The following is a 55,782-nucleotide window of genomic DNA, read 5'->3' as shown; positions in this document are numbered from 1 at the left end:
GCAGGCGCCGGTGTTCGAGAAGATGCTGGTCGACTCCGGGATCTCGCTCACCAAGCTGTGGTTCTCGGTGTCGCGCAGCGAGCAGCGCACCCGCTTCGCCATCCGCCAGATCGACCCCGTGCGGCAGTGGAAGCTCTCGCCGATGGACCTCGAGTCGCTCGACAAGTGGGACCGCTACGGCGAGGCCAAGGAGGCGATGTTCACCGCCACCGACACGGACTACGCGCCCTGGATCACGATCAAGTCCAACGACAAGAAGCGCGGCCGCATCAACGCGATGCGCTACTTCCTCAACAAGTTCGACTACGACGGCAAGGACCCGGACGTGGTGTTCGAGCCGGACCCGCTGATCGTGCGCCGCGGCATTGCGACCGTGGACGACTGAGCCCAGACCGAGGATGCCGAGGATGCCGAGGACACGTCTCGGGCTGCAGCGCTCGTCTCGCCCTGCAGCCTGAGACGCGCGCGGCAGGGCGGGACGGGGCGTCAGACGACGGTGCGCAGCTCCGGGAAGTGGCAGGCCACGCGGTGGCCGGGCTCGACCTCGACGGGCAGGGGCACCTCGGCGGCGCAGCGCTCCTCGGCCTTGGGGCACCGGGTGCGGAACACGCAGCCCGAGGGTGGGTTCTGCGGCGAGGGCAGGTCGCCCTTGAGCAGGATCCGCTCGCGGCGCTCCTGGTGGCGGGGGTCGGGCACGGGGACGGCCGACAGCAGCGCGTGCGTGTAGGGGTGCAGCGGCCGTTCGTAGAGCTCGTCGCGGTCGGCCTCCTCCATGACCTTGCCGAGGTACATCACGATGACCCGGTCGGAGATGTGGCGGACCACGGACAGGTCGTGCGCGATGAAGACGTAGGCCATCCCCTGCTCGTCCTGGATCTCCTCGAGCAGGTTGACGACCTGGGCCTGGATCGACACGTCGAGGGCGGACACCGGCTCGTCACAGACGACGAGGCGTGGGCGCAGCGCCACCGCGCGGGCGACGCCGATGCGTTGACGCTGCCCGCCGGAGAACTCGTGCGGGTAGCGGTTGTAGTGCTCGGGGTTGAGGCCGACGCGCTCCATCAGGCCCTGGACGGTGCGCTTGACGCCGCCCTCGGGCTTGATCCCCTGGATCTCGAAGGGCGCCGCGATGATCGAGCCGATCGTGTGGCGGGGGTTGAGGGAGCCGTAGGGGTCCTGGAAGACCATCTGCATCTCACGGCGCAGACGCCGCAGGTGCGTGCCCTTGGCGCGGGTGATGTCCTCGCCGTCGAACTCGATGCGGCCGCCGGTGGGCTCGAGGAGCTTGAGCATCGTGCGGCCGGCGGTGGACTTGCCGCAGCCGGACTCCCCCACCAGGCCGAGGGTCTCGCCCTGGCGCAGCTCGAGGGTGATGCCGTCGACGGCCTTGACGGGGGCGTCGGCCCGCTTGACCAGGGTCTGACGGAACTGCGGGAAGTGCTTCTGCAGGTCGGTGACCCGCAGCAGGGGCTCGTCGCCGGCGCGGGGTGCCGGCTTGGCGGACGGGATGACGGCGGTGCTCATGCTGGTGTGGTCCTTCCGGTCACAGCCGCGGCTTGACGTTCGTCTCGAAGAGCTCGCGTCGCCGCTCCTCCATGATGTGGCAGCGGACGAGGTGGTCGGGCTGGCGCGTGGGCAGCAGGTCCGGGACCTCGGTGACGCAGCGGTCCTGCGGGACGTGCTCGCGATAGGTGCAGCGCGGGTTGAACGCGCAGCCCGGGGGCACGCGGATCAGCGACGGCGGGTTGCCGGGGACCGGGTCCAGGCGGGTCTGGCGGACGCGGTCGAGACGCGGCATCGACGACAGCAGACCCCAGGTGTAGGGCATCTGCGGTGCGTAGAACACGTCGTCGACCGGGCCCCGCTCGACGGCCTTGCCGGCATACATCACGAGCACCTCGTCGGCCATCTCGGCGACGACCCCGAGGTCGTGGGTGATGACGATGATGGCCGAGCCGAACTCCTGCTGCAGGTCGCGCATGAGGTCGAGGATCTGGGCCTGCACGGTGACGTCGAGCGCCGTGGTGGGCTCGTCCGCGATGAGCAGCGAGGGGTCGTTGGCGAGGGCCATGGCGATCATCGCGCGCTGGCGCATGCCGCCGGAGAACTCGTGCGGGTACTGGTCGACGCGCTTGGCGGGGTTGGGGATCCCGACGCGCGCGAGCAGCTCCTTGGTGCGCTCCTTGGCGGCCTTCTTGGACACGTCGGAGTGGTGCACCCGGATCGCCTCGACGATCTGCGCGCCCACCGTGTAGTAGGGGTGCATCGCCGACAGCGGGTCCTGGAAGATCATCGCCATCGTGCTGCCGCGCAGCTCGCGCAGCTCGGACTCGGGCAGGTCGAGCAGCTCCTGGCCGTCGAGGCGCACCGAGCCGGACAGCCGGGCCCGGGTGCCGCGGTGCAGCCCGAGGATGGCCTGGCTGGTCACGGACTTGCCGGAGCCTGACTCCCCGACGATGCCGAGGGTCTGGCCCTTGTCGACCGAGAAGGTCAGCCCGTCGACCGAGCGGACGAGCCCGTCCTCGGTCGGGAAGTGCACCTGGAGATCGGTGACCTGCAGGTATGGCGCCGCGCCGCGGCCTGCGGGGCTGCGGCCCTGGGCGCCGGTGCTGGTGGCGTCCGCACGGTCCGAGCGCGTCCCGGAGGCCGCGCTGCTGCTGGGGGTTCGCTCTCCGGCATACGGGGTGGAAGGTGTCATCTGGGCTGGTCTCCTCGCCTCAGGTCAGCCGCACGCGCGGGTCGATGACGCCGTAGAGGACGTCGACGACGAGGTTGGACAGGACGATGAAGAACGCGGCGACCAGGACGATCCCGACGACGACGGGCAGGTCGGTCTCGGTGATGGCGCGGACGGCGGTCCACCCCATGCCCTGGAAGTTGAAGACGGTCTCGGTGATGACGGCACCGCCGAGAAGGCCGCCGAGGTCGAGGCCGGCGGCCGTCACGATCGGGGTGAGGGCGGCGCGCAGGCCGTGCCGGCGGATGATCGGCAGCCGCTTGACGCCCTTGGCGCGCGCGGTGCGGATGTAGTCCTCGGACATCGTCTCGATCATGTAGGCCCGGGTGAGGCGGACGTACTGCGCCGCGAAGATGCTGGCGAGGGTGATGGCCGGCAGGAGCAGGCCCTGCAGCCAGGCCGCGGGGTTCTGCGTGAACGGCACGTAGACCGGTGGCGGCACGACCTGCCACTTGATGGCGACGAAGGTCAGCAGCAGCAGTCCGATGAAGAAGGTGGGCAGCGAGTAGCCGAGGAGCGCCAGGCCCACGACCGCCCGGTCGAGCAGCTTGCCCTTGTTGAGCGCGGCCACGATGCCGCCGACGATCCCGACCACCATCCACAGCACGAACGCGAGGAGGGCGATGGAGACGGTGATGGGCATCGTCTCCTTGAGGATGTCGGTGACCGACTTGCTCTTGAGCACCGAGAAGCCGAGGCAGGGGGCCTCGCAGTGGCTGGCCAGCTGCGGGGCGGCCTTGCGGAGCTCCTCGTCGGCGGGGTAGTCGCGGCCGACGGCGATCCCCTTGAGGAAGTCGCCGTACTGCGCCATGACCGGCTTGTCGAAGCCCATGAACTTGCGGTTGCCCTCGATGACGGCGGGCGTGCAGTTCTTGGCGCACGTGAGCCGGGCCGGGTCCTCCGGGGCGGCGTAGAACACCAGGAAGGTCGCCAGGGTGACGATCAGGAGCATGACGACGGCTGTGGCCAGTCGTCGCAGGATGTAGAAGATCATCGGGCGTCAGCGCCAGGTCGTGGCGCCCTCACCGCCTCTCGGGAGCAGCTGAAGGGTGTGGTCGTGCTGGGCCGGGGGCGGCCGGTCCGGGTGGGCCGGCCGCCCCCGACTCTCAGGCGGGGTCGGTCACTTGACGGCGATGCGCGCCAGGTCGGGGTAGCCGCCCATCTGGGAGTTGGTCTCGAAGCCCTTGACGCCCGAGCCACGCATGAACGTGAACTTCTGGTTGACCAGGGCCACGTAGCCGCCCTTCTTGCCGATCATCTCGTCGATCTCGCCCCATGCCTTCTCGCGGGCGGCCTCGTCCTGGATGCCGTAGGCCGCGTCGATCTTGGCGTTGACCTCCGGGTCGTTGAAGTAGCCGTAGTCCTGGCCCGAGCCGCCGGCCGAGATGTTGACGCGGCCGTCGAAGAGCGCCGGCAGCACCGTCGAGCCGGACGGCCAGTCGGCGCCCCAGCCCGCCCAGAAGACGTCCTTGTCAGCCGCGCCGGGCGCCTGGATCGTCGCGTAGTACTTCTCCGCGATGGGCTGCAGCGTCACGTTGAAGCCGGCCTTGTCCCACGTCTCCTTCAGCGCGGTCAGCGCCTTGTCGGCGTTGCCGCGCTTGCGGTAGACGACGGTGATCGGCAGCGGCGACGGCTGGCCCGCCTCCGCCAGGAGCTTCTTGGCGCCCTCGACGTCACCGTTGGGCTGGTTGCCGAAGGGGTTGAAGTCCTTGAAGCACTTCAGCTCCTTGTTGCACATGGCGAAGGCGGGCGTCATGACCGTCGGACCGCCGTAGGCCGTGATGTAGGCGCTGCGGTTGGTGGCCATGGCGAAGGCCTGGCGCACCTTGGGGTTGGACATCGTCTTGGACTTGAAGTTCGGGGCGAGGTAGTCGACGTAGGGCGCCGGGCCGTTGACCGAGCGGGACTTGGCGGAGGGGTTGCCGGCGATCTGCGGCAGCGACGCGGCCTGGGCCTGCAGTGCCGAGATGGCGGTCTTGTCCTCGCCGGCGTCGGCGATCAGGCGCTGGTAGGTCGTGTCGACCGGGATGCCCTGGATGTCGACGATCTTGTCGGGGTAGGCCATGCGGACCTTGTCCGAGTCCGCGGACCAGTTGGGGTTGCGGACCCAGGTGCCACCCTTGTTGGGGTCGTAGGTCCCCTCGAGCATGTAGGGGCCGTTGGAGAAGGCCTGGTAGTCGGACTTGGCGCCCTGGTCCTTGTCCTTGCGGAAGGGCGCGAAGGCCGCGAGCGCCGCGTTGTTCATGTTGAAGTCGGTCCACGGCTTCTTGAACTTGAAGGTGATGGTCTGGCCGTCGCAGGTCACGGCCTTGTCGAAGGCCGCCTGGCCCGCGGCGTCGGCCTTGTAGGGGCCGGTGTAGGACGGGACGTCGCCGTCCGGGGTCTTCTTGGTGGGGATGTCCAGGAAGGTCAGCGCGTAGTTGGGGCCACCGGTGATGACATCCTGGGCGAACGTGCGCGACACGCCATACTTGACGTCGTCGCAGGTCACGGGCTTGCCGTCCTGCCACTTGGCGTTGTTGATGAGCGTGAACTTCCAGGTCTTGCCGGCATCGGACATCTGGCCGGTGTCCGTCGCGAGGTCCGGCACCATCTTGGCGTCGTTGCCGGGGGTGTAGGTCGTCAGGGTGCGGGCGTAGGTGCGCGAGCCGAACAGGATGTCGGCGCCGACGTACATGCGCTGCGGGTCGAGGTGCTCCTTGGGACCGAGGTTGAGGACCGTCAGGGTCCCGCCCTTGGCGGCCGGGGCCTGGCTGGTCGACGTCGTCGTGCTGGCTCCGCCACCGCAGGCCGCGAGGCCCAGGGTCGCCGCGGTGCCGAGGGCGACGGCGAGCGAGCCCTTCGTCGTGCGCTTCATGACTTCTCCTTTGAAGGTGCCCACCGCGGGTGGGCGGTGATGGGTTGGTGCGATGAGGAACGGCCCGCCGGCAGCGGATCGGTCACTGCCGGTCGGCCTTGGGGTCGAGGGCGTCCCGCAGGCCGTCGCCGAGGATGTTGAAGGCGAAGACCATGAGGAACACGGCGAGTCCGGGGAACAGGAAGTAGGCGGGGTCCGGCAGCGCGTAGTTGATGGAGTCGTTGAGCAGCGTGCCGAGCGAGATGGTGGGCGGCGGGACACCGACGCCGAGGAAGCCGAGGGCGGCCTCCTGCGCGATGTTCTGCGGCAGGATCATGGTGGTGTAGACGAGGATGGGCGCCCACAGGTGCGGGAGCAGCTCCTTGGTGTAGAGCCGCCAGGGTCGGGCCCCCAGGGAGCGTGCGGCCTCCACGAACTCCCGCTCGCGCAGCGACATCACCTGACCGCGGACGATGCGGGCGAAGTAGGGCCAGCCGAAGAACCCGAGCACCGTGATGATGAAGAGCAGCTTGGGCGTGGAGGCCGTGTCGGCCAGGCCGATCAGGTCGGCGATCCAGGTGACCATGACCGTCTGCAGCGAGAGCAGCATCAGGGTCTGCGGGAAGGACAGCACGAGGTCGATGACCCGGCTGATGAGCCAGTCGGTGCGCCCGCCCGCGAAGCCGGATATCAGGCCCATGATCGTGCCGAGCACGATGGCCATGGCGGTGGCCGAGACAGCCACGAGCAGCGAGGTGGTCATCCCGGACAGGATCAGTGCCAGGAGGTCGCGGCCGGTGCCCGGCTGGACGCCCAGCCAGTGGTCACCGGTGACGCCGCCCATCGACCCGGACGGCATCGAGCCGAGCTCCTGCACGAGCTCCTCGTGGTTGCTCAGGTCCAGCACGCCGAGGGAGGTCAGGATGGGGGCCAGGATGCCGAGCAGGATGACCACGATCGAGCCGACGAGCGCGGCCATCGTGACGCGGTCGCGCCGCAGCCGGGCGAGCACGAGCTGCCACGGAGAGCGACCCTTGATGTCGTCGCCCTCCACGGGCGCGACGTCGACGGCGATCTCCGCCTGATCGGCATGGGTGGGAGAGGTCGACATCGACGGCGTGCCTTTCGGGAGCGGGCCTGCGCTCCCCCGGGTGAGCGACCGGGGCGCGCAGGTGCTCGTGACACTAGGGACAGCACCGGGCCCTGGACAGTCCCCGACGCCCACCGTGTCCCGATCGTGACCTGGGTCTCAGTGCCCTGTCCTCCGGTATGCCGGACAGCCGGTCACCCCCGCGTCGCGGGACGGTGACCGGCTGTCGGCATACGCGCTGCCCCCGAGGATCAGGGGCGGTGGATCACTGGCCCTGCTCGCGCTTGGCCTCGGAACGGGCGCGGGAGGCGGTGCGGGCGCGCTCGTTCGCGGCGAGCACGACCTTGCGGATGCGCACGTGCTGCGGGGTCACCTCGACGCACTCGTCCTCGCGGCAGAACTCCAGCGACTGCTCCAGGGAGAGCCGGCGCGGGGGCACGACCTTCTCGAAGTTGTCGGCGGAGGAGGCGCGCACGTTGGTGAGCTTCTTCTCCTTGGTGATGTTGACGTCCATGTCGTCGGCGCGGGAGTTCTCGCCGACGATCATGCCCTCGTAGACCTCGGTGGTCGGCTCGACGAACAGGGTGCCGCGCTCCTGCAGGTTGACCATGGCGTAGGACGTGACGGCCCCCGCGCGGTCGGACACGAGCGAGCCGGACTGTCGGGTCGAGATGGTGCCGAACCACGGCTCGTAGTCCTCGAACACGTGGTGGGCGATGCCGGCGCCGCGCGTCTCGGTGAGGAACTCGGTGCGGAAGCCGATCAGGCCGCGCGAGGGCACCAGGAACTCCATGCGGACCCAGCCGGTGCCGTGGTTGGTCATCTGCTCCATGCGGCCCTTGCGGGCGGCCATGATCTGGGTGACCGCGCCGAGGAACTCGTCGGGGGTGTCGATGGTGAGGCGCTCGGTCGGCTCGTGCAGCTTGCCGTCGACCTCGCGGGTGACCACCTGCGGCTTGCCGACGGTCAGCTCGAAGCCCTCGCGGCGCATCTGCTCCACGAGGATCGCCAGCGCGAGCTCGCCACGGCCCTGGACCTCCCAGGCGTCGGGACGCTCGGTCGGGAGGACGCGCAGCGACACGTTGCCGATGAGCTCGCGGTCGAGGCGGTCCTTGACCAGGCGGGCCGTGACCTTGGTGCCGCGCTCCTTGCCGACGAGCGGCGAGGTGTTGGTGCCGATGGTCATGGAGATCGCGGGCTCGTCGACCGTGATGATCGGCAGCGGGCGGGGGTCCTCGGGGTCGGCGATGGTGTCGCCGATCATGATGTCCGCGATGCCCGCGATGGCGATGATGTCGCCGGGGCCGGCCTTGTCGGCGGGCTTGCGCTCCAGGCCCTCGGTGACCAGCAGCTCGGTGATCTTGACCTGCTTGGACGAGCCGTCGTGCTGGAACCACATGGCCTGCTGGCCCTTGCGGATCTCGCCGTTGAAGACGCGCAGCAGCGCGAGGCGGCCGAGGAAGTTGGACGAGTCGAGGTTGGTGACGTGCGCCTGCAGCGGGGCCTCGTCGTCGTAGACGGGCGCGGGGACGGTGTCCATGATCGTGCGGAACAGCGGCTCCAGGTCGGGGCTGTCGGGCAGGCCGCCGTCCGCGGGGCGCTCGGTCGAGGCGAGGCCGGACTTGGCCGACGCGTAGACGATCGGAAACTCGATCTGGTGCTCGTCGGCGTCCAGGTCCATGAACAGCTCGTAGACCTCGTCCACCACCTCCGCGATGCGGGAGTCGGGGCGGTCGACCTTGTTGATGCACAGGACGACCGGCAGCTTGGCCTGCAGCGCCTTGCGGAGCACGAAGCGGGTCTGGGGCAGCGGGCCCTCGGACGCGTCGACGAGCAGGACGACGCCGTCGACCATGGACAGGCCGCGCTCGACCTCGCCACCGAAGTCGGCGTGCCCCGGGGTGTCGATGATGTTGATGGTGACGCCCTCGGGGAACTCCGAGGCCGAGGGGCCGTTGTAGTGGATCGCGGTGTTCTTGGCGAGGATCGTGATGCCCTTCTCGCGCTCCAGGTCGCCGCTGTCCATGGCCCGCTCGTCGACGTGGTCGTGCTCGCCGAAGGCACCCCCCTGCCAGAGCATCTTGTCGACAAGAGTCGTCTTGCCGTGGTCGACGTGAGCAACGATGGCGACGTTTCGGATGTCGCCGCGGGTCTTCTGAGCCATGCCTCCATTGTCTCAGCCCGCGGGACCTGCCGTGACCATGCGTGACGAACCCCCGTCCAGGTCCGTCCACGAGGATCCCGGGCGGGCGTCAGGGCGTGAGGAGTCGACCCACCGCTTCGACGATCGGCAGGTCGGCGGGCAGCCACGGCACCTCGCCGAGGTCCTCCCGCCCGAGCCAGCGCAGCTCGTCGTGGTCCTCCAGCGCCCTCGGCTCGACCCCGCTCACCTGCGCGGTCCAGACGCGTATGGCGTACCGCTCGCTCAGCACCCACCGCCCGTCCGGGAGGGGACCGGTGACCTCCTCCCCCACGACCAGGTCGACGCCGAGCTCCTCGCGCAGCTCGCGGTGCAGCGCCTCCAGCTCGGTCTCGCCGGGGTCGACCTTGCCGCCGGGCAGCTCCCACCCACCCGCCAGGTGGGAGGGCTCGGTGCGGCGGGCGCCCAGCAGCAGCCTCGGTCGTGACAGGTCGTCGAGGAGCGCGGCCCCGACGACGGCGATGGGTTCCGGCATACGGCCCATCCTCTCCCAGGGGCGATGATGTCGGCATGAGCCGACTGCTGGACGACGAGGAGATCACCCGCCAGCTGCGCGACCTGCCGGGGTGGGAGCGCGTGGACGGGCACCTGGTCGCGACCTACGAGTCCGGGTCCTTCCTCGAGGCCGTGCGGCTGGTCGAGTGGGTCGCCGACGAGGCCGAGCAGATGGACCACCACCCGTTCATCGACATCCGCATGGCGCGGACGCGCTGGGAGCTGTGGACGCATTGGCGGGACGGCATCACGCAGCTGGACGTCGAGCTGGCGCACCGCATCCGCCAGCGCGCCGAGGCCACCCGGGCCACGGCGGTCACGGCACCACCAGCCCCAGCCCCAGCCCCAGCCGCACCAAGATCGTGAGTGTCTGCTCCAGCTTTCTTGGACGAGACACTCACGATCTTGGCGGCGGGGCGGCGGGGGTCAGATCGGCACGCCGCCGATCGTCACGGCGCACAGCAGGAACACCACGAACGTCCCGATGCTCCACTTGGCGGCGGTGCGCTGCCAGGTGCCCATGTCGACGCCGGTCAGGTGGAGCAGGAGGTAGATGAAGCCGACCAGCGGGGACAGCAGGTGGAAGGCCTGGCCGGTCGTCGAGGCCACGGCGATCTGCATCGGGGTGAAGCCGTAGCCCGCGCCGGTCTCGGCGAGGATCGGCAGGACGCCGAGGTAGAACGCGTCGTTGGACAGCAGGAACGTGCCGGGGATCGACGCGAACGCCGTGACCATGCCCCAGCGGTCGCCGAGCGAGGGCGGGACGACGTCGCCGATGGACTGACCCATCGCCTCGGACATGCCGGTCCCGTTGAGGATGCCCATGAAGACGCCGGCCGCCAGCACCATCACGATGACGTGCATCGCGTTGGCGCCGTGGATCTCGATGATGTCGCGGGACTCGTTCAGCTTGCGGTAGTTCAGCAGCAGCGCGATCGCGAAGCCCACCTCGAAGATGATCGCCGAGGGGATGTCCGGGATGATCCACGTCCCGCCGAACACGAGCGTCACCATCATGACCATCGTGAGGATGAAGTTCGGCCAGATCATGTGGGGCCGCTTGAGCTTCTCGCCCTCGTGCTCGAGCGCGTGCGCGGTCTCCTCGCTGTCGTTGGACGCCTCGATGAGGGAGTTCGCCGGCGACAGCGCCATGACCTCCTCGGAGGACAGGTCCACGATGCCGAGGCGCTTGCGCTCCGCACGACCGCGGATCACGGCGACGATCACGACCCAGACCGTGGCGATGAGCATGCCCGGCAGGAGCTTGCGCAGCAGCTCGCCCTCGTCGACCTTGAGCGCGGCGATGATGCGGGCCGTCGGACCGCCCCAGGGCAGGAGGTTCATGATCGAGTTGGCCATGATTACCAGGACGGCGAGGTCCATCATCTTCATGCCCAGCCGGCGATAGACGGGGATCATCGCCGAGCACACGATCATCGTCGTGGTCGACCCGTCGCCGTCGACCGAGACGACGGCCGCGAGGAGCGCCGTGCCCACCAGCACCCGGAGGGGGTCACCCTTGACGATCCGCAGGATCAGTCGCACGAGCGGGTCGAACAGCCCCGCGGTCAGCATCAGCCCGAAGTAGAGGATGGCGAACAGCAGCAGGAACACCGTGGGCGCCACGCCCTTGACGCCGGCGAGGCTGTGGTCGCCGATCTTGTCGCCGAACCCCGCGATCAGGGCGATCAGCACCGGGCTCAGCACCAGGGCGGTGAACGGGGTGGTGCGCTTGGTCATGATCAGCGCCATGAAGATGGTGACGATCAGCAGACCCCAGATGGTCAGCATGGCGACTCCTCGGTGAGCGATCGCGTCGTGGTCGAGCGACCTAGCGAGGAGAGTAGCCACCCCGCGCCCGTCCCGCCCGTCGTGCCCAGCCGGGCCTTCCCTTGCGCCGTCAGGGGATTCGCAGCGGGGTCTCGGTAACCCCGACCCCCGTGCTCGGCCCCCGAACGCGCCCTCGTAGTGTCGTAGGTGCCACTAGACGGATTCGGTGACCAGCGACAGCTGAACGACGACGTTCTCGGATCGAGCCGATCATGCAGGTAGACACAGTCCTTGCGCCCCCACTCCGCGTCCCGGCCGCCGGCGAGGCCGACCTCCACCTCCCCGACCTCGGGTCGGTCGACTTCCTGGGTGGCATCAGCGGCCACTCGCTGCTCATGGGCGGCATCGTGGTGTGCCTGCTCGGCCTGGTGTTCGGCTTCGTGACCTACGGCCAGCTGCGGAGGCTCCCGGTGCACGAATCGATGCACGAGGTCTCCGAGCTCATCTACCGGACGTGCAAGGCCTATCTCGTCCAGCAGGGCCGCTTCCTGCTGATGCTGTGGGTCTTCATCGCCGCGGTGATCGTGGCCTACTTCGCCTTCCTCATGCACTACTCGGTGGGCCGGGTGCTCGTCGTCCTCGCGTTCAGCCTGGTCGGGATGGGCGGGTCGTATGCCGTGGCGTGGTTCGGCATCCGCGTCAACACCTTCGCCAACAGCCGCACGGCCTTCGCGGCGCTGCGGGGCAAGCCCTACCCCGTCTACGAGATCCCCATGAAGTCCGGCATGTCCATCGGCATGGCGCTGATCAGCGTCGAGCTGCTGATGATGCTCGTGATCATGCTCTTCGTGCCGGGGTCGCTCGCGGGGGCGTGCTTCATCGGCTTCGCGATCGGCGAGTCCCTCGGCGCGAGCGCCCTGCGCATCGCGGGCGGCATCTTCACCAAGATCGCCGACATCGGCTCGGACCTGATGAAGATCGCGTTCAAGATCAAGGAGGACGACGCCCGCAACCCCGGCGTCATCGCCGACTGCACCGGTGACAACGCCGGCGACTCGGTCGGTCCGTCGGCGGACGGTTTCGAGACGTATGGCGTCACCGGGGTCGCCCTCATCACCTTCATCCTCCTGGCGGTCCCCGACCCCGCCACGCAGGTCAAGCTGCTCGTGTGGATCTTCGTCGTCCGCGCCGTGATGGTCATCGCGTCCGGCCTGTCCTACGCCGGCAACCAGGTCATGGCGGGTCGCCGCTACGCGCACCGCGACCGGATGAACTTCGAGACGCCGCTGTCCGCGCTCGTGTGGCTCACGTCGGCCGTGTGCATCGCCCTGACCTACCTGACCTCCTGGGCGCTGATCGCCGACCTGGGCACCGGCCTGTGGTGGCAGCTGGCGACGATCGTGTCCTGCGGCACCCTGGCCGGTGCCCTCATCCCCGAGCTGGTCAAGGTCTTCACCTCCACCCACAGCCGGCACGTGCGGGAGGTCGTGACGAGCTCGCGCCAGGGCGGCGCCTCCCTCGACATCCTCTCCGGGCTCGTGGCGGGCAACTTCTCGGCATACTGGCTGGGCATCGCCATCGTCGGGCTCATGGGTGGCGCCTATCTGATCTCGACGATCGCCCTCGGTGCGCTGATGATCGCTCCCGCGGTGTTCGCGTTCGGGCTGGTCGCGTTCGGCTTCCTCGGGATGGGGCCGGTGACCATCGCGGTCGACTCCTACGGGCCGGTCACCGACAACGCCCAGAGCGTCTACGAGCTGTCCGTCATCGAGGACATCCCCGGCGTCGCCGAGCAGATCCGGGCCGAGCACGGCTTCGACGTGGAGTGGGAGCGCGCCAAGTACTTCCTCGAGGAGAACGACGGCGCGGGCAACACCTTCAAGGCCACCGCCAAGCCCGTGCTGATCGGCACCGCCGTCGTCGGATCCACGACCATGATCTTCTCGATCATCATGGCGCTCACCGGTGGTCGCACCGAGGAGATGGTCAACCTCTCGCTGATGCACCCGCCGTTCCTGCTGGGGCTCATCACCGGCGGCGCGACGATCTACTGGTTCACCGGGGCGTCCATCCAGGCCGTCACCACCGGGGCCTACCGCGCGGTCGAGTTCATCAAGGACAACATCCACCTCGACGGGGCCACCAAGGCCAGCGCCGAGGACTCCACCCGCGTCGTCGAGATCTGCACGCAGTACGCCCAGAAGGGCATGCTCAACATGTTCCTCGGCGTGTTCTTCTCCACCCTGGCGTTCGCGTTCGTCGAGCCGTTCTTCTTCATCGGCTACCTGATCTCGATCGCGCTGTTCGGGCTCTACCAGGCGATCTTCATGGCCGACGCCGGCGGCGCCTGGGACAACGCCAAGAAGGTCGTCGAGGTCGACCTGCACGCCAAGGGCACGGCCCTGCACGACGCGACGATCGTGGGCGACACGGTCGGCGACCCCTACAAGGACACCTCCTCGGTCGCGCTCAACCCGGTCATCAAGTTCACGACCCTGTTCGGCCTGCTGGCCGTCGAGCTGGCCGTGCAGCTCGCCGCGTCGTCGGGGACCGTGCTGACCCACTCGCTGGCCGCGGTGTTCTTCGTGATCTCGGCCTACTTCGTCTACCGCTCCTTCTACGGCATGCGCATCTCGGGCGGGACCCGGGCGCCGGAGGACGAGCCTGCGGAGCCACCTGCGCGCGAGGGTGCCCGGCCCGCCGCGGTCTGAGCCGTATGCCGTCCGCCAGCCGCCTGCGGTGATCCGCGAGGCGGCGGGCGCGGACCGTCTCGGTGCCTCGCGCAGGGGCGGGGTGTGTCAGTGGCTCGTGAGACGCTGCGCGCGTGACGTCACCCGAGCAGGCTCCACCCACCGCGCGCCCCGCCGGCGGCGCCCCCACCGACGACTCGCGCACCGCGAGCCCGTGGCCGGCGCTGTGGGCCCTGTGCCTGGGGTTCTTCATGATCCTGGTCGACTCCACGATCGTGACCGTCGCGATGCCCGCGCTCATGTCCGGGCTGCACGCCGACATCGGCGCGGCGGTGTGGGTGACCAGCGCCTACCTGCTCGCCTACGCCGTCCCCCTGCTCATCACCGGGCGTCTCGGCGACCGCTACGGACCCAAGCGCGTCTACCTCGTCGGGCTCACGATCTTCACCCTCGCGTCCCTGTGGTGCGGGCTGACCGGCACCATCACCGGGCTCATCGTCGCCCGCGTGGTCCAGGGCCTCGGGGCCGCGCTCATGAGCCCGCAGACGATGTCGGTGATCACGCGCCTCTTCCCGCCGCAGTCGCGCGGGCAGGCCATGGGCCTGTGGGGCGCCGTCGCCGGGGTGGCGACGCTCGTCGGACCGGTCCTCGGTGGCGTGCTCGTCGACACCCTCGGGTGGGAGTGGATCTTCTTCATCAACGTCCCGGTGGGCCTGCTCGCCATGGTGCTCGCCTGGCGGCTCGTCCCCACCCTCGACACCCACGCGCACCGGTTCGACTGGATCGGGGTCGTGCTGTCCGCGGTGGGTCTCTTCTGCATCGTCTTCGGCATCGAGGAGGGGCACGGCTACGACTGGTCCACGATCACAGGGCCGATCACGGTGTGGCGCCTCATCGGGTTCGGCGTGCTCGTGATGATCGCGTTCGTCGTCTGGCAGGCGCGTCAGCGCAGCGAGCCGCTCGTGCCGCTGCGCCTCTTCCGCGACCGCAACTTCTCGGTGGCCAACGTCGCCATCACCACCGTGGGCTTCGCCGTCACCTCGACGATGTTCCCCATCATGATCTGGGCGCAGAGCGTGCGGGGCCTCTCGCCGACCTACGCCGCCCTGCTCATGGCGCCGATGGCGGTCATCTCCGGTGGTCTGGCCCCGGTGGTGGGCCGGCTCGTGGCCCGCACGCACCCCCGAGTCCTGGCGGGGATCGGGCTGCTGTCCTACGCCGTGTCGCTCGTGTGGATGCGGGCCGTGCTGCGCGCCGACATGCCCCTGTGGGAGCTGCTCCTGCCCGTCGCCCTGCTCGGCGTCGCCAACGGCTTCATGTGGGCTCCCCTGTCCACCTCGGCGACCGCCAACCTCGACCGTCGCGAGGCGGGCGCCGGGTCCGGCGTCTACAACACCACCCGGCAGATCGGCTCGGTGCTCGGGTCGGCGGCCATCGCGCTGGCCATGGAGGACCGGCTGGCCGCGCACCTGCCCGGATCCTCGGGCGCCGCCCCCACCATGGGCGGCACGGGCGGCACCATGCCGCCGCAGGTGGCCGAGGCGTTCAGCGCCGCGATGGGTGACGCCCTGCTGGTCCCCGCCGCCGTGATCCTCGTCGGTGCCGTCGTCGTCATGGCCTTCGAGCGGCCCCGCCACCAGCACGCCTGACCCGCCGGCGCCTCAGATCGGTCGGTTCACCCCGCCGCCGCGCGCAACGCGTGGAACCCACCTCGCCGCACGCAACGCGTGGAACCCACCTCGCCGCGCAACGGGTGGGGTCCACCACCGCTGACGGTGGCCATCTCCACCCGCTAGGGCCGCGGCGGTGCGGGTGACCTGCTGTCCCTGGCACCGGCCTCCCTGACCCCGACATCCCTGCCCCCGACGTCCCTGACTCCGGCGACCAGGCCCAGCAGCAGCCACATCAGCGTGGCGATCCCCGTCGTGTTCGCCGGGTGGTCGACCAACGACATCACCGCGAACCCCGCGAGACCGGCACCGGCCACCCGCGCCACCGTCGAGCCGGAGCGCACGCCACGCCGGACCAACCACACCGCCCCGAGCGTGAGCGCGACCACCGCGGCCCCCGCCAGCCAGCCACCCTCGACTGTCCAGCTCAGCCACAGGTCGTGGGCGTGCCGGAACCTCTCCGGACCCGGCACCTGCTGGTCGATGACCGCGCCCGACCGGCCGGGCCCGACGCCCAGGGGGTGCCCGGCCACGACGCGCAGGGCCGCGCCCCACACGTCCCGCCGCACCCCCAGGCTGCCGCCGACCACCAGCACCCCGCCGATGACGACCGCCGCCGCCACAGCGGTGGAGACCCGGCGCGACCAGCCGGGCCGCAGCACCACCAGCACGGTCGCTCCGACCACGGCCGCAGCCACGCCCGCCCGGGACCAGGTCAGCAGCACGGCGACGTAGCCGAGCACCACGACCGCGTACCCCACGAGACGGGCCGACGACGTCGGGAGGCTCGTCGCCCCGGCCCAGGCGACGGGCAGGAGCAGGACGAGGGCCGCGGCGAGCACGTTCGGGTTGCCGAAGGTCCCGGTCACGCGGACCATCGCGTCCGGGTCGCTGCACAGCTCCCGCCCGGCGGCCAGGCCTGCGCGGCAGAAGCCGGTGGGCACGTCGTCCGCCCACTGGTGCAGCGCCGTGAGCCCGGTGACCGCGCACGCCACGAGGGCCGATCCGGTGACGAGGGTCCACGACGACGGGTGCCGCCGCATCAGCCCCACCGCGAGGTAGCAGGTCATCACGCCGGTGAGCAGCGCCCGCCATACCGGCCATCCCTGACCGCTGGCGACCGCGGACGCGGCCGACGCCGCGACCAGGAGCACGATCGGCAGGTCGAGCCAGGTCGCCCACTCGCGCGGCGACGGGGCTGCGACGAGGCCCGCGGCGAGCCCGAGCAGGAGGACCAGCCGGTCGGGGGTGAGGACCCAGACCACCGGGGCGTCGGGCAGGATGCCGACCACGGCGTGGAGCACCACGACCAGGAGGGCCAGCCCCATCACCGACGTCGTCAGGACCTGGCGCCGAGCTCGGAGGTCCCGCCTGGCGGACGGCGCGGTGACGCCGGAGCTCCGGGAGGCGGACGTCGCGACGGGGGTGGTCGTCATACGACTGGTGTCTCACACCGGGGTGACGGGGCGGGCACGACGACGTGAACACTGCGTGGGACGCGCAGGTCTCGCTCAGCAGACTGGACGAGATCGGCTCAACCACGCGGATTATCGTGGAGCGCATGATGGAGGTTGCTGCCTACGCGGCCCCCTCTGCGGGAGCCCCCCTCGAGAAGTCCACGATCACCCGCCGCGACGTCGGAGAGCACGACGTGCTCATCGACATCGAGTTCGCCGGCATCTGCCACTCCGACATCCACACCGTCCGCGACGAGTGGGGTGCCCAGCAGTACCCCCTCGCCCCCGGCCACGAGATCGTCGGCCGCGTCACCGAGGTCGGCTCGGACGTCAGCCGCCACAAGGTCGGCGACCTGGTCGGCGTCGGCTGCATGGTCAACTCCTGCCAGGAGTGCGCCGCGTGCGAGGAGGGCCTCGAGCAGTACTGCCTGCAGGGCAACATCGGCACCTACGGCGCCGTCGACAAGGACGGCACGATCACCCAGGGCGGCTACTCCACCCACGTGGTCGTCGACGAGAAGTTCGTCGTCCGCGTCCCCGAGTCCCTCGACGAGGCCGCCGTCACGCCGCTGCTGTGCGCGGGCATCACGCTCTACTCCCCCCTGCGCCACTGGGGCGTCACCGAGGGCACCAAGGTCGCCATCATCGGCATGGGCGGCCTCGGGCACGTCGGCGTCAAGATCGCGAGCGCGATGGGCGCCGAGGTCACCGTCCTGTCCCACTCGGACAAGAAGCGCGAGGACGCCGCGACGTTCGGCGCCCAGCACTACGTCAACACCACCGACGAGGACGAGATGAAGGCCCTCGCGGGCACGTTCGACCTGATCATCAACACCGTGTCGGTCAACCTGCCGATGGCGGACTACCTCGCGCTGCTGCGCTACGACGGCACCCTCGTCGAGCTCGGCGCGCCGTCCAAGCCGCTGGAGGTGCCGGCGTTCGCGCTCATCCCCGCCCGCAAGTCGCTGGCCGGGTCCTGCATCGGTGGAATCGCCGAGACCCAGGAGATGCTCGACTTCTGCGCGGAGCACGACATCACGGCCGAGATTGAGCTCATCGACGCCGACCGGATCAACGAGGCCTACGACCGCGTCGTCGCCAGCGACGTGCGCTACCGCTTCGTGATCGACGCCAAGACCTTCTGAGGTCCGGCTCCACCCGAATGGCCAGGCATCCGAGGGTGCCTGGCCAATCGGCGGATGGGGGCGCGGCGCGGTCAGACGAGCTGACGGCCCAGGTGCCGGAACGGCCCGTCCGCCTCGAACCCCGCCCGCTCGTAGACCCGACGCCCCGACTCCGTCGAGTGCAGCTCGATCCGACCCGCGCCCTGCTCCCGGGCCCACGCCATCGCGTGGTCGAGCAGCGCGGTGCCGATGCCCCGGCCGCGGTGGGGGACGTCGGTGCTCATGTCCGAGAGGTATGCCGACAAGCCCCGCCCGCGGGGACCGGGCAGGTGCTGCTCCACCGCCACGCTGACGCACCCGGCGAGCGAGCCACCCTCTCCCGCAACGGGATCCACGTCCACGACGAAGCAGGCGTAGGTGTCGCGCGCCAGCAGCACCTCCGCCGCCTCGGCGCATCGCCGGCGCCAGTCCTCGTCCTCGGAGACCGCGACCGGCCAGGGCCAGCCCGTCTCCATCAGGAGCGCCTTGAGGCGCACGATCTCGGGGATGTCAGCAGGGGTGGCACGGCGCACGGTCACGGACGCCGAGCCTAGTCGCCCAGTCGCCCCCGCATGCACCCGCACCTCAGGTCCGCTCCCACACCGCCCCAACCCGCCGCCCGGCTCGCCGGCAAGCGACAGGAAGTGACCTGACGGGGCGAGAGACGCCGCGTGACCGCCGCTTTGATCGTTCAGCCTGACCCGACGGGTCACTTCCGGTCGGCGGGTGGGGTCGGGCCGCCACCGACCCGGCACGTCGCGCCCACTCCCCCCACGCCACCCCGCCGCCCCGGCACCTCGCGCCTGCGTCGCCCCGCCGGCCCGGCCCGCGGGCGGGTAGCGCCAAAAGGTGACCCGGCGGGGCTCGAACCGTCGCATCACCGCGGGTTTGATCGTTCAGCCTGACCCGACGGGTCACTTCTGGTCGGCGGGTGGGGTCGGGCCGCCACCGAAGCGGGCAGGGAGGGCCGGCGTCACGTCGCGGGGCAGTGTCCGTCAGGCGAGGATCCAGGCGCGGGTCTGCGCGGCGAGCTGCCGCTCGAAGTCGCGCGCCGAGAGCTCCTCCGGCTGGTCCGGCCACAGGGCCAGCTCGAGCGCGACGCACCCGTGGGTGGCAGCCCAGATGGCGAGCGCGGCGGCGTGGACGTCCTCCCCGACCAGCCGGCCGGCGTCGGCCACGCGCTGCACCACCCCGAGCAGAGGGGCGAGCCCGTCCTCGGCACAGTCCTCGGGCGGCGGCACCCGTCCGCCGAACATGACGGCATACAGGCTCGCGTGCTCCACCGCCCAGCGGCGGTAGGCCAGACCCAGGGCGAGGAGGTCGTCGAGGGGGTCGCGGCCGGCCACCGCCTCGAGCTGGGCTGCGACGAAGGAGGTCTGCGCCTCGGACGCCATGGCCCCGACCAGCCCGTCCTTGCCGCCGAACACGGTGTAGACGGCGTTGGTCGAGGTGCCGGCCTCCTCTGCCACCCGCCGCAGCGAGAGGCCGTCGAGCCCGCCGGCGGCGACCTGGTCGGCAGCCGTGGCGATGAGGCGACCCCGGAGGTCGTCGTCATACAGCTTGGGTCTGGGCACTTGACGACCGTAACATAACGGTGTTTTATAACGGTGTCATGATTCGTCGGTACGCACCCAGAACCACAGGAGGCGTCATGCCCCGCATCAACCTAGGTCGCCACACCATCGACTCCGACCGCGAGATCACGGTCTTCCTCATCGGCATGGGCATCAACAGCCCGCTGCGCGTGGACCGGTGGTGGCCAGTCTTCACCGCGATGCCACGCATGCTGAAGCATCTCGAGACCGACCCCGGGTCGGGCATGCTCGGCTACGACCTGTGGGCGCTGCCCTCCCCGCTCGTCCTCATGTACTGGGAGTCGTCGGAGCAGCTGCAGGCCTTCGCGGCCGACGCGGACGCCCCGCACCTGCAGGCCTGGCGCGACTTCGCACAACTCACCAAGGACGGGCACGTCGGGGTCTGGCACGAGACCTACGTGACGACACCCGGCCGGAGGGAGGCGATCTATGTCAACATGCCCAGCCTCGGCCTGGGCAAGGCGATCGGCACCACCCCGGTCGGGCGCGGGTCGTCGACCGCGCGGCAGCGCATGAGCGTCACCGTCTCGAGCTGACCGCTCGCCCGCCTCCGGCCCGGCTCGTGCCTCGCTCGGGCCCTCGGCGGGGCCGGTCAGTCGAACTTGCGGGCGGCGCCCTTGTCGGCGCTCTGTGCGAACCGCGCAAAGATCTTGAGCGCCGTCGATACCTGGCGGTCCCGGTCGCGGGGCTCCCAGCCGAGCTCGTCCTGCTCGGCCCGGCGGCGCTCGAGCTCCTCGTCGGGGACGAGCAGGTTGACCCGGCGCTGCGGGATGTCGAACTCGATCACGTCACCGTCGCGCACCAGCCCGATCGGGCCGCCGGACGCGGCCTCCGGCGACACGTGGCCGACCGAGAGGCCGGACGAGCCGCCGCTGAACCGGCCGTCGGTGATCAGGGCGCACTTCGGCCCGAGGCCCACGCCCTTGAGATAGCTCGTGGGATAGAGCATCTCCTGCATGCCGGGCCCTCCCTTGGGGCCCTCGTAGCGCACGACCACGACGTCGCCGCCCTGGATCTCGCCGTTGAGGATCTTGGAGACGGCCTCCTCCTGGGACTCGGCCACCCGCGCCGGGCCGGAGAAGGACCACTGGTGCTCGGGCACGCCCGCCGTCTTGACGATGCAGCCGTCGGGGGCGAGGTTGCCGCGCAGCACCGCGAGGCCGCCCTCGGTGGTGTAGGCGTGCTCCACCGAGCGGATGCAGCCGTTCTCGGGGTCGGTGTCCAGCGTGGCCCACCGGTTCGACGACGAGAACGCCTCGGTGGTGCGCACCCCGCCCGGGGCGGCGTGGAAGAGCTCGATCGCCTCGGGCTTGGCGGCGCCGCTGCGGATGTCCCAGTCCTGCAGCCACTGGTGCATCGACGGCGAGTGGACGCACCGGACGTCCTCGTCGAGCATGCCGCCGCGGTGCAGCTCGCCGAGGATCGCGGCGATGCCGCCGGCGCGGTGCACGTCCTCCATGTAGAACTGGTTCGAGTTGGGAGCGACCTTGACCAGGCAGGGCGTGACGCGGGACAGGGCGTCGATGTCGTCCTGGTCGAAGTCGACACCGGCCTCCTGCGCCGCCGCGAGCAGGTGCAGGATCGTGTTGGTCGAGCCACCCATGGCGATGTCCAGGCGCATGGCGTTGGCGAAGGCGGGCTTGGTGGCGATCGACAGCGGCAGGACCGAGTCGTCGTCCTCGCCATACCACCGCTGGCACAGCTCGACGACGAGGTGACCGGCCCGCTCGAAGAGCGAGCGGCGCGCGCTCGCCGTGGCGAGCGTCGAGCCGTTGCCGGGCAGGGACAGGCCGAGCGCCTCGGTGAGGCAGTTCATCGAGTTGGCGGTGAACATGCCCGAGCAGGAGCCGCACGTGGGGCAGGCGTTCTGCTCGATGGTGGTGATGTCCTCGTCGCTGACCGAGTCGTCGACCGACTTGATCATCGCGTCGATGAGGTCGAGGCGGGTCTGGGCGGTCCCGTCGGGCCCGATGACGGCCTTGCCGGCCTCCATCGGTCCGCCGCTGACGAAGACCGTGGGGATGTTGAGCCGCAGCGCCGCGAGCAGCATGCCGGGCGTGATCTTGTCGCAGTTGGAGATGCACACGAGCGCGTCGGCCTGGTGCGCGTTGACCATGAACTCCACCGAGTCGGCGATGACCTCGCGGCTCGGCAGGGAGTAGAGCATCCCCGAGTGCCCCATCGCGATGCCGTCGTCGACGGCGATGGTGTCGAACTCGCGGCCCACTCCCCCGGCCTCGGCGACGGCGCCCGCCACGAGCTGGCCCATGTCCTTGAGGTGGACGTGGCCCGGGACGAACTGCGTGAACGAGTTGGCGATCGCCACGATCGGCTTGCCGAAGTCGCCCTCGGTCATGCCTGTCGCGCGCCACAGGGCGCGCGCCCCGGCCATGTTGCGTCCGTGGGTGGTGGTGCGTGAGCGCAGTGCAGGCATGTCTCCAGACTAGACAGCCAGTCCGTATGACGGGCTCCCGTCTCACGTCGGGTCTAGCCTGGAGGGGTGGACGTCACGCGTCGGACGGTGCTCGGCGCCGGCCTCGCCGCGGTGGCGGCGGGAGTGGCCGGCTGCGCAGCCTCGTCCGCCTCCGGCACGGTGATCCACCCCGAGCACCCGCCGACCTCCCCCACGCCGACCGGCTCCACGTCGGCCGCGACGACGGGCGCCGCTCCGACCACCGCGGGCCCGTCCGCCGCCCGACCGCTGCGTCTCGTGCAGACGCCGGCCCAGGAGCGAGCCACCCTCGCCTCGTGGCGGTCCACCGGCGACCCGGTCCTGCACGAGCTGCGGTGGTCCGGCGCCCTGGCGGAGGTGGACGCGCCGGCCGCCGCATCTCGCGCTGACACGCGAACGCCATACGGCTGCACGCTGTTCGTCGCCGCAGGCGACCCGGGGCGCGTGATGGTGGGCCGGAACTTCGACTGGGACCCCAACCCCGCGGCCGTCGTGCGGTCGCGCACCGACCGAGGGCCGCGGTCGATCGGGATGTGCGACCTGTCCTTCGTCGAGCTGCCGACCGCCGAGCTCCCCCGGGTCGGAGTGGCGGCCGTGCGGCGTCGCCTGCTGCGGGCGCACGGGCGGGTCGTGGACGGCATGAACCAGCACGGGCTGTTCATCGGCCTGGCCGCCGACCTTGAGGCGCGGTCCGTCGCGCGGCCCGGGACGATCGTGGTCGGTGGGGTCGGCATCGTCCGGCTCGTGCTGGACCACGCCAAGGACGTGCGCGGCGCCCTCGCCATGTTCGAGCGCCACTCGCTGGAGTTCGCCGGCGGGCCGGGGCTGCACTACCTGGTGGCCGACCGCTCCGGAGCCTCCGCGACGATCGAGCTCGTCAACGGGCGGCTGTCGGTGCGCGAGCGCGCCGCGGCCACCCCGTGGCAGTGCCTCGAGAACTTCCAGCTGGCTACGACGCCACCGGCCGCGCGCGACGAGCACCCCCGCTACACCCGCTGCCGCGAGCAGCTGACCGCCTCGCAGGGTCGCATCGACGCCGACGGCGCGCTCCGGCTGCTGGACGACGTGCGCCAGGCCGACACGCAGTGGTCAGCGGCCTACGACCTCACGGCCGGGACCGTCGTCGTGCGCCGCCTGGCGGGGCGGCAGCTCCACCGCTACTCGGTGTGAGCTCCGGAGTCATCGCACCCGGGACGCTAGCCCCGAAAGGGCGCTACCCCCTGACGTTCAGTCATCGGTTTGCACCTTCCGTCATACGGTCACCCGCTCGCTCGGTGGCAGTTGGTTGAAAGTGGCACGGTCATTACAGTCCCTCTGGGCGTTTTGCCCGACTTGTGCAGCGCCACACGACCGAGCAGCCCCACGTGGGGAACAACCAGGGGAGAGCCGTTCGTGTCCGACGTCCGAGGGGTGCCGGCGACCGTCACCGTCGTCATCCCTACGCGCGGTCGTCCGCGCCTCGTGGTGCGTGCCGTGCGGTCCGCGCTCGACCAGACGTGTCCCCCTCATGAGGTCGTGGTGGTCGTCGACGGTCGCGATCCCGCCACCGAGCAGGCGTTGGCCGGCCTGGACCCGCGGGTCGTGGTGGTCCCTCTCGCCTCCAGCGGGGGCGCCGCCGCAGCGCGCAACGCAGGCGTCACCCGCGCGACCGGCGACCTCATCGCCTTCCTGGACGACGACGACCTGTGGCTGCCGGCCAAGCTGCAGCGCCAGTGGGCCGTCCTCGCCGCAGCCACGGACCCCTGGAACACCGTCGTGTCGACGGCCGCCTTCTGGGACACCGGCGACGGGGCCACCGTATGGCCGACCCGCTCCCCTCGTCCCGGCGAGCCGATCGCTGAGTACCTATTCGTGCGGGACCACGCGGGCGAAGGACTCCTCGCCACGCCAACCATCCTCCTGCCGAGGACGCTGGCAGCGGCCCATCCGATGGACCCGACGATGCGCATCCACGAAGACCTCGACTGGTTCCTGCGGCTGGAGGCCGCGGGAGCCAGCTTCGTGGTCCTGCCGCAGCCGCTCGTGCGCGTCGACGCCTCCTCCGGCCGCCAGTCGCTCAGCTCCCAGAGCACCTGGAGCGAGTCGCTCGCGTGGTCCGTCGAGCACCGAGCGCGGCTGGGGCCCAGGGCCTTCTCGGGATTCGTGCTGACCGAGGCCGGTCGCGCGGCCGTTCGCAGCGACGCCCCACTAGGCACCCGCACTGCCATCTTGCGCTGCGCGATGGGCGGCCGGCCGAGGCCGCGCGACGTCGCCAGGTACCTCGCGCTCAACGCGGCTCCGTCCCGGTTGCGGAGCTGGGTCCACGCCCGACGCCTCGGGTCGACGTCGTGATCGATGTCGTCCAGGTCGTGCCGTTCCAGGGGCCAGGCGGGATGCAGCAGGTGGCACGCATCCTCGACGAGGCGCTGCCGTCGCTCGGAGTGACCTCGCAGGTACGCGCCCTTCGCGCGTCCCAGGGTGCCCGTCCGACCCTCACCGACGGCGCGCGGCAGTGGCGAGGACTCGTGCAGCTGTGGCGCAGACGACGGCCCCGGGCCGTCGTCGCCCACGCCCCCGTGACCGCCGTCGTGTCCCTCACCGCGGCCGCTGTCGCTCGGGTGCCGCATCGCGTGGCGGTGATCCACGAGAACGCCCGCTCGCTCAGACCGGGGCCCCTTCGGCTCCTGACGGTGCTTGCGCGGGCCGGCGTCGTCACACGGCTGGTGCCGGTCGGTCCAGCCGTGGGAGCCTCGCTCGTCGGTCTGGACCCGCAGGTCGCGCGTCACGTCACCGTCATCGTCAACGGCGTGCCCGCCGCTGACGCGGCCCCGGCCGCAGCAGGGCTAACCCCGCTCAGGTCGGACGCCATCATGACCGTCATCACCGCCGGGCGGTTGGTCCCGGGCAAGAACCTCGAGCTGCTCGTCCGCGCCGTGGCCGGGAGCAGCCAGCCTGTAGGCCTGGTCGTGTGCGGTGACGGGCCAGACCGTGCACGGCTCGAGGCGCTCAGCCGCGAGCTCGGTGTGGCGGTTCGGTTCACCGGGATGCTCGACCAGAGGTCCCTGCAGGAGTCCTACGCCGGAGCCGATCTCTTCGCGTTCTCCAGCTGCTCGGAGGGATTGCCCCTCGTGCTGGTCGAGGCCGCGGCCGCGGGCCTGCCGGTCCTCGCCTCCGACATCCCGGGCAACCGAGACGTGCTGGGTGACTCCGCGGTGTACCTCCCCGTGGACGACGGCGCAGGGGCTGTGCGCCGATGGTCCGAGGCAATCGATCGTCTCGCCCAGGACTCGGGCTCACGGGACCGGATGCGACGCGACGCCCTGGAGCGGCTACCTGCCTTCTCACCAGGCCGGATGGCCGAGGGCTACGTAGCGTTGTTCCGAGGACCAGCACGGGTTGACCAGGGTGCCGGTGTCCGGGGGCCGTCACCAGCGAGACCATCGTGGTTGCGACGCCGATGATCGCTGCACGACACCGTCGCCCCCGGGTCGCTCCTCAGCTCGTGTCGGGTCCGGCGCTAGGCATCGCCGACGCCGGGGTCTCGAGCCTGGGCAACTTCGCGGTGGGCGTGATGGCAGCGCGGACTCTCGACCTCCCCGCCTTCGGCACCTGGAGCTTGGCGCTCCTGCTCGCCCTGGTCAGCACCGGCCTGTGGCGAGCAGGCTTCTCCGAGACGCTGGTTCTCGGTCACGCGGCGGATGATCCGGGACCCCGCCGCGACGCCGCCCGACGAGCCGTCGGCGCCGCCCTCGACCGTGCTGTGCGCTGGGGCGCGGCCGTGGCCGCGATCGGTGCGGTCGTGGTGTGGGCAGGCGCGAGGGACGTCCGCTCCGCGCTGCTGGTCGGGGTCGTCCTGATCCTCGTCCTGCCGTGCCTGGCCACGCAGGACGTCCTGAGGTCGGTCGCCTACGCCGTCGGTAGGCCGGCTGCGGCGCTCGCCAACAGTGCCGCGTGGACGCTGGCGCTGCTGACGGGGCTGGTCGTCCTGTCGCTGTCCTCGGTGCCTGCGGGACCCGCCGGCCTACTCCTCCTGTGGGGAGGGACAGCCGGTGTCGGAGCACTAGCCGGTTCGATCGCCACGGGCACCCCGGTGCGCCCGGGGGGAGGGGCACGCTGGCTCCGGGAGCATGCCGGCAGCGCCCGCAGCCTCGCGACGGACTTCGCGCTGACGCAGACGTCGGCCGAGACGTCGATGATCTTGGTGGGTGTCGTCGCGGGGGCCGAGGCGACCGGCCTGCTACGGCTGGGCCAGCTGCCACTGACGCCCGTCATCGTGCTCACCAACGGTCTGGTCGCGGCCGTTCAGCCGGCGCTCGTGCGCCGTGTCGCCGAGGGGCGCGGGCGTTCCGAGATCGCGCGCTTGGCCTGGTTCCTCGGCCTGGGGTCCGGCGCCGTCGCCCTCGTGCTCGGCGTGGCCGTCATGGTGCTGCCTGTGTCGTGGGTCTCGCTCATCGTGGGCGACGGCTGGCCGCGGGCGCGGGCGCTGGTGCCGCTGCTGTCGCTGTACCTGGGGCTGGGTGCGCTGGCGGCCTGCCTGGGGATCTGCCTCAGATCCTTCGGCCAGGTCTCGGACCAGGTTCGTGCCCGTATCCTCCTCGTCCCGGTGACACTGGTCCTGGTCGTCCTGGGCGCGTACCTCGGCGGCGCCGGCGGCGCCGCGACGGCCCTGAGCGCCAGCCTGGTGTGCACCACGCTGGTCTGGGCCTGGCTCATCGCGGCGCCTCGTGGGACCGCACCATGAGCACCGTCGCAACGGTCCCTGGTGCCGCACCCGTGGCAGTCGTGGCTCCCAGCGGTCGTGTGGTCATCCCGACGTGGCTGGGCGGCTGCCTCCTCGCTGTCGCCGCCGCTGCTCCTTTCGAGGGTGACCGCATCGCCCTGCTGGCCATGGTGGCACCGATGTCGTGGTGCCTCTTCGCTCGGCGCGACCGCGCCGCTGTAGCGCGCATCTCGTGGCCGATCCTGCTGTTCCTGCTCTGGCTGGCACTGACCATGCTGTGGTCCGTCGACGGTGCCCAGACAGCCAGCTCGGTCCTGAAGATGGCGCTGCTGACCCTCCTCGGCACCCTCGTCTCGGCCGGGCGGTCGGTGGACGGTCTCATGGATGTCATCGCCAGGTGTGGGCAGGTGGCCCTCACGGCGAGCTGGGTCCTGTACTTCGCTCTCCCGGATGTGGGGCGCAACTGGGACGGGTACGAGTCGGGCGCGATGCGAGGCATATTCGTGCACCGAAACACCTTGGGCTACTTCGCCGCCCTGATCACGATCACCATGCTCGTGCGGTGGGCACGCGGCCCGCGCCGTCTCCTCTCACCTTCGTTGGCGTGGGCCTGCCTCGCACTGGTGTCCACCGTGATGAGCCAGTCGCGTACCGCCTGGTCGGTGCTGGGGGTCACTGCGGCGCTCGCCCTCGTGATGCTGGCGATGCGCGGCTTGAGGCGCCCTGCCCGGCTGAGCGCGGTGGCGGTCCTGGTCGTGCTGGTGGGGGCGCTGGTGCGCGTCGCCCTCAACCCCGAGCAGGTCGTGACCGGCCTCGGCCGCGACGCGACCCTGACCGGCCGCACCGAGATCTGGGGTGCAGTGGTCACGGGCATCATCGAGCGCCCGTTCCTCGGCTACGGCTGGGGTGCCCTGTGGCGCGCCGGCAGCCCCGCCACCGAAGCGCTCTGGGCCGAGGCGGGTTTCGCGTTCCACCACGCCCACAACGGATACCTCGACTCGGCCGCCCAAGCCGGGCTGATCGGCATGTCGCTGGGACTGCTCGTCGTGGCGACCGGCCTGTGGCGAGCCCTCCGCAGCCACGTCCACCGGGGCTCGTGGAGCTCCACCTGGGTGCTGCTGGTCCTGGCCGCAGTCCTTGTCTTCAACATGACCGAGGCCGTGGCCTTCACCGGGATGTCCTGGGTGCTCCTGGTCTCGTTCTGCCTCGTCGCCCACCCCTGGAAGGAACACCCGTGACCGTCATCCACGCCTGGCGACTCGCCCGGCGCTACCTGCCGCTGCTCCTGCTGGCCACTCTCGCCGGTCTGGCACTCGGCTGGGCGTGGCACGCACGGACCACGACCTACGTGTCGTCGTCCCACGTGCTCATCCGCCCGGCCGGCGACATCCCCAAGCTGGGCTACGCGTCCGAGCCGATGCGGTTCGTCAAGTCCGAGGGGCAGCGCGCCCTCAGCGATGCCGTCATCCGCAAGGCGGCGCTGACCCTTCAGCCCGTGCCAAGCCTCCAAGAGCTGAGAGACAGCCTCGAGGTGCTGGGCGGGAGCGCCGACGACACCGTCGAGCTGCGGGTCACGACCGACGACGCCGACCTCACGACCAATCGCGCTCGCGCCCTCACCCTGGCGTTCGCCGAGTCGAGCCGCAGCGCGTTGACCGTCACCCCTCTCTACGTCACCCCGGCGAAGGCCAGCTCCGGTCGGACCACCTCGCTGGCCGCCGGCGGTCTGGTCGGCCTAGCGGCCGGAGTCGTCGGCGCCCTCGTGCTGGGCTCCGCGCGACGGCCGGTGCTCGGGCCGGATGCCCTGCAGCTGTCCGGGCGGACCGTCGACACCTATCCCACCGTGCTCACCGGCAACGACCCCGAAGGCTACGAGCGCCTCCTGGGGTGGCTGCACCAGACGGCCCACCGGCCCCAGCACCTCGTCGTCCAGCTGCGCGGGGCTGATCGCCGGGCCGATGCCGACACCAAGGTCATGTCCACCGGTCTGCAACGAGCGGCGGCGCTCGTCGAGAGCACCTGCACCATCCAGGTGTCCCCAGCCTCGACTCCGGCCCTCGTGGAGCAGCGGCCTGACCGTGCCGTCATCACAGTCGTGTGCGCCGACCGCCGTCGGTCGACCGAGCGCGGCATCGAGGCAGCCGTCACGGGCTGGGCGACCGGATCCGATGCCGCGGCCATCGTGGTGCATGACCTGGGGCGGGGCAGCCACCGATGACCACCTCTCTGACCGACGTCGTCGAGCCCGCCCAGGACCTTCTGTTCGTGTGCTCGAGCGGTGGGCACCTGTCGCAGCTCATGGCTGCACGGCCGTGGTGGGAGAGGCACACCCGCCGGTGGGTGACCTTCAACCTCACCGACGCCCGCACCCAGCTCCACGACGAGCACGTGATCTGGGCCTACCACCCCACCACGCGCAACATCCCCAACCTGGTCCGCAACCTCGGCCTCGCCGTGCGTGTGCTCCGCACCAGGCGTCCCGATGCCATCGTGAGCACGGGCGCTGCGGTTGCCTTCCCGTTCTTCGTCCTCGGCCGCATCCTCGGCATCCCCACGATCTACATCGAGGTGGTCGACCGGATCGACACCCCCACCCTGACCGGCCGACTCTGCCGTCCCTTCAGCACCACCTTCTGCGTCCAGCTGCCCGTCCAGCTCGAGGTCTACCCGGGCGCCACCGTGATCGGACCCCTGATATGACCGCCCCCGCGTCGATCCTCCTCAGCGTCGGCACCGACTTCCACGCCTTCGACAGAGCCGTGAGCTGGCTCGACACGTGGTTGGAGGCCCATCCCGAGCACCAGGCGGGAGCGATCGTCCAGCACGGGACGTCGGCCCCCTCCAGGCATGGCAGCAACCACCAGTATCTCGCGCACGCGGACCTGCAGACCGCCCTCGACGAGGCCAGGGTCGCCATCGTCCATGGTGGCCCTGCGACAATCTTCGAGGCGGTCGAGCACGGACACGTCCCGGTGTGCGTCCCCCGGGACCCCACGCTCGGCGAGCACGTGGACTCCCACCAGCAGCGGTTCAGCCGATACCTCGCAGGTGAGGGGATCGTCCACCTCGCTCTCACCCAGGACGAGTTCGACCAGGCCGTGACGGACGCCATGCGAACGGGCAGGGGTCAGGCCAGCACCGCGCGGTCTCTGCAGCGCACCCAGTCGATGGCCACCCTGGCCGACCTGGTGACGAGCGCGATCGAGATCGATCGACGTCCCCTCGCCCGTCGATCCTCACCCCTCACGTCGGTCGGGCGGCTCCTTCGCCGACGATGACGTCTCGCGCCCCCGCCATACCCCTCCCCGTCCAGGAGTGATCGCCCTGAGCCACCGAGAAGGCCTCGCCCCAGCAGGCCGCCGTGCCCGTATGACGTTGACCGTCGCTCTCGCTGCGTGCGCGATGGCGGGATCTGCCTGTTCTCGCACCACCGGCGAACCCGCTTCGGCCGTCCCGAGGGCCGCCCAGGACTCGGGCTACACCTCCCTGGCGCTCGACGACACCTTCGACGATCTGGCCTCGGTGGACCTGACCGGAACCGGCGCTCCAGGGCGTCGTTGGTTCACCGACCGACCCTTCGGATGGGGGCGGACGATGCCGCAGGACCTGACCGTCAGGGACTCTGTCCTGACCATCTCGCCCTCGACCAAGAGCCCCAACTACGGCATCGCCACGTCCTCCCCCACCTCGCACGAGGGTCGCGGCTTCCGCTACGGCTACTTCGAGGCGCGGATGGCCTTCGACCCCGAGGACTGGCGCAGGTCCACCGGGTGGCCCGCCTTCTGGGGGCTGTCCCACGACCAGATCGTCGGAGTCGGCCGACCGCGGTGGGCCGAGCTCGACTTCTTCGAGGCCTACCGAGACCCGGGCAGGCCCTACGAGCACATCTTTGCCGGCACCGTCCACGACTGGCTCGCCGGCCCGCCCGAGACGGATCGGGCCAACCACGGCAACAGCTCGGCCCCGCTGGCCGGGGTCGACCTCACCCAGATGCACACCTACGCCTGCCTGTGGCAGCCAGGTCGCATCACCTGGATCTTCGACGGACGAGAGCTCTTCACGCAGACCTACTCCAAGGATGCGGCGCCATCGCCGAACCCACGTGGCCTGGCGCCGGGCATCTTCAGCCCGCTCGACACGGACGTCAACGGGCAGACAGTGATCCTCGGCACCGGGGTCGATCATCCGTTGCGCGTCGACTGGGTCCGCGTCTGGCAGTAGTGATCCATCTGCCCCATCGGCGGCCCGGCGCACGCGGCGAGGAGTGCCGGTAGCGTGCCGCCCATGGATGCCCTCGCGCCCCCCTCCCTCAGTCCCTTGTGCCGGCTCGAGGTCACCGTCGGCCCACCCATCGAGCTGGGGCGCGTGGCCGACGGCGTGCGCCGGATCATCCCCATCACCGGCGGCACCGTCACCGGGGTCGAGCGGGCCGAGGGCACCCTCAGCGGTGTCGTCCTGCCCGGCGGCGCCGACTTCCAGGTGCTGCGCAGCGACACCCTCACCGAGCTGGAGGCCCGCTACGCCGTCGAGACGGAGGACGGCGAGCGCATCTGGGTGACCAACCTCGGCATCCGCACGGGAGAGGCGCAGGACATCGCCGCCCTGGTGCGCGGTGAGTCGGTGCCGCACGACCGCATCTACTTCCGCTGCACCCCCCGCATGCAGTCGAGCGGACCCCGGTGGGGCTGGTTGGCGGGACGCATCCTCGTCGGCACCGGCCGCCGCACGCCGGACGCGGTCCACCTCGACATCTCGTGGTCGACTGACGACTGACGCACCCCGGTCCGCGCACATCGGCAGCACGCACCGGCAGCACGCACGGAGCGGCCCCGGCAGGTCTGACCTGCCAGGGCCGCTCCGTCGTGGTGCGGGACTCACGTCCCGGACCTCTGAACTACTTGGTGTAGTCGACCTTGATGTTCATCTGGTCGCCCTGCTTGGCCATGTTGTTGACCGTGATCTTGACGCCCGCGCCGGCCACCTTGGTGGAGGACCACGGGTTGGCGGCCGACCAGTAGCGGTTGGGGTCGCTGTCGTCGAAGGTCGGGATCGCCGGCTGCGACGGGACCGTGACCGGGACGCCGTTGCGGTGGAAGGTCACCGGGTCGGTCGCCTGCAGGCCGAAGGTCGCGTCGAAGGGCTGACGACGGTTGCCGAGCAGCGCCCCGTCGGGGAAGCGGATCGGCGTGGGACGCGCGTCGACCGGGAGGACCTGGCCGCCACCGGGGTGGACCGACGTGTTGTTGTCGGTGTACTCGTTGTTGATGTACCAGACGAGCATGCCGTCCTGGTAGGGGAAGCGCTCCACCCAGTCGGGCCGCGTGTTGGCCCAGCCGAAGTTGTACGGCCCGGTCTTGAGGTAGCGGTCGTAGCCGGTGTAGGTGCGGTTCTCCGCCAGGTAGTAATGCGTGACGGCCTCGGAAGAACTGGCCCCGACCTGGGTGAAGCCCTTGGCCGTCCAGCCCTTGGCGTCGCCCTCGACGTCGTCGGTGAACACGGTCTGCCCGTCGGCGACGAGGGTGATGTCGTCGACGAACGCGCCGAGCTCGTGGACGCCGCCGTCGGAGGCGTAGCGGAAGCGGAAGCTGATCTGCTTGCCGACGTAGGCGGACAGGTCGTACGTCTTCTGGACGTAGCCGCCGGAGCTGCCGTCGTAGGTGGCCAGCTGCTTCCAGGTGGCGCCGCCGTCGTCCGTGACCTCGGCGTAGAAGTAGTCGTACTCCGCCTCGGTCTGGTAGTTGACCCACGCGGACAGCGACGCCGTCTTGGCGGTGGTCAGGTCGATCGGGCGGGTCAGCGTGACGTTGAGGTCATCGGCCGCGCCGGACCACCACTGCTTGCTGCCCGAGTGCGGGGCGACGAGCTGGGTGGTGCGGGTCTTGTCAGGCAGCGACACGAGCGCGGCCTGCGGCATCTTGCCCGCGAGCGCGGCCGGGCCGAGCTTGACGTTGCCGTCCTTGCCGTAGCTCACGGTCTGGTAGTCGAGCCAGCCGAGCTGGAGCTTCTCCCACGGGCCCATGTAGCCGGGCTTGGAGCCGATGTCGACGGTGCCGTCGTTGAGCCAGGAGCCGGCGCTCATGAGGGTCCAGAAGCCGGTGCCGTTGTCGCCGCCCTGGGTGTCGTAGAGGTCCGGCAGGCCGAGGTCGTGACCGAACTCGTGGGTGAAGACGCCGAGGCCGCCGTTCTCGGGCTCGGTGGTGTAGTCACCGATCCAGATGTCCGAGCTGCCGATGCGCACACCGCCGGCCTTGTTGGTGGCGGGGCCGGACTTGCCGGCGTTGTTGGAGTAGGCGTACCACCGGTGGGACCAGATGGCGTCCTCGCCCTGGGCGCCGCCGCCGGCCTCCTCGCCCTCACCGGCGTGGATGGCCTGGAAGTGGTCGATGTAGCCGTCCGGCTCGTTGAAGTCGCCGTCCTGGTCGAAGTCGTAGCGGTCGACCTTGTCGAAGCCCTTGAGGTAGGCGGCGATCTCCGCGTCGGTCTTGCCAGCAGCCTTCTGCGCGGCATACCAGGCGTTGGCGGAGTCCTGGACGAACGGCCAGGCGCCGGCTGCGTCGGAGATCTTGTTGCTGCCGTAACGAGCCTCGTTGTAGGGCACCTTGACCCAGTTGGAGACGTCGCCCTTGGCGAGGAAGCGACCGTTGGACTGCTTGAGGTAGAAGTCCTTGAAGGACTCGCCGTCGCCGAACATGAGGTTCTGGTAGTGGGCGCGGTCGAAGTTCGCACGCCAGATCGTGGAGTTGTCCTGCGAGCGGTCGGGCTGCGGGATCTGGTTGTGCAGCGGACCGGCGGTGCCGCCGGTCCTCGGGTCCACCCCGTCGCCGAACTCCGCGAGGATCGTGAAGATGTCCTCCTCACGGTTCACGTCGTAGTTGACGTACTGGCCCTTGGCCACCTTGATGACCTTCTTGCCCTTCTTGTTGGTCTCGACCTTGGCCGTGCCCTTGACGACCTTCTCGACACCCTTCTCGCGCAGCGCGCGCTGCTTGTCACCCAGCGGGTGGGAGCGGTCGTCGTTCTTCTTCGACGTGCCGAGCTGCGGGTCGCCCTGGGTGGGGGCGGCGTGGGCGGTGGTGGGGGCCAGCGACAGGGCGATGAGCATCGCTCCCGTGGCGCCCGCGATGGTGCGCTTCATGGTGCTCCTCATGATGAGCACGAACGACGACGTCGTTCGTTTGGGGGTGCTGGAACCTTATGCTCGTCCTATTCGCCCCGACAGGACCAAATGAGTGAATGATCCCGACTGGTCACGCGTACCCCCGCATGACCAGCACACCGAGCGCCCGTCCCGGTCAGCGCCGACTCAGGTCGGCGGTCGCCAGGTCGACGGAGGGTGACCGGGTCACCAGCTTGTGCCCGGCCCACAGGGCCAGGAACAACGGGAGACCGAGGTATGACGAGAGCAGGGTCTTGACGTCCGTGTTGCCGACCAGCGCCTCGTAGTTCTGCCCGACGATGACGATCGCGCACATCAGCAGCGCCACGATCGGCCCCAGGGGGAACCACCGGGCCCGGAACGGCAGGTCCTCGAGGCGGCGTCCCTGGAGGACGTACGCCTTGCGGAAGCGGTAGTGCGACCAGGCGATGCCCATCCAGGTGATGAAGCCGGCCAGGCCGGAGGCGCTGACGAGCCAGATGTAGGCGCTGCCGTCGCCGATGAGGCTGGTGAGGAAGCAGAGCGCACCGATGGCGGTGGTGGCGAGCAGGGCGTTCATCGGGACGCCGCGACGCGTGGTGCGGCCGAAGATCGCCGGCGCCTTGCCGCCGCGGGCCAGGCCGTAGAGCATGCGGGTCGAGGCGAACATGCCGCTGTTGCCCGCAGACAGGATTGACGTCAGGATCACGGCGTTGATCAGGGTGGCGGCACCGAGCACCCCCGCGCGCTCGAACACCAGGGTGAACGGCGAGACGGCGACCTTGTCGATGTCGCTGCCGAGCAGGCGCGGATCCGTGTGGGGCAGCAGGAAGCCGATGACGGCGATGGCCCCGACGTAGAACAGGACGATGCGGTAGAACACGGCGCGGATGGCCTTGGGGATGGTCCGCTCCGGCTCCTCGGCCTCCCCGGAGGCCACCGCGATGAGCTCGGTGCCCTGGAAGGAGAAACCCGCGACCATGAAGATCGCGAGCATGCCCGTGAAGCCGCCGACGAAGGGCGCCTCCCCCGTCGTCCAGTTGCTGAAGCCCGGGGAGGGGCCGGACAGGATGCCGACGATCATGGCGACGCCGACCACGAGGAACACGATCACCGTCAGGACCTTGATCGAGGCGAACCAGAACTCGCTCTCGCCGAACGCCTTGACCGACGCGCAGTTCAGCGCGAACAGGAGGCTGAGGAAGACCGCCGACCACAACCACGACGAGACGTCGGGGAGCCAGTACTTCATGACGATGGCGGCGGCCACGAGCTCGGCCGCGACCGTGATCGCCCAGTTGAACCAGTAGTTCCAGCCCGTGGCGAACCCGAAGCTCGGGCTGACGAAGCGGGTGCCGTAGGTCTCGAAGGAGCCGGCCACCGGCAGATAGGTCGACATCTCGCCGAGGCTCTGCATGAGCAGGTAGACCATGAAGCCGATGGCGGCATACGCCAGGAGCGCGCCTCCCGGCCCGGCCTTGGAGATAGACTGCCCCGACGCCACGAACAGGCCGGTGCCGATGGCCCCGCCGATCGCGATCATGTTGAGGTGGCGGGCCTTGAGCCCGCGGTGCAGGTCGCTCTGTGCGACTAGGTCGCTCATGCTCACTCCGTGCAGGTCAGGGGAGCTCGGTCGCGGATCGTGGCCGACGGGTGCGCTCAGGGGGTCGTCAGCCGTTCGGGAAGGTATCACCGTGGGCGGCCCGGTATGCCGCCACCACGCTCGCCGCGAGACGGCCACCGCGCGCCGAGACCGGCAGGCCCTCGGCCACCGCCCAGGCGCGTATCTCGGCGGGGGTCGGCTCACGCGGAGGCATCCCGGGGCCGGGCGACAGGTCCGCCACGCGCGCCGAGGCGCCGTCCTCCTGGGCGAGCTCGACCAGGCAGGCCCCGAAGAACCGGTAGGTCCACTGCTGCGCGAGCGCGCGGGTCTCGGCGAAGATGACGGGCACGCTCGGCACCCGTGCCTGGCACTCCGCGAGCCCCTCGGCGACCACGGAGGGACGCACCGGGATCGATGGGTCGAGCTTGAACACGTCGGAGTACCTCGCCTCCACGACGACGGCGGCCCGGGGGACGGTCGCCAGCTCGGCCAGGGCATAGCGCAGCCGCCCCGAGGTCAGGGTCGACACCAGGTCCGGCAAGGACTTGCGCTCGACCACCGCGACGGGCCGACCCTCCACCTCCACGGCGTAGTCACCGACCGGCAGCCCCCGGCGCACCGTCGTGACCTGCTCGTCCGAGAACTTCCAGGCGTACCGCTCGTGGCTGTCGACCACGACCTGCATCTCGGCGATCCCGGCCGCCCTGGCCCGCGGCGAGCGCACCGACGGGCGGGCCTGCTTGGCCGTCCGCGCGGTCTGCCAGAAGATCGCCTCCCTGCCCCGCACCTGCGTGAGCACGAGCTGGGAGCGGTTCTCCCGACCCCGGTCCAGGACGAGGTCGATGGCCGCGCCGCGACGCACGCAGGTGCGGGTGGGCGTGCGCTCGACGATCTCCGCGTCATCCGGCCACTCGGCGCGGTGGCAGTAGACCTTGGCCGTCCGCGGCCACATCTCCTTGGCCTTGAGCACCACCCCGTCAGGGCCGAGGGGGATGCGCAGGAGGTACGGCAGGCTGGAGCCGGGCTCCGGGTTGCGAGCGATCAGGAAGTCGTCCACCACGGCCGCAGCCTACCGACAGACCTATCGACAGACCTGTCGCCGACCGTCGTCGATCAGGCTGGTCAGCCCCCGGTTGCGCTGACGACGGGCTCGTCGCTCGGGTCCGGCAGCGCCATGATCGCGGCGGCGAGCACCGCCATCACCAGCCGCGGCTGCAGCACGCCCCAGTCCCGCAGCCGGTCCTCGATCCAGCCGTCGGCCGAGACGCTCAGCCGACCGAGGCCGTATGCCGCCCCGGCCGCCCCGATGCCGCCGGCCAGGGCGAGCGGGGTCACCGCCGGTGGGGCGTCGACGTCGGGCGTCCCGCCCCGCCCGCACGGGTGCGGGCCAGCGCCGAACGGGCACGAGCGTGATCGCTCCGGTCGCAAGCGCGGCCAGGGCCTTGTGGTTGCGGTCCATCGGTGCTTCCCCCTGTGATCGTGCGGTGGTCAGCCGGTCGGCGCCGCCGCGGTCGAGCCGTCCTGCTCCTGCTCCATCGCGGCCACGAACTCGCGCTTGCCGGCCTGCCAGGCATCCTCGTCCTGACCCGTTCGCCAGTATCCCGAGATCGACACGCGATCTCTAGGCACCCCCTGCTCGACGAAGAGGTAGCGGCGCAGGTCCTTGATCATGTCGGCGTTGCCATGCACGAACGCCCGGACGTCCCCGCCCGGCAGCCCGGCCGCCCGCACGGCCTGGGCCAGGGCCACGCCATACCGGCCGCCGGTCTCGTCCCGGTGCACCCAGGTGATCTGGATCCCCGGCGTCGTGCGCAGCGGCACGTGCGTGGTGGCGTCCGCGACCTCGACGAACACGCTGGCGCGCGCGTCGTGGGGCAGCGCGTCCAGGGCGGCCGCGATCGCGGGGGCCGCCGACTCATCGCCCACGAGCAGGTGGTGGTCGGCGGTCGGGTCGGGACCCCAGCCACCGCCGGGGCCGTAGAACCCGATGCCGTCCCCCGGTCGCGCCGCAGCGGCCCACGGGCCCGCCAGCCCCTCGTCGCCGTGGACCACGAAGTCCAGCGCCATCTGCCCGGCCACGGGGTCCAGGCTGCGGATCGTGTAGGTCCGCGTCACCGGCCACTGCTCGCGCGGCCGCTCCTCGCGGAGCGTGTCGGGGTCGAACGGCCACGCGTAGTCGGCCCCGGCGGGCGCGAACAGCAGCTTGACGTAGCGATCCGTCTGCTCCGACGGCTCGATCGTCGTGAGGTCGGACCCCTCGAGGTGCACGCGCACCAGGTCGCGGGTGAGGCGCTCGGTGCGGGTGACGGTGGCCGTGCGCATCACCCGGGGGCGGCGCTGGGGTCGCTGGTCGCTCATAAGGGCACCCTAACCTCGCCGCCTGCGTGACGCCGGCGAGCGGCGTCGCAGGCCCCCGGAGACGGCGTCAGGGCCGCCCGGCACCGGCCGGACGGCCCTGACGACAGGCTGTTGTCCTACTTCTTGGGAGAAGCCTTCTTCGCGGAGGCCTTCTTCGCGGGCTCGGCCTTGCCCTCGGCCTCCTCCAGCTCGGCCTTCGGGTCCTCGACGTACTCCTCGGCGTCCTTGTTGACCGGCTCGATGCCGGTCGCCGCCTTGGTCGCCTGGTAGCGCAGGAACTCCACCGCGATGTCGTGCCGCAGCTGCAGGCTCGCGTGGTCCCGGAAGTCGCGCAGGTCCTGCCGCTCCTCCTCGCCCATGTGCTCGGAGTTGGCGATGTCGGCGTCGGTGACGGCCTGCCACCACTCGTCCGAGCCCACCTTGGCCTCGTCGGCCCGGCCGATCGCGTCGCGGATCTTGTTGTGGTCCTTGATCGCGTCCTCGACCTCGCCCTCGACGGTGCCGTCGTCGGCGTCCGCCGCACCGGTCCCCTTCTCGAGCAGGTGGGGATAGAAGTAGCGCTCCTCGGCCTCGGCGTGGGTCTCCAGGAAGATCACCAGCCGCTTCCACAGCGCCTCGAGCCCCTCGACGTCCTTCTTGGGGAACTCCTCCAACTGCGCGAATGCCGCTCGCTGCTGCGCGTGCTGCTCCAGGATGATCTCGGTGATGTCCACTGCTGCCTCCTCGTGGTGCCGGCGTCCGATTCGTCGAGGCGCATACCCCGGACACCCCCGTCATACGCAGAGGTCTGCGGACTAGCCTGGGAGGGTTGCCCACGAGGAAGGACCACCGTGTCGTCACCGAGCCGCCGCTCGTCCACCCGGCAGAGCGAGCCCCCGCAGGGCCCGGCGCCCGTGCCCCACCACACCCTCGCGCGCGGGCTGACGACGCGGCACGTGCAGTTCATCGCGCTGGGCTCGGCGATCGGGACGGGCCTGTTCTACGGCTCCGCCGACGCCATCCGGATGGCGGGGCCGGCGGTCCTCCTGGGTTATGTCGCAGCGGGACTCGCGGTGTTCCTCGTGATGCGGGCGCTCGGCGAGATGGCCGTCCGTGACCCCGGCGCCGGGTCCTTCGGGCGCTACGCGCGTACCTACCTCGGGCCGCTCGGCGGCTTCGTGACCGGCTGGATGTTCGTCATCGAGATGCTGGTCGTGGCCGTCGCCGACGTCACCGCCCTCACGATCTATCTCGGCCACTGGTGGCCGGAGGTGCCGGGCTGGGTGTGGGTGGTCGGCGCGATCGCCCTGGTCACCGGCCTCAACCTCATCCACGTGAAGGTCTTCGGCGAGACGGAGTTCTGGCTCTCGCTGATCAAGGTCACCGCGATCATCGCGATGATCGCCGCCGGTCTCACGATCCTCGCGCTCGGCCTGCAGGTCCCCGGCGGCAGCCACCCGACGGTCGAGAACCTCTGGGCGCATGGCGGTTTCGCGCCATACGGGCTGTGGGGCGCGCTGGTCTCGCTCACCGTCGTGGTGTTCGCGTTCGGCGGGATCGAGACGCTGGGGCTGTCCGCCGCGGAGGCCGAGGACCCCGGGCACGCCATCCCGCGCGCCATCAACACCATCCCCTGGCGCGTCCTGCTCTTCTACGTCGGCGCCATCGGCGTCATCCTCTGCCTCGCGCCGTGGACCACGGTGGACGGGCGGTCGAGCGCGTTCGTGCAGATCTTTGACGCCGTGGGGCTGCCCGCCGCCGCGAACGTGCTCAACGCCGTCGTCATCACCGCGGCCTTCTCGGCGCTCAACGCCATCACCTTCTCGATCGGCCGCATGCTGCACGGCCTCGCGGAGCAGGGCGACGCGCCGCGAGCGCTGGCGCGCACCAACGGTCGCGGGGTGCCGGTGGCGGCCGTGGGCTTCGTGGCGGCGGCGCTGACGGTGGGGCTCGTGCTCAACGTCCTGGTGCCTGAGGGCGTGTTCATGCTCGTGGCGTCGGTGGCGAGCTTCGCGACGGTCTTCGTCTGGCTGATGATCCTGCTCTCGCACGTCGCCATGAAGCGGCAGATCGCCCGTAGCGAGCTCTCCCCCGGCGGCTTCCCCGTGCCCGGGTGGCCGGTCGCCAGCTGGGCCGCCGTCGCGTTCATGGTCGGCGTGCTGGTGCTCCTCGGGGTCGGCTCGGCCTCACGCCCCGCCCTGTGGACCGGCCTCGTGACGCTCGTGGTGCTGGTCCTGGCGCACCGGCTCAGCGCAGGCCCTCGCCGAGCCGCTCGGCGCAACACCTGACCCGACGCGTGGTACCACGGAGGTACCATGGAGCATGGCCATGAACCTACGACTCACCCCGGAGCAGGACGCCACCCTGACCGAGCTCGCGCGCGCGGAGGGCGTCTCCAAGCAGGAGGCCGTCGTGCGCGCCATCCACGAGGCCGCCTCGCGGCGGATGCACCGTGCCGACGTCGCTGCCGGATCAGCCTGGGGTCGGGAGCGCTACGCCGACGTGCTGCGGCGCCTCGGCGAATGACGACCCGCTACCTCGAGCTGGACGACCTGCTCGGGCTGGCCGACCAGCTGGACGTCGGCCCGGTCGTGGACGTCGGCCTGCTCGATGCCGCCGCCCACCGGCCCCGCACCTGGGTCGACGGCCGGGACGCCTACCCCGCCGTCGAGGAGAAGGCCGCCGTCCTTCTGGAGTCGATCACCCGCAGCCACCCGCTGGTCGACGGCAACAAGCGCCTCGGTTGGCTGGCGACCGTGACCTTCTGCTGGATCAACGGATGGGTGGTCGACGGACCGGACGACGAGGTCTACGACCTGGTCGTGCACGTGGCGACCGGGTCGATGCCGTATGCCGTCAGCGCCCGTCGCCTCGCGGGCTGGCTGTCACCCCGCGACGGATGACCACGCGCTCGTCTCTGTGCGTCGCGCGGTGACGGGACGGCGAGTGCGGGTGCGATGGCTCGGCGGCTCAGCGCGGCAGCTCGGCGTAGCCGCTGACCGGGCCGTCCTGGTTGGGCTCCCACCCGAGGGCCGGCGCCACGTGCTCGGCGAAGGTCTGCAGGATGCGCAGGTTGGCCTCGGGCCCGAGCTGCGACGGGATGGTCAGCATCAGGGTGTCCGCGGCCCTCACGGCGGCGTCCGCCTGGAGCTCCGCGACGAGCCGATCCGGTTCTCCGACATACGACTTGCCGAAGGTCGAGGTGAATCCGTCGATGACGCCGACCTGGTCGCCGGACCCTCCGCGCAGCTGACCCCAGACGAGGTCGCGGCTGTCGACGATCGGAAAGACGCTGCGGCTCACCGAGACTCGCGGCACGCGGCCGTGCCCCGCAGCCGCGAAGGCGGCGCGGTAGCGCTCGATCTGCTCGCGCTGCAGGTCGCCGAAGGACTCCCCCGTCGCCTCGGTCAGCAGCGTGGAGCTCATCAGGTTGACGCCGAGCTCTCCTGCCCACGAGGCGGTCTCGCGGGTGCCGGCGCCCCACCAGACGCGGTCGGCGAGACCCGGCGAGTGCGGCTCGACCCGCAGCCGCTGGCCGGGGCCGTGCTGGGCGGGATCGGCGTCGACCAGCCGGTCCCCGCGGACGGCCCGCATGAACGTCGCGAACTTGTCGCGCGCCAGGTCGGCACCGCGCGGGTCCCGGGACCCGGTGTAGCCGAAGGCCTCCCACCCGCGCAGCGCCGGCTCGGGCGACCCGCGGCTGATGCCGAGGGCGATCCGGTTGTCGGCGATGAGGTCGAGCTGGGCGGCCTCCTCGGCGAGGTAGAGGGGGTTCTCGTAGCGCATGTCGATGACGCCGGTGCCGACCTCGATCCGCTCGGTGGTCGCGGCGATGGCGGCGAGCAGCGGCATGGGGCTGGCTGACTGGCGCGCGAAGTGGTGCACGCGGAAGTAGGCCCCGTTGACGCCCAGCTCGTCCGCGCCCCGGGCGATCTCGATCGCGTCCTTGAGCGACTGGCCAGCGCTGGGGTCGCCCGGGCCACGTCCGGACCCGTAGTGCCCGAAGCTGAGGAAACCGAAGGCCTTCATGGGCCCCTCAACGTCGTTGACGCGCGCATTAGTCCTGCGGGAGGCGAGGGGCTTGATATCGAGCGATGTAATCTCAGCGTGGACGATCTCCGGGAGCGGCGACTGCGCGCTGGGCTCACCCAGACGGCCCTGGCTGCCCGCAGCGGTGTGGCGCAGCCCAACATCGCGGCCTACGAGTCAGGACGACGGCGCCCGTCGGCAGCGTCGCAGGAGCGACTCGTGGCGGCGCTGCGCCCGTTGCCCCGAGAGGCGCTGGCCAGACATCGAGACGCGGTCGTGCGGGTGCTGGAGCAGCATCGAATGACGAACCCCCGGGTCTTCGGCTCGGCCGCGACCGCCTCCGATGCCACCCGGAGCGATCTCGATCTGCTCGTCGACGCTGCCGACGACCTGGATCTGCTCGACATCATCGACGCCGCCGCGGAGCTCGAGGACCTGCTGGAGGTGCCGGTCGACATCGTGACGTCTCGGTCGCTGCGGACCGGTCATGAGATCGCGACCTCGGCGGTGCCCGTATGACGCGGGAACCTGCCTTGTCCGCACCCACCATCGCCCGCCTCACCGACATCGTCCGCCTGTGCCACCGAGCGGAGGCGATCGCTGCCCGGGGCCGAGAGTGGTATGACAGCGACCCCGACCTCGAGGTGCCGAAGCTCGCCGCGGACTCCGTGGTCCTCAAGCTGGGCGAGGCGGTGCGCCGACTGCCCGAGGGCTTCCTGGACGAGCGTCAGGGCGACCCGACCGCGTCGTGCGATCGGGATGCGTCACCGCATCGCGCACGAGCACGACGCGGTCGACGACGACATTGTGTGGCTGGTGATCTCACGTCATGCGCGCGAGCTGCGGGCGACCATCGAGCGCCTGCTCGACGCCCAGGACGGCACGCCGCGACCTCATGACCCGACCTGACCTGACCCTCGATCAACCCTCACCACGGCGGTGGCAGCAGCCCGGAGCAGGCCCGGCGCCAGCCGGCGATGGACCGCCGAGAGCACCGTCCAGACCTGGGAGGCAGGCAACCGGTCGTAGCGGATCAGCGTGGCCAGCGAGACCTCCGACGGCGTCGCGCGCACGATCAGGTTGACAGCCATGTCCCAGGACCGGGCCTCGAGCCGAATCCAGTCCTCGCCGCGCGCCGCGATCTGCCACCCCGCGACCGCCGAGCCCGATCGCCCGGGGACCAGTCGCAGCTGCAGCAGTCCCTGCCAGATGAACTGCTCCCCCACGGTCGGCACGTCGCCGAACATCGCTCGAGCCCACTGCTCCGGCGTCGCCGCTGCGCCCGGCACCCTCATGGTGAACACGTCGGCGTAGCCGATGCGCTCCAGCCCGGCACGAGACAGGACGGTCGGACCGACGGCGGCCAGGCCGAGCACGCCGTCGACGGGCATCGTCGACACATCACGATCATCCATGTCTCCCCCAGGCTCTGGGAGAGCGAGTGGGCATCCCAGCAGCTGGGTCGCCCCATCGTGAAGGCTTGGAACGCCGTGGGCTCCGGCACCTTTGCCGACCGCGCCCTGCCCGCCGGGCACCCCGACCGCCTCGCCATCCCCATCGCAGGCGACGACCCGCGCGCCAAGGAGGTCGCCGCCACCCTGATGGACGACTCGGGCTTCGACGCCGTGGACGCGGGTTCGATCGCCGACTCGTGGCGCCAGCAGCCGGGCTCACCCGCGTACTGCACCGAGCTGACCGCGGCCGAGCTCCCTGCGGCGCTGGAGTCCGCGCAGCGCGAGCGCCTGCCGAAGCGCCGGGACTTCGCGGCGGCGATCCTGAACGAGCGCATGGAGGACCCGGCTGCAGGACTCGACTCCGACTACGCCGTCCGGCTCAGCCGCATGATCTACATGTGACGGCCGGCCCTCCTCCCGAGCGGACTCTCTGACCCTCAGGCTGGGCGGGGCGGCGCGCCGGGGGGGCCAGCCGGGGCGATCACGTCCAGGCCGGCAGCCCTGGCCGCCTCGCCGAGCCTGCGGTCGTAGGTGAGGACCGCCGAGGCATCGAGCCGGATGGCCGCCTCGAGGTGCAAGGCATCCAGGGTCCGCAGGTAGGGCATGGGCAGGTAGCCGGCACCTCGATAGACGGCTCGATCGAGGGCTGCGAGGGCGACGCCGTCGAGGAGTCGCGTCACGTCTGACTGGTCGAGCCCCTCGCGGACCGCGACCCGGCGCAGCTCCGTCTCCAGCAGGTCGCTCGAGACGAGCTCGGCTGCCGTCGAGTCGAGCCAGTCCAGGAGCGCAGCACTCTCTGGCTGGTCGATGAGCAGTGCCGCGAGAGCGGACGTGTCGACGTATACGACCCCGCTCGAGGTCACAACCGATCCTCGCGAAGGTCGTCGAGGGTCTCGGCGAGGCTCCGGGCGCCACTCCTGCGCTCGATCGCCAACGCCGTCCACCCTCCGGTGCGACGCGCCGGGCGCGCGATCGGCAGCGCTGGAAGAGGCCTGTCGAGCGGGACGATCCGGCCCACGGGAACCCCGCTGTTGGTCAGGACGAAGGAGTGGCCCTCGCTCACCGCCCGCAGCACACGCCCGGACTCGTTGCGCAGCTCACGCTGCGACAGGCTCTCCGCAGGAGGCTCGATCGCGCTCATACCACCGAGCGTAGCGCACGTGCTACGGGCAGGCCGGGAGTGGCGGGGGCGGCCTGAGGGCCGAGGAAGAGAACGAGTGAGCCGGCGGGCTGGGGGCGGAGCCAGGCTTCCAGGCTGGCCCTTTGGCCTACACGTTGAAACGGAACTCGACGACGTCGCGTCGCTCCGGAACATGACGTGTTCAACTACCCCTCGTGGCTGCCGATCCTCAACGGGCCGAGCTTGCGCTACGCGATCTCTGCTTCCGTGGTCACCGCGCTCCTCCACTCACGCAGGAGAGCACGGACCAGTTCCGGTTGATCGAGATGGACGTTATGCCCGGCACCGTCGAGCGCCGCATACGTCGATCGAGGGAACCGCCTCGACAGCGCGTCTTGATCCTCGTAGCCGACGATGTGGTCCCGCTTGCCCGCGACGACAAGCACGGGGCGGTCCAGCACAAGCCTGTCCTCGTTCGAATGCGGGAGCTCGTAGAGATCGCCGATGCGACGCATCGCGTCGTCGTCGGCCGCAGTGATTCCAGGGAGTGCGGCTCGCTGGAACCGGAGCCAGTTCTCGCGACTCTGCAGGACGGCCATTTCTGCGTACGTCACGGCGTCCGCAGGTGCGATCGAGGCCAGGAGATCGTGGTCCTCGACGAGCACGCACCGCTCGGGCACCGTCCGGCGCTCGTGCGCGGGATCGACGACCGGTGCCAGGAGGGCCATCCCGAGGCATTGCGCCGGTCGGCGCGCCACCAGGTCCCTCGCGAGCAGACCCCCCAGCGAGTTCGCGACGACGGCGAACGACGAGGAACCGATCAGCTCGGAGGTCAGCTCGTCAAGCCAATCCGCAACGTCAGGCAGGCCGCCCCGCCCGATCAGCGGCGGGGTCTGCCCGAACCCAGGAAGGTCGACATAGATGCGCTCCCACCCATCCCCGTCATCACTGGCGAAGACGTCGTCGAGATCGCTCAGCAGCCGATGATCGACTCCGTTGCCGTGGATGAACAGCACCGGCGTTCCGGCGCCTCGGCGCACCACATGGGGATTCGGGAGCATGACGGTCTCCATCTGAACTTCACGTCGAACCGGAATTCCACCGCGTTTCGGTACAAAGAACCATCAGCGAGACGGGCCTCGTCTTGCGCCGAGGCGCGCGGTGAGTGCGTCTGCGACTTCATCCGCAGTCCGCGTTGCCGTGGCGTCGATGGACAGATGCATCGAGCCTGTGCTCGCGGCGGCGATCTCGGCAGCCCTTGTCTTTCCGACGCCGGGAAGACCGGAGATCACGACGAGATGCCCGGTCATGCGACATGCAACGGCGTGATCGCAGCGACCTTGTCGCGCAGCGCCCGCCGCTCGAGCCGCAGCTCGTAGTTCGACTGCAGGTTCATCCAGAGCTCCTCTGACGTCCCGAAGTACCGCGCCAGACGAATGGCCGTGTCAGCCGTGATCCCTCGCTTGCCGTGCACGATCTCGTTGATCCGTCGCGGCGGCACACCGATGGACACGGCCAGCTTGTTCTGCGTGATCCCGAAGCCCTCGATGAAGTCCTCCATCAGGATCTCTCCCGGGTGGATCGGCTGAATCAAGTCCGCCTCAGTGGTAGTCGACGAGTTCGACATCTTCTGCACCTCCATCTCTCCAGACGAAGCAGAGTCGCCATTGCGCGTTCACGCGGATGCTGTGCTGTCCGCGACGATCGCCGACCAGAAGCTCCAAGCGGTTCCCCGGCGGGACCCGGAGGTCCTCGACATCCTTCGCCGCATGGATCAGCTCGAGCTTCCGCAGGGTCGCACGCTGCACCGTCCGGTCGACGCGCTTGACGTACTGCTCGTGCCAGATGCGTTCGGTGTCCTTGCTCCCGAACGACCTGATCACCACGCGAATATATAACGCGTAGCGTCAATAACGCTAGACGTTAAACCTGAACTCGACGACGTCGCCGTCGTTCATGACGTAGTCCTTGCCCTCGATGCGCACCTTGCCGGCCTCCTTGGCCTTCTGCATCGACCCCGTGGCGACCAGGTCGTCATACGACACGACCTCGGCCTTGATGAAGCCGCGCTCGAAGTCCGTATGGATGACGCCGGCGGCCTGCGGGGCGGTCCAGCCCGTGCGGATCGTCCAGGCCCGCGACTCCTTGGGCCCGGCCGTGAGGTAGGTCTGCAGCCCGAGCGTGTGAAATCCCTTGTGCGCCAGCTGCTCCAGGCCCGCCTCCGTGACACCGACGGACTCCAGCAGCTCGGCCGCCTCCTCCTCGTCGAGCTCGGCGAGATCCATCTCGAGCTTGGCGTTGAGGAAGATCGCGTCGGCGGGGGCCACGAGCTCCTGCAGCGACGACTGCAGCTCGGTGTCGGTCAGCTGGTCCTCGTCGACGTTGAAGACGTAGAGGAAGGGCTTGGTCGTGAGCAGGAACAGCTCCTTGATCGCGGCCAAGTCGACGCCGGCGGCCTCGCCGCGGGCGAAGAGGGTGTCGCCTGCCTCGAGGACCTTCTGCGCGGCCAGGGCGTTGTCGAGGATCGCCTTGTCCGTTTTCTTGCCCTTGACTTCCTTCTCCAGGCGCGGGATCGCCCGCTCCAGAGTCTGCAGGTCGGCCAGGATCAGCTCGGTGTTGATGGTCTCGATGTCGCTGGCGGGCGAGACCTTGCCGTCGACGTGCACGACGTCGTCGTCGTTGAACGCGCGGATGACCTGGCAGATCGCGTCGGACTCGCGGATGTTGGCGAGGAACTTGTTGCCCAGACCCTCACCCTCGGACGCGCCGCGCACGATGCCGGCGATGTCGACGAAGGACACGGTGGCCGGCAGGATCCGCTCCGAGCCGAACACCCCCGCGAGCACCTTGAGCCGGGGGTCCGGCAGCGGGACCACGCCCACGTTGGGCTCGATGGTCGCGAAGGGGTAGTTCGCGGCGAGCACGTTGTTCTTGGTCAGGGCGTTGAACATGGTCGACTTGCCGACGTTGGGCAGACCGACGATCCCGATAGTAAGAGCCACGGGAGGCGAGTCTAGTGGCTCGCGCCGTCACTCCTGGTCGCCGCGGCTTCGGGCAGTGGCGGCGGCGGGGCGGCAGGGGTATGTCGGTGGTGGGTGCTTGGCTGCAGCCATGGACGTGAACCTGGTCATCGGGCTCCTCGTCGGGATCGCCCTCGGCACGCTGGTCACCTGGCTGGCGCTGCGGGGGTCCGGCGTGGCTGATCGCACCGCGCTCGCCGGCGTGACGGCGGAGCGCGACCTGCTGCGCGAGCGCTGCCTCGACCTGGAGACGACGGTCGCGGAGGACTCGCAGACCTCGGCGACGCTGGGGCCGATGCGCGAGGCCCTCTCCCGCATGGAGCGGACGGTCGGGACCCTCGAGCGCGACAGGCAGCAGCAGTATGGCGCCCTCGGCAGCCGTCTCGAGGAGGTGTCCGCGACGACCGCGGCCCTGCGCGAACAGACGGCATCCCTCGCGGGTTCGCTGCAGTCCAGCAGCGTGCGCGGAGCATGGGGCGAGGCGCAGCTGCGCCGCCTGCTCGAGCACGCCGGCCTGCTGGCGCGCTGCGACTTCGACGAGCAGGTGAGCGCGGTGAGCGAGCACGACGCCGCGGTGCGCCCCGACGCGGTCGTCCGGCTCCCCGGCGGCAAGGTGCTGGTCATCGACGCCAAGGCGCCCCTGACGCGGTTCCTCGCCGCGCAGGCCGAGGGGCTCGACGAGACCCAGCGCGCCGCCCACCTGCGGGCCCACGCCGGGGCCCTGCGGGGGCACGTCGACACGCTCGCCGCCAAGGCCTACTGGACCGCCTTCCCCACCACACCCGAGATGGTCGTGTGCTTCGTGCCGTCCGACGCCGTGCTGGCGGCCGGTCTCGCGCACGACCCGACGCTGTATGACGACGCCCTCGCCCGGCACGTCGTGCTCGCCTCGCCGGCGACCCTGCTCGCGCTGCTCCGCACGGTCGCGTTCACCTGGCAGCAGGACGCCCTCGCGACCAACGCCGCTCAGCTGCTCGCGCTCGGCAAGGAGCTCTACTCCCGCATCGGCACTCTGGCCGGCCACACCACCCGGCTCGGGGCCCAGCTGTCGCGCTCGGTCGAGGCCTACAACGCGATGGTGGGCACGCTCGAGTCACGCGTCCTCGTGACGGCACGGCGCATGCACGAGCTGGAGCTGGTGTCGGCGGCCCCACCCACCGTCGACGTCGTCGAGACGGCGGCCCGGCCTCTGACGTCGGCCGAGCTGCTCGACGCGCTCGACGAGGACGTCCACCGGCCCGAGCTCGACCTGGCACCACCCCGCCGCGCGACGCTCCCCCGCCGCGACGAGACCGCCTGATCGTGATGCGTCCGGCATCGTCTGACAGGGGTGGCCGAGTGTAATGCGCGTGCACTACAATGGGGCTACGGACGGCCCGCCTGACTGGCGCCATCGCGGCAGCTACATCGCCAAGCACGGCTTGACGCCCGCGCTCGCCAACGAGGCGGTCAACGACCCCAACCGCCTTGTCCTCGACCCCGACCCCTCGTCCCAATCAGGCCGGACGATCCGCATAGTTGGATGGTCTTCCAACCGCGAGATTCTGATCACCGTCATCCTGCTGCCAGACGGTGAGGTCACCTGGGGCGTGAACGCGTGGCCATCGAACGGGACGGACCAGCGTCGATACCGAGAGGAGGAGGTCGATGAAGATTGACGACCTCATCACCGCCGAAGCCGAGGCGTCGGAGGCGCACCCAGATGCCGAGCTGCGTCCTGGCACCACGACGCGGCGCGGCCACGGTCGATCCAGGACGCTGCAGGTGCGCCTCAACGCAGACGAGCTGGAGGCCCTCCTCACCATGGCCGCGGCACGTGGAGTGCCCGCCTCGACCCTCGCGCGCGATCTGCTCATGAAAGAGGTGCGGTCGGAGTCCGCGGACCCCATCGCCGTGATCGCACGGATACGGGCAGACCTCGAGGCCTTGGCGTCGACGGTGGCCTGAGCTGACAAGGCGGGTTCGTGGACGTGCCGCGTAGGACACTGGGTGTCTCGTGACGCGCGGGACGTCCCGAGCGACGAGCCCGACGACCTGCACCACCGACCCTGCTCCGCCTCTCGAAAGGTGACGATGAGACGCAGGCTGGCCGCGATGGCGGTGCTCACCACTGCCCTGGCGATGACCCCTGCGATCTCGGTGCCGGCCTCGGCGTCGGCGTCGATGTCGGCGCCGGTGCAGCGCGTCTCCGCCGAGGTTCGTGAGGAGGCGCTGCGCGTCCCGGTCAAGGCGGAGCCGGACGGTTCCACGGTGACCCTCGACGCCACGGTCGTGGCGCCGACCTCGACCGGACGACACCCGGCGGTGCTGCTCGCGCACGGTTTCGGTGGCAGCAAGGCCGACCTCATGGAGCGCGCCCGCGAGCTGGCCGGCCAGGGCTATGTCACCCTCGCCTACACCGCACGCGGGTTCGGCGCCTCGGGCGGCCGCATCCACCTGGACGACCCGGACTACGAGGTCGCCGACGCGTCACGGCTGCTCGACACCCTCGCGGGCCGGGCCGACGTGCAGCTCGACGTCGCCAAGGACCCCCGCGTGGGCGTGGCCGGCGGATCCTACGGCGGCGCGCTCGGCGTCATGCTCGCCGGCACCGACCGGCGCGTCGACGCCGCCGTCGCAGGCATCACCTGGAACGACCTGTCCGAGACCTTCGTCCCGGGCGGGGTGGGCTCGGCGCCAGGCGTGCTCAAGCGTCGCTGGGCCTCGATCTTCTTCTCGTCCGCGATCGGGCAGGCCCGGCCGACGGGCGCCACGAACGCGCCGCTCGGACCGGACACCGCCTTGTGCGGTCGCTTCGACCCGACCATCTGCCGCCTGTTCCTGGACGCAGCCAAGACGGGCCGGCCCTCGCCCGCTCTCGAGCAGGTCCTGCGTCGCCACGGCCCGGTCGCCGTGACCGGCAAGGTCACCGCACCGACGCTGCTGGTGCAGGGGATGCGCGACTCGTTCGTGGGGCTCGGCGAGGCGGACGAGACCGCGCAGCAGCTCGCCGCGAACGGCACCCCCGTCGCGGTCCGCTGGTTCGACGGAGGCCACGACGGCGGCGCCGAGCCGAGCGACGCCACGACCCTGCTGCCGTGGTTCCAGCGCTACCTCACCGACCAGGGACGCCAGCAGGCCGGAGCAGACCCTCGGGCCGGTATGCCGCTCCCCGCCTTCAGCGCTCCCCTGGCCGCCCAGGGCGGCGAGCGCGAGGTCACGCTCACGAGGCCGCCGCGCCTCGACCAGGCTCCGCCCGACGCGACCCGCGTGACGCTGGCGCCGGCCACCGGACAGGCCCCCGGCAACGGGAACGGGTCGAACAGCTCCCCCGCGCGCCCGATGCGCCTGCTCTCACCACCCGGAGGCGACCCCGCCGCCATGAGCAACCTCGGCGCTCTCGGTGGGGCGCTCGGGGCCGGCACGTCCGGCGGCAGCGCCTCGGGGGGCGCCGAGAGCGATGGCGGCTCAGGGGGCTCGGACAGCAACGCGAGCTCGGGCAGCGGTGGGACGACTGGCGGTTCGGGCAGCAGCGGCGGCTCGGGCAGCGGCGGCTCGAACGGGTCCGGTGGATCCGGCAGCTCGAACGGGTCCGGTGGATCCGGGGGTTCCGGCGGCTCGAGCGGGAACGGTGGGCTGGATCTCGCTGCGGCCGCGGGGTATTCGATCGCCGCCCTGCCGGGACAGCACGCGGCCTTCGACACCGTCCCGCTCGAGGACCGGGTCGATGTCGTCGGCGCGCCGCGCGTCCGCCTGCGCGTGACCTCCACCGCGCGTGACGCGACGCTGTTCGTCTCGCTGTGGCGCGTCACCCCGTCCGGTCCCGTGTCGCCCCGCAGCCAGGTCGTCCCCGTCCGCATCACCACGACGCCCGGCACCCCCGTCGACGTCGACGTCCCGCTGCCGGCGGGGACCTATGCGATGGCCCAGGGCTCGCGGTGGCGGGTGCTCGTGTCCGCCACCGACGCCGGGTTCGCGGTGCCCACGGACGCCCGCGCCTACGCCGTGAGCCTCGCCGACAGCAGCCTCGTCCTGCCCTCGGTCCCGGCCCAGGCCGTCACCGATCCGCAGGCCGGCGGGGACGGCATACGGTCGGTGGACCGCGAGGTCGTCTGGGCCGCAGCCGGACTCGCCGCCCTCCTGCTCGCCATCTCGGTCCTGGCCGGCCTCGCCGCCTGGCGCCGCCGACGCGGGGACCGCCGGGACACGCGGGCCGAGGACGCCGAGGTGCCGCTGGTCGTGGAGCACCTGGTCAAGACCTACAAGGACGGGCACCGGGCCGTCGACGACGTGTCCTGGCGGGCCGAGGCCGGTCAGGTCGTCGGGCTGCTCGGGCCCAACGGCGCAGGCAAGACGACCACGATGCGCATGCTCGTCGGTCTCATCCGGGCCGACTCGGGGGCGGTGCACGTGCTCGGGCAGCCCGTGCACGCGGGCTCCCCCGTGCTGGGCCGGGTCGGGTCGCTCATCGAGGGGCCCGGGTTCCTGCCGCACCTGACGGGTCGGCAGAACCTCGACGCCTACTGGCGGGCGACCGGCCGTGACCCCGCCGACGCCCACGTCGACGAGGCGCTGGAGGTCGCCGCGCTCGGGGGTGCGGTGGACCGACCCGTCCGCACCTACAGCCAGGGCATGCGCCAGCGGCTCGGCATCGCGCAGGCGATGCTCGGCCGCCCCGAGGTGCTGCTCCTCGACGAGCCGACCAACGGCCTGGACCCGCCCCAGATCGCCGCGATGCGGCCGATCCTGCGGGACTACGCGAGCACGGGTCGCACCGTCGTCGTGTCGAGCCACCTGCTCTCGGAGGTCGAGCAGACCTGCACGCACGTGGTCGTCATGAACCGCGGCCGCGTCGTCACCTCCGGCTCGGTCGCCGACCTGACGAGCGGGGACGGCACGACCGTGGTCACCCTCGGCCCGGACTGCGACCCCGCCGCGGTGGAGCACGCCCTGCGCACCGGGCCGCTCGGCCCGTCGCTGCACGAGCTGAGCCTCGACCGCCATGCGCGCACGCTCACCCTCGTCAGCGACGCGAGCCGTGGGGCCATCGTCTCTGCCGTCGTCCAGGCGGGTGGCGACGTCGACTCCGTCGTGCCGCGGCGTCGGCTCGAGGAGGTCTTCCTCGGCGTGATCGGTGGCGACGGTCCTGCCACCGGCGGCGACGACGACCACGGTCACGACCGCACCGACGATCTCGATGATCCTGACGGAAGGACTCGGATGGACAGCCTGCGCCAGGTGCGTGCCCGATGACCCCCAGCACCGCGCGCACGCGGCGCCCCGATCGCAGCGACGGCAACGACGGCAATGACGGCAACGACCGCACCCAGCGCGGGGGCGAGCAGCGGGGGTCCGCCGGCGCCCGTCGTGCCAAGCCCCTGCGGTGGCGCGTCGAGCTGGGCCGGCAGATCGGGCGGCGCCGCACGGCGTGGGGGTTCGGCCTGCTGCTGGCGCTCCCGCTCATCCTGGTCGGCGCCTTCTCACTCGGCGACGACGGCTCGGGCGGCGGTCGATTCGTCGACCTGGCGCGTGAGGGCGGCGCCAACTTCGCGGTCTTCTGCCTGTTCGCGTCCAGCGACTTCCTGCTCGTCATCCTCGCGGCGCTGTTCGCCGGGGACGCCGTGCCGTCCGAGGCGTCCTGGTCCTCCCTGCGCTACCTGCTCGTCGCGCCGGTCAGTCGGGCGCGGCTGCTGACCAGCAAGCTCGTCGTCGCCCTGGGGTCGACCGTCCTGGCGGCGTTCCTGCTGCCCGCGTGGGCGTTGCTGGTCGGCGGGGTCGCCTACGGGTGGACGTCCTACTCGAGCCCCGTCGGCACGAGCCTGGGGTGGGCGGAGTTCCTGCCCCGCCTCGCGCTGGCCGCCGCCGTCGTGGCGATCAACCTGGTCCAGGTCATCGGCATCGCCCTGCTCATCGGCACCCTCAACGACGCACCGCTCGGCGCCGTCGGCGGCGCGGTGCTCGTGACGATCGTCGCGTCGATCCTCGACACCATCGAGCAGCTCGGCGACCTGCGCCACGCCCTGCCGATGCACTACTCCCGCGCCTGGGTGCGCGCCCTGTCCCCCGACATCGGCTGGACCGACATCCAGCTCAGCGCATTGTGGTCGCTGATCTACGGCGTGGTCACGATCGCGCTGGCCTACTGGTGGTTCCGGCGCAAGGACATCCTCAGCTGAGCGCCGTATGCCGCAGCCGGCGTCATGGCAGGACGCGGCGCCATACCTGCTGATCCCCGTCCTCGTCCTCCCAGGTGACCACGAGGGTGGGCGTCCCGGCCTGCCAGTCCCCGATCGCGACGACGGTCGCGCTCTCGCCCTGGCCGAGCACGTCCAGGGGCTCCGGCGCCTCGAAGGTCGACGTCGCCTCGCCGCGCAGGCGCACGTGGCGGGCGGAGTCACCGAGGTTGGTGAGCGTCGCCCGGCCCCCGGGGTCGCGGTCCAGCGACCAGCGGGCGCCTCGAGGCCGGGGTGCTCCCCCGAGGATCGCCCTCCGCCTGGTGCCCGGCTGCGCGGCGCCGACCGCGCGACGCTCCTCGCGGCTGAGGAAGGTTTCGAAGAGGCGCGACAGCCGCTCCTGCGCGAGGGCGGATCGCTCGGCGGAGTCGGCCGACCGTTCGGCGCGCTCCTCCGCTCGGGCGGCGGCGAGGGACGCCGCCTTGGCCGAGCGGCGGCTCAGCAGCCACCCGAGCAGCGACCCGAGTAGGGCCAGGCTGCCGAAGAGGTCACCCCACGTGAACTCGCCCATCCCTCAACTGTAGTCACGACCCCCTCGCCCGCCACAGGGTCTGAGGACCTGGCGACGGTGCACGCCTCGACGACGCCTCACAGCGCCCAGGTCCCGAACCGTCCGTAGGCGACGAAGGCCGCCGCGGCGATCGCGACCACGACGCTGACGCCCCGGCGGTGATCGCGGCCGAGGTCGCGGACGTCGGTGGCCCACAGGAGCAGCGCGATGACGCCGCAGGCGGACAGCGGCACGAGCAGGGTGGCGGTGCGCAGCAGGCCGGGGACCATCAGGCCGACGGCGGCGACCAGCTGGAGGGCACCGACGTTGCGGTAGGCACCGTGGGAGAGATACCGAGCGCCATGGCTGCCCGAGGCAGCACCCGCGGCACCGCCCGACCCACCGCCCGACGCACGGGCCAGCGCTGCGTAGGCGACGGGCGAGCTGCCGAGCCTTCGGTGACCGTCGACGACCAGACCGGTCGCGAGGAACGAGGTGATGATCCACAGGCTGATGTTGTTCATGACAGTCCTTCGGTCGAGACGTGGACGTAGGGGTCGGCGGGCTGGGCCGGGGCAGACGGGCCGTTCGTGGTGAGGGTGCGGGGTCGCAGCCCGTGCCAGACCAGGCCGGCGCCGACCACGACGACGGCGGCGTCGACGACGAGCGCCAGCCGCAGGCCCGACTGCGAGGTCGCCTGGGTGGCGGCGAGGGAGCCGAGGATCGGGATGCCCACCGTGATCGCCACCTGCTGGGTCATAGAGGTGAGGCCGGTGGCCAGGCCCTGCTGGTCGTCGGGGAGCCCGGAGGTGCCGGCGACGGTGTAGGCGACGATCGCCGTCACGTGCCCGAAGAAGCCCACGAGGAGCGCGGGGACGATGAGGAGGAGGGCCGTGCGGTCGGTTCCGACGAAGGCCAGGGGCAGGGTGGCGACCCCCTGGACGACCATCCCGGTGACGAGGACGCGACGGGTGCCGAACGCGCCGAGGAAGCGGCCGGCGAGGATGCCGGCGCTCACCGCGGCCAGGCCCGGTATGCCGAAGACCAGGCCCGTGATGACCGGGGACAGCCCGATCGACTGCTGGACGTAGATCGTCATGAGGAAGATCGCGGCCGTCTCCATGGAGAAGGTGACCATGCCGGCGCCGTTGCCCCACCGCACGGGGGGTCGGCGCAGGATCCGCAGCGGCACGAGCGGGGCGGTGGCGCGCAGCTCGACGACGACGAACGCCGCGAGCAGCAGGATGCCGGCCAGGCCCCAGCGCCAGTCCTGCTCGATGATCGCGTAGACGCCGGCGAGCAGCCCGCCGGTGACGGTCAGTGCACCGGGCACGTCCAGCACCGGGCGGTGGGGCACCCGTGATGCGGCAACGAGACCGGGCGTGAGGACGAGGATGGCGAGCGCCACGGGCAGGTTGATGAGGAACGCCGCGCGCCAGCTGATCAGGCTCACCAGCGCACCCCCGACCAGGGCGCCCACGGTGAAGCCGCCGGACAGGATGGCGCCGTTGAAGCCGAGCACGCGGTC

The 55,782-nt window shown here is 70.9% G+C and carries 56 protein-coding genes (2 of these 56 cut by a window edge); 27 read left to right on the top strand and 29 right to left on the bottom strand.

Translation table 11 applies throughout. The features are described from left to right. On the top strand, positions 1 to 385 hold the final stretch of the coding sequence (ppk2, locus tag K313_RS0102845; RefSeq protein WP_029210349.1) for a polyphosphate kinase 2. Its footprint begins 506 nt before the window's first position; 385 of the gene's 891 nt are visible here — the last part of the coding sequence; the start codon falls outside the window, past its left edge; its stop codon occupies positions 383 to 385. A 101-nt stretch (positions 386 to 486) separates the two neighbouring features. Here the strand turns inward: ppk2 and K313_RS0102840 are convergent, their stop codons facing one another. From K313_RS0102840 to K313_RS0102810, 7 genes are all read right to left on the bottom strand, one after another. Further along, a complete protein-coding gene (locus K313_RS0102840; RefSeq protein ID WP_029210348.1) occupies positions 487 to 1,524 on the bottom strand; it encodes an ABC transporter ATP-binding protein in 1,038 nt (345 codons plus the stop codon). 19 nt (positions 1,525 to 1,543) lie between these two features. Continuing rightward, the gene (locus tag K313_RS0102835) at positions 1,544 to 2,698 is read right to left on the bottom strand and encodes an ABC transporter ATP-binding protein (RefSeq protein ID WP_029210347.1); all 1,155 of its coding nucleotides are present in this window, start codon (positions 2,696 to 2,698) and stop codon (positions 1,544 to 1,546) included. 19 nt (positions 2,699 to 2,717) lie between these two features. After that, positions 2,718 to 3,731, bottom strand: coding sequence for an ABC transporter permease (locus K313_RS0102830; RefSeq protein WP_029210346.1), 1,014 nt, complete (start codon positions 3,729 to 3,731; stop codon positions 2,718 to 2,720). Between the two features lie 126 nt (positions 3,732 to 3,857). After that, complete coding sequence (locus K313_RS0102825) at positions 3,858 to 5,594, bottom strand: ABC transporter substrate-binding protein (RefSeq protein ID WP_029210345.1); 1,737 nt, start codon at positions 5,592 to 5,594, stop codon at positions 3,858 to 3,860. An 82-nt stretch (positions 5,595 to 5,676) separates the two neighbouring features. After that, entirely contained in the window at positions 5,677 to 6,684 is a 1,008-nt protein-coding gene (locus K313_RS0102820; RefSeq protein WP_029210344.1) for an ABC transporter permease, read from the bottom strand. A 244-nt stretch (positions 6,685 to 6,928) separates the two neighbouring features. Continuing rightward, positions 6,929 to 8,827, bottom strand: coding sequence for a translational GTPase TypA (typA, locus tag K313_RS0102815; RefSeq protein ID WP_029210343.1), 1,899 nt, complete (start codon positions 8,825 to 8,827; stop codon positions 6,929 to 6,931). A gap of 88 nt (positions 8,828 to 8,915) precedes the next feature. Next, positions 8,916 to 9,338 (bottom strand): (deoxy)nucleoside triphosphate pyrophosphohydrolase, encoded by a 423-nt coding sequence (locus K313_RS0102810; RefSeq protein ID WP_029210342.1) that lies wholly within the window; start codon positions 9,336 to 9,338, stop codon positions 8,916 to 8,918. 35 nt (positions 9,339 to 9,373) lie between these two features. Here K313_RS0102810 and K313_RS19815 point away from each other — a divergent pair, with 35 nt between their 5' ends. Then, complete coding sequence (locus K313_RS19815; protein ID WP_029210341.1) at positions 9,374 to 9,724, top strand: 4a-hydroxytetrahydrobiopterin dehydratase; 351 nt, start codon at positions 9,374 to 9,376, stop codon at positions 9,722 to 9,724. A gap of 60 nt (positions 9,725 to 9,784) precedes the next feature. On the opposite strand, the gene K313_RS0102800 is transcribed toward K313_RS19815, so the two are convergent. Then, entirely contained in the window at positions 9,785 to 11,149 is a 1,365-nt protein-coding gene (locus K313_RS0102800) for a CitMHS family transporter (RefSeq protein WP_029210340.1), read from the bottom strand. Positions 11,150 to 11,400: 251 nt separating this feature from the next. Here K313_RS0102800 and K313_RS19810 point away from each other — a divergent pair, with 251 nt between their 5' ends. Next, complete coding sequence (locus K313_RS19810) at positions 11,401 to 13,839, top strand: sodium-translocating pyrophosphatase (RefSeq protein WP_051273975.1); 2,439 nt, start codon at positions 11,401 to 11,403, stop codon at positions 13,837 to 13,839. Between the two features lie 113 nt (positions 13,840 to 13,952). After that, positions 13,953 to 15,467 carry a DHA2 family efflux MFS transporter permease subunit gene (locus tag K313_RS0102790; RefSeq protein WP_029210339.1) on the top strand — a complete coding sequence of 505 codons (1,515 nt, stop codon included), beginning with the start codon at positions 13,953 to 13,955 and terminating at the stop codon, positions 15,465 to 15,467. 143 nt (positions 15,468 to 15,610) lie between these two features. Here K313_RS0102790 and K313_RS24680 read toward each other — a convergent pair whose 3' ends face one another. Next, positions 15,611 to 16,924, bottom strand: coding sequence for an O-antigen ligase family protein (locus K313_RS24680; protein WP_029210338.1), 1,314 nt, complete (start codon positions 16,922 to 16,924; stop codon positions 15,611 to 15,613). A gap of 125 nt (positions 16,925 to 17,049) precedes the next feature. Between K313_RS24680 and K313_RS0102780 the strand changes: the two genes are divergently transcribed. Beyond that, entirely contained in the window at positions 17,050 to 18,090 is a 1,041-nt protein-coding gene (locus tag K313_RS0102780) for an NAD(P)-dependent alcohol dehydrogenase (RefSeq protein WP_029210337.1), read from the top strand. Between the two features lie 71 nt (positions 18,091 to 18,161). On the opposite strand, the gene K313_RS22855 is transcribed toward K313_RS0102780, so the two are convergent. Further along, the gene (locus K313_RS22855) at positions 18,162 to 18,647 is read right to left on the bottom strand and encodes a GNAT family N-acetyltransferase (RefSeq protein ID WP_029210336.1); all 486 of its coding nucleotides are present in this window, start codon (positions 18,645 to 18,647) and stop codon (positions 18,162 to 18,164) included. A gap of 456 nt (positions 18,648 to 19,103) precedes the next feature. After that, the gene (locus K313_RS0102770; protein WP_029210335.1) at positions 19,104 to 19,682 is read right to left on the bottom strand and encodes a TetR/AcrR family transcriptional regulator; all 579 of its coding nucleotides are present in this window, start codon (positions 19,680 to 19,682) and stop codon (positions 19,104 to 19,106) included. A gap of 77 nt (positions 19,683 to 19,759) precedes the next feature. On the opposite strand from K313_RS0102770, the gene K313_RS0102765 reads away from it, so the two are divergent. Beyond that, positions 19,760 to 20,239, top strand: a complete 480-nt coding sequence (locus K313_RS0102765; protein ID WP_034251324.1) for a DUF4188 domain-containing protein — start codon at positions 19,760 to 19,762, stop codon at positions 20,237 to 20,239. 56 nt (positions 20,240 to 20,295) lie between these two features. Here the strand turns inward: K313_RS0102765 and ilvD are convergent, their stop codons facing one another. Continuing rightward, positions 20,296 to 22,137 (bottom strand): dihydroxy-acid dehydratase, encoded by a 1,842-nt coding sequence (gene ilvD, locus K313_RS0102760; protein WP_029210333.1) that lies wholly within the window; start codon positions 22,135 to 22,137, stop codon positions 20,296 to 20,298. Between the two features lie 66 nt (positions 22,138 to 22,203). On the opposite strand from ilvD, the gene K313_RS0102755 reads away from it, so the two are divergent. From K313_RS0102755 to K313_RS0102710, 10 genes are all read left to right on the top strand, one after another. Next, on the top strand, positions 22,204 to 23,325 hold the full coding sequence (locus K313_RS0102755) for a carcinine hydrolase/isopenicillin-N N-acyltransferase family protein (RefSeq protein ID WP_029210332.1): 1,122 nt from the start codon (positions 22,204 to 22,206) through the stop codon (positions 23,323 to 23,325). Between the two features lie 222 nt (positions 23,326 to 23,547). Further along, the gene (locus tag K313_RS0102750; RefSeq protein ID WP_169516810.1) at positions 23,548 to 24,486 is read left to right on the top strand and encodes a glycosyltransferase family 2 protein; all 939 of its coding nucleotides are present in this window, start codon (positions 23,548 to 23,550) and stop codon (positions 24,484 to 24,486) included. Further along, positions 24,483 to 25,595 carry a glycosyltransferase family 4 protein gene (locus tag K313_RS21990; protein WP_029210330.1) on the top strand — a complete coding sequence of 371 codons (1,113 nt, stop codon included), beginning with the start codon at positions 24,483 to 24,485 and terminating at the stop codon, positions 25,593 to 25,595. Before K313_RS0102750 ends, K313_RS21990 begins: the two co-directional genes overlap by 4 nt. After that, entirely contained in the window at positions 25,592 to 26,875 is a 1,284-nt protein-coding gene (locus K313_RS0102740; RefSeq protein WP_156911112.1) for an MATE family efflux transporter, read from the top strand. Before K313_RS21990 ends, K313_RS0102740 begins: the two co-directional genes overlap by 4 nt. Next, on the top strand, positions 26,872 to 28,092 hold the full coding sequence (locus K313_RS0102735; protein WP_084412395.1) for an O-antigen ligase family protein: 1,221 nt from the start codon (positions 26,872 to 26,874) through the stop codon (positions 28,090 to 28,092). The genes K313_RS0102740 and K313_RS0102735 overlap by 4 nt, the downstream gene beginning before the upstream one ends. Continuing rightward, positions 28,089 to 29,072 (top strand): GumC domain-containing protein, encoded by a 984-nt coding sequence (locus K313_RS0102730; RefSeq protein WP_029210327.1) that lies wholly within the window; start codon positions 28,089 to 28,091, stop codon positions 29,070 to 29,072. Before K313_RS0102735 ends, K313_RS0102730 begins: the two co-directional genes overlap by 4 nt. Continuing rightward, positions 29,069 to 29,554: a glycosyltransferase family 28 protein gene (locus tag K313_RS0102725; RefSeq protein WP_029210326.1), complete on the top strand. Its 486-nt coding sequence runs from the start codon at positions 29,069 to 29,071 to the stop codon at positions 29,552 to 29,554. The genes K313_RS0102730 and K313_RS0102725 overlap by 4 nt, the downstream gene beginning before the upstream one ends. Beyond that, entirely contained in the window at positions 29,551 to 30,132 is a 582-nt protein-coding gene (locus K313_RS19800; protein ID WP_029210325.1) for a glycosyltransferase, read from the top strand. The genes K313_RS0102725 and K313_RS19800 overlap by 4 nt, the downstream gene beginning before the upstream one ends. Before the next feature lie 91 nt (positions 30,133 to 30,223). Continuing rightward, positions 30,224 to 31,075, top strand: coding sequence for a glycoside hydrolase family 16 protein (locus tag K313_RS0102715; RefSeq protein ID WP_156911110.1), 852 nt, complete (start codon positions 30,224 to 30,226; stop codon positions 31,073 to 31,075). Between the two features lie 63 nt (positions 31,076 to 31,138). Then, positions 31,139 to 31,627 (top strand): DUF3237 domain-containing protein, encoded by a 489-nt coding sequence (locus tag K313_RS0102710; RefSeq protein WP_029210323.1) that lies wholly within the window; start codon positions 31,139 to 31,141, stop codon positions 31,625 to 31,627. A 121-nt stretch (positions 31,628 to 31,748) separates the two neighbouring features. Here K313_RS0102710 and K313_RS0102705 read toward each other — a convergent pair whose 3' ends face one another. The 6 genes from K313_RS0102705 to K313_RS0102680 all read right to left on the bottom strand — a co-directional run bounded on the left by K313_RS0102705 (position 31,749) and on the right by K313_RS0102680 (position 38,663). Further along, positions 31,749 to 33,989 carry an immune inhibitor A domain-containing protein gene (locus K313_RS0102705; protein WP_205621793.1) on the bottom strand — a complete coding sequence of 747 codons (2,241 nt, stop codon included), beginning with the start codon at positions 33,987 to 33,989 and terminating at the stop codon, positions 31,749 to 31,751. A gap of 157 nt (positions 33,990 to 34,146) precedes the next feature. Further along, complete coding sequence (locus tag K313_RS0102700) at positions 34,147 to 35,592, bottom strand: amino acid permease (protein ID WP_051273974.1); 1,446 nt, start codon at positions 35,590 to 35,592, stop codon at positions 34,147 to 34,149. 67 nt (positions 35,593 to 35,659) lie between these two features. Next, positions 35,660 to 36,652, bottom strand: coding sequence for an ERCC4 domain-containing protein (locus K313_RS0102695; protein WP_029210320.1), 993 nt, complete (start codon positions 36,650 to 36,652; stop codon positions 35,660 to 35,662). Positions 36,653 to 36,714: 62 nt separating this feature from the next. Further along, positions 36,715 to 36,927 (bottom strand): hypothetical protein, encoded by a 213-nt coding sequence (locus K313_RS0102690; RefSeq protein WP_029210319.1) that lies wholly within the window; start codon positions 36,925 to 36,927, stop codon positions 36,715 to 36,717. 153 nt (positions 36,928 to 37,080) lie between these two features. Beyond that, positions 37,081 to 37,950 (bottom strand): siderophore-interacting protein, encoded by an 870-nt coding sequence (locus K313_RS0102685; RefSeq protein WP_029210318.1) that lies wholly within the window; start codon positions 37,948 to 37,950, stop codon positions 37,081 to 37,083. A gap of 116 nt (positions 37,951 to 38,066) precedes the next feature. Then, positions 38,067 to 38,663 carry a hemerythrin domain-containing protein gene (locus tag K313_RS0102680; RefSeq protein ID WP_029210317.1) on the bottom strand — a complete coding sequence of 199 codons (597 nt, stop codon included), beginning with the start codon at positions 38,661 to 38,663 and terminating at the stop codon, positions 38,067 to 38,069. A 117-nt stretch (positions 38,664 to 38,780) separates the two neighbouring features. Here K313_RS0102680 and K313_RS0102675 point away from each other — a divergent pair, with 117 nt between their 5' ends. Genes K313_RS0102675 through K313_RS0102665 form a run of 3 tightly spaced genes read left to right on the top strand, consistent with a single transcriptional unit; the run spans position 38,781 to position 40,832 of the window. Then, on the top strand, positions 38,781 to 40,217 hold the full coding sequence (locus K313_RS0102675; protein WP_084412393.1) for an amino acid permease: 1,437 nt from the start codon (positions 38,781 to 38,783) through the stop codon (positions 40,215 to 40,217). A gap of 40 nt (positions 40,218 to 40,257) precedes the next feature. After that, positions 40,258 to 40,455, top strand: coding sequence for a ribbon-helix-helix protein, CopG family (locus K313_RS0102670; RefSeq protein ID WP_019286219.1), 198 nt, complete (start codon positions 40,258 to 40,260; stop codon positions 40,453 to 40,455). Next, a complete protein-coding gene (locus K313_RS0102665) occupies positions 40,452 to 40,832 on the top strand; it encodes a type II toxin-antitoxin system death-on-curing family toxin (protein ID WP_029210314.1) in 381 nt (126 codons plus the stop codon). The genes K313_RS0102670 and K313_RS0102665 overlap by 4 nt, the downstream gene beginning before the upstream one ends. Positions 40,833 to 40,899: 67 nt before the next feature. Here K313_RS0102665 and K313_RS0102660 read toward each other — a convergent pair whose 3' ends face one another. Then, on the bottom strand, positions 40,900 to 41,958 hold the full coding sequence (locus K313_RS0102660) for an LLM class flavin-dependent oxidoreductase (RefSeq protein WP_019286221.1): 1,059 nt from the start codon (positions 41,956 to 41,958) through the stop codon (positions 40,900 to 40,902). Here K313_RS0102660 and K313_RS22850 point away from each other — a divergent pair. Both K313_RS22850 and K313_RS24675 read left to right on the top strand, forming a co-directional pair. Then, on the top strand, positions 41,926 to 42,477 hold the full coding sequence (locus tag K313_RS22850; RefSeq protein WP_338021321.1) for a helix-turn-helix domain-containing protein: 552 nt from the start codon (positions 41,926 to 41,928) through the stop codon (positions 42,475 to 42,477). The genes K313_RS0102660 and K313_RS22850 overlap by 33 nt on opposite strands. Positions 42,478 to 42,579: 102 nt before the next feature. Beyond that, entirely contained in the window at positions 42,580 to 42,867 is a 288-nt protein-coding gene (locus K313_RS24675) for a HepT-like ribonuclease domain-containing protein (protein ID WP_084412391.1), read from the top strand. On the opposite strand, the gene K313_RS0102645 is transcribed toward K313_RS24675, so the two are convergent. Then, positions 42,852 to 43,358, bottom strand: coding sequence for a hypothetical protein (locus K313_RS0102645; protein ID WP_019286224.1), 507 nt, complete (start codon positions 43,356 to 43,358; stop codon positions 42,852 to 42,854). The two genes, K313_RS24675 and K313_RS0102645, sit on opposite strands and share 16 nt — an antisense overlap. 72 nt (positions 43,359 to 43,430) lie before the next feature. Between K313_RS0102645 and K313_RS19795 the strand changes: the two genes are divergently transcribed. Next, entirely contained in the window at positions 43,431 to 43,814 is a 384-nt protein-coding gene (locus tag K313_RS19795) for an NADPH-dependent F420 reductase (protein WP_156911108.1), read from the top strand. Between the two features lie 35 nt (positions 43,815 to 43,849). Here the strand turns inward: K313_RS19795 and K313_RS0102635 are convergent, their stop codons facing one another. The 6 genes from K313_RS0102635 to ychF form a co-directional block, all read right to left on the bottom strand. Then, the gene (locus K313_RS0102635) at positions 43,850 to 44,275 is read right to left on the bottom strand and encodes a type II toxin-antitoxin system VapC family toxin (RefSeq protein ID WP_029210311.1); all 426 of its coding nucleotides are present in this window, start codon (positions 44,273 to 44,275) and stop codon (positions 43,850 to 43,852) included. Next, on the bottom strand, positions 44,272 to 44,553 hold the full coding sequence (locus tag K313_RS0102630; protein WP_019286227.1) for a type II toxin-antitoxin system Phd/YefM family antitoxin: 282 nt from the start codon (positions 44,551 to 44,553) through the stop codon (positions 44,272 to 44,274). The genes K313_RS0102635 and K313_RS0102630 overlap by 4 nt, the downstream gene beginning before the upstream one ends. A gap of 227 nt (positions 44,554 to 44,780) precedes the next feature. Further along, a complete protein-coding gene (locus tag K313_RS0102625; RefSeq protein WP_205621792.1) occupies positions 44,781 to 45,605 on the bottom strand; it encodes an alpha/beta fold hydrolase in 825 nt (274 codons plus the stop codon). 233 nt (positions 45,606 to 45,838) lie between these two features. Next, on the bottom strand, positions 45,839 to 46,159 hold the full coding sequence (locus K313_RS0102620) for a HigA family addiction module antitoxin (RefSeq protein WP_029210309.1): 321 nt from the start codon (positions 46,157 to 46,159) through the stop codon (positions 45,839 to 45,841). Beyond that, entirely contained in the window at positions 46,134 to 46,415 is a 282-nt protein-coding gene (locus K313_RS0102615; RefSeq protein WP_034251378.1) for a type II toxin-antitoxin system RelE/ParE family toxin, read from the bottom strand. The genes K313_RS0102620 and K313_RS0102615 overlap by 26 nt, the downstream gene beginning before the upstream one ends. 33 nt (positions 46,416 to 46,448) lie before the next feature. Next, positions 46,449 to 47,534 carry a redox-regulated ATPase YchF gene (gene ychF, locus K313_RS0102610; RefSeq protein WP_019286231.1) on the bottom strand — a complete coding sequence of 362 codons (1,086 nt, stop codon included), beginning with the start codon at positions 47,532 to 47,534 and terminating at the stop codon, positions 46,449 to 46,451. Positions 47,535 to 47,643: 109 nt separating this feature from the next. On the opposite strand from ychF, the gene K313_RS0102605 reads away from it, so the two are divergent. From K313_RS0102605 to K313_RS0102585, 5 genes are all read left to right on the top strand, one after another. Next, positions 47,644 to 48,852, top strand: coding sequence for a DNA recombination protein RmuC (locus K313_RS0102605; protein ID WP_029210308.1), 1,209 nt, complete (start codon positions 47,644 to 47,646; stop codon positions 48,850 to 48,852). A 43-nt stretch (positions 48,853 to 48,895) separates the two neighbouring features. Next, positions 48,896 to 49,210: a BrnT family toxin gene (locus K313_RS22840; protein WP_084412389.1), complete on the top strand. Its 315-nt coding sequence runs from the start codon at positions 48,896 to 48,898 to the stop codon at positions 49,208 to 49,210. Continuing rightward, positions 49,200 to 49,499: a hypothetical protein gene (locus K313_RS0102595; protein WP_019286234.1), complete on the top strand. Its 300-nt coding sequence runs from the start codon at positions 49,200 to 49,202 to the stop codon at positions 49,497 to 49,499. Before K313_RS22840 ends, K313_RS0102595 begins: the two co-directional genes overlap by 11 nt. 147 nt (positions 49,500 to 49,646) lie before the next feature. Continuing rightward, positions 49,647 to 52,784, top strand: a complete 3,138-nt coding sequence (locus K313_RS21985; RefSeq protein ID WP_169516808.1) for an alpha/beta fold hydrolase — start codon at positions 49,647 to 49,649, stop codon at positions 52,782 to 52,784. Further along, positions 52,781 to 53,707 carry an ABC transporter permease gene (locus tag K313_RS0102585; RefSeq protein WP_029210306.1) on the top strand — a complete coding sequence of 309 codons (927 nt, stop codon included), beginning with the start codon at positions 52,781 to 52,783 and terminating at the stop codon, positions 53,705 to 53,707. Before K313_RS21985 ends, K313_RS0102585 begins: the two co-directional genes overlap by 4 nt. Positions 53,708 to 53,729: 22 nt before the next feature. Here the strand turns inward: K313_RS0102585 and K313_RS0102580 are convergent, their stop codons facing one another. The 3 genes from K313_RS0102580 to K313_RS0102570 all read right to left on the bottom strand — a co-directional run. Continuing rightward, a complete protein-coding gene (locus tag K313_RS0102580; RefSeq protein WP_029210305.1) occupies positions 53,730 to 54,275 on the bottom strand; it encodes a hypothetical protein in 546 nt (181 codons plus the stop codon). Positions 54,276 to 54,352: 77 nt separating this feature from the next. After that, complete coding sequence (locus tag K313_RS21980) at positions 54,353 to 54,778, bottom strand: hypothetical protein (RefSeq protein WP_029210304.1); 426 nt, start codon at positions 54,776 to 54,778, stop codon at positions 54,353 to 54,355. Next, positions 54,775 to 55,782, bottom strand: partial view of an MFS transporter gene (locus K313_RS0102570; protein WP_029210303.1) — the 3' portion only. 417 nt of this gene lie beyond the right edge of the window; only the last 1,008 of its 1,425 coding nucleotides appear in the window; its start codon lies off the right edge, out of view; the stop codon is at positions 54,775 to 54,777. Before K313_RS0102570 ends, K313_RS21980 begins: the two co-directional genes overlap by 4 nt.

Source organism: Arsenicicoccus bolidensis DSM 15745 (genome assembly GCF_000426385.1).
GTDB lineage: Bacteria > Actinomycetota > Actinomycetes > Actinomycetales > Dermatophilaceae > Arsenicicoccus > Arsenicicoccus bolidensis.
The sequence above is the reverse complement of the archived record's forward strand: the minus strand, read 5'-3'. Positions and strand labels throughout refer to the sequence as shown.

What these genes read in the sequence shown, in the direction of transcription:
- K313_RS0102840 (WP_029210348.1), bottom strand. Translation starts at nt 1,524, where the DNA reads ATGAGCACCGCCGTCATCCCGTCCGCCAAGCCGGCACCCCGCGCCGGC.
- K313_RS0102835 (WP_029210347.1), bottom strand. Translation starts at nt 2,698, where the DNA reads ATGACACCTTCCACCCCGTATGCCGGAGAGCGAACCCCCAGCAGCAGC.
- K313_RS0102830 (WP_029210346.1), bottom strand. Translation starts at nt 3,731, where the DNA reads ATGATCTTCTACATCCTGCGACGACTGGCCACAGCCGTCGTCATGCTC.
- K313_RS0102825 (WP_029210345.1), bottom strand. Translation starts at nt 5,594, where the DNA reads ATGAAGCGCACGACGAAGGGCTCGCTCGCCGTCGCCCTCGGCACCGCG.
- K313_RS0102820 (WP_029210344.1), bottom strand. Translation starts at nt 6,684, where the DNA reads ATGTCGACCTCTCCCACCCATGCCGATCAGGCGGAGATCGCCGTCGAC.
- typA (WP_029210343.1), bottom strand. Translation starts at nt 8,827, where the DNA reads ATGGCTCAGAAGACCCGCGGCGACATCCGAAACGTCGCCATCGTTGCT.
- K313_RS0102810 (WP_029210342.1), bottom strand. Translation starts at nt 9,338, where the DNA reads ATGCCGGAACCCATCGCCGTCGTCGGGGCCGCGCTCCTCGACGACCTG.
- K313_RS19815 (WP_029210341.1), top strand. Translation starts at nt 9,374, where the DNA reads ATGAGCCGACTGCTGGACGACGAGGAGATCACCCGCCAGCTGCGCGAC.
- K313_RS0102800 (WP_029210340.1), bottom strand. Translation starts at nt 11,149, where the DNA reads ATGCTGACCATCTGGGGTCTGCTGATCGTCACCATCTTCATGGCGCTG.
- K313_RS19810 (WP_051273975.1), top strand. Translation starts at nt 11,401, where the DNA reads ATGCAGGTAGACACAGTCCTTGCGCCCCCACTCCGCGTCCCGGCCGCC.
- K313_RS24680 (WP_029210338.1), bottom strand. Translation starts at nt 16,924, where the DNA reads ATGACGACCACCCCCGTCGCGACGTCCGCCTCCCGGAGCTCCGGCGTC.
- K313_RS0102780 (WP_029210337.1), top strand. Translation starts at nt 17,050, where the DNA reads ATGATGGAGGTTGCTGCCTACGCGGCCCCCTCTGCGGGAGCCCCCCTC.
- K313_RS0102765 (WP_034251324.1), top strand. Translation starts at nt 19,760, where the DNA reads ATGCCCCGCATCAACCTAGGTCGCCACACCATCGACTCCGACCGCGAG.
- ilvD (WP_029210333.1), bottom strand. Translation starts at nt 22,137, where the DNA reads ATGCCTGCACTGCGCTCACGCACCACCACCCACGGACGCAACATGGCC.
- K313_RS0102740 (WP_156911112.1), top strand. Translation starts at nt 25,592, where the DNA reads ATGATCGCTGCACGACACCGTCGCCCCCGGGTCGCTCCTCAGCTCGTG.
- K313_RS0102735 (WP_084412395.1), top strand. Translation starts at nt 26,872, where the DNA reads ATGAGCACCGTCGCAACGGTCCCTGGTGCCGCACCCGTGGCAGTCGTG.
- K313_RS0102725 (WP_029210326.1), top strand. Translation starts at nt 29,069, where the DNA reads ATGACCACCTCTCTGACCGACGTCGTCGAGCCCGCCCAGGACCTTCTG.
- K313_RS19800 (WP_029210325.1), top strand. Translation starts at nt 29,551, where the DNA reads ATGACCGCCCCCGCGTCGATCCTCCTCAGCGTCGGCACCGACTTCCAC.
- K313_RS0102715 (WP_156911110.1), top strand. Translation starts at nt 30,224, where the DNA reads ATGACGTTGACCGTCGCTCTCGCTGCGTGCGCGATGGCGGGATCTGCC.
- K313_RS0102710 (WP_029210323.1), top strand. Translation starts at nt 31,139, where the DNA reads ATGGATGCCCTCGCGCCCCCCTCCCTCAGTCCCTTGTGCCGGCTCGAG.
- K313_RS0102705 (WP_205621793.1), bottom strand. Translation starts at nt 33,989, where the DNA reads ATGAAGCGCACCATCGCGGGCGCCACGGGAGCGATGCTCATCGCCCTG.
- K313_RS0102700 (WP_051273974.1), bottom strand. Translation starts at nt 35,592, where the DNA reads ATGAGCGACCTAGTCGCACAGAGCGACCTGCACCGCGGGCTCAAGGCC.
- K313_RS0102685 (WP_029210318.1), bottom strand. Translation starts at nt 37,950, where the DNA reads ATGAGCGACCAGCGACCCCAGCGCCGCCCCCGGGTGATGCGCACGGCC.
- K313_RS0102670 (WP_019286219.1), top strand. Translation starts at nt 40,258, where the DNA reads ATGAACCTACGACTCACCCCGGAGCAGGACGCCACCCTGACCGAGCTC.
- K313_RS0102665 (WP_029210314.1), top strand. Translation starts at nt 40,452, where the DNA reads ATGACGACCCGCTACCTCGAGCTGGACGACCTGCTCGGGCTGGCCGAC.
- K313_RS0102660 (WP_019286221.1), bottom strand. Translation starts at nt 41,958, where the DNA reads ATGAAGGCCTTCGGTTTCCTCAGCTTCGGGCACTACGGGTCCGGACGT.
- K313_RS24675 (WP_084412391.1), top strand. Translation starts at nt 42,580, where the DNA reads ATGACAGCGACCCCGACCTCGAGGTGCCGAAGCTCGCCGCGGACTCCG.
- K313_RS0102630 (WP_019286227.1), bottom strand. Translation starts at nt 44,553, where the DNA reads ATGAGCGCGATCGAGCCTCCTGCGGAGAGCCTGTCGCAGCGTGAGCTG.
- K313_RS0102625 (WP_205621792.1), bottom strand. Translation starts at nt 45,605, where the DNA reads ATGGAGACCGTCATGCTCCCGAATCCCCATGTGGTGCGCCGAGGCGCC.
- K313_RS0102620 (WP_029210309.1), bottom strand. Translation starts at nt 46,159, where the DNA reads ATGTCGAACTCGTCGACTACCACTGAGGCGGACTTGATTCAGCCGATC.
- K313_RS0102605 (WP_029210308.1), top strand. Translation starts at nt 47,644, where the DNA reads ATGGACGTGAACCTGGTCATCGGGCTCCTCGTCGGGATCGCCCTCGGC.
- K313_RS22840 (WP_084412389.1), top strand. Translation starts at nt 48,896, where the DNA reads ATGCGCGTGCACTACAATGGGGCTACGGACGGCCCGCCTGACTGGCGC.
- K313_RS0102595 (WP_019286234.1), top strand. Translation starts at nt 49,200, where the DNA reads ATGAAGATTGACGACCTCATCACCGCCGAAGCCGAGGCGTCGGAGGCG.
- K313_RS21985 (WP_169516808.1), top strand. Translation starts at nt 49,647, where the DNA reads ATGGCGGTGCTCACCACTGCCCTGGCGATGACCCCTGCGATCTCGGTG.
- K313_RS0102585 (WP_029210306.1), top strand. Translation starts at nt 52,781, where the DNA reads ATGACCCCCAGCACCGCGCGCACGCGGCGCCCCGATCGCAGCGACGGC.
- K313_RS0102580 (WP_029210305.1), bottom strand. Translation starts at nt 54,275, where the DNA reads ATGGGCGAGTTCACGTGGGGTGACCTCTTCGGCAGCCTGGCCCTACTC.
- K313_RS21980 (WP_029210304.1), bottom strand. Translation starts at nt 54,778, where the DNA reads ATGAACAACATCAGCCTGTGGATCATCACCTCGTTCCTCGCGACCGGT.